The sequence below is a fragment of the Streptomyces sp. RLA123 genome, from assembly GCF_056270165.1.
Genome location: NZ_JBWDOR010000003.1, coordinates 2,870,069 through 2,927,427 on the forward strand (window position 1 = coordinate 2,870,069; position 57,359 = coordinate 2,927,427).

Genomic DNA, 57,359 nt, shown 5'->3' on the forward strand with positions numbered 1-57,359 from the left:
GACTGGCGAGCAGCGATCGCGCCCAGTCATACGCAAAACCGGCATAGTATGGAAATGCGTCCGCCAAGCCTGACGTGTCCTCGGAGGGCCGCTTTGGAGTGAGGCTCGATCGCCCCCGCCCCCGATCCGGAGGGGAAACCCCCGGCAGCTTCGGTTGGGCGGCGCGTTGAGGCGCTGTCGTAGCGATCTTCTTCACTTTCCCTCGTTGGTGCTCATAGAAGCGATCAAGATGGTATCGTAAATTTGGTCCCTACCACATTTCCAGACTGAACGCAACTTCATCGCAAGTTCTTCCACCGAACCCACGCCGCACCGGGCCAGTGAAGGAGAGGCGGGGCGGTGGTCGCAGCCAGCCATTGATGACGAGGGTCATCGCAATGGCGTCGAGACTGTGCAGACAGCGGGACTGTGGCTGCACGGCCCAAGCGCGCTCGAGGCATGCTCGTCTATAGGTCCAAGAGCCACGGCCGGCTACGGGCGGCGAGGTGCCGATCGGGGGCGAGCAGTCCGCAGAGAAGCCGAAGAGAGGCATGCGGCCCAGTTGTGGACGGGAGCCACGCCTTAGCGCCAACAGAGACTTCTGACCTGCGCATGTCTCGGCAACCTACGGGGCCTCCGGAGCCGTGTGCGCAGGTTCGAATCCTGCCGGGGGCACCTTGTATGAAGTGCCAAAAGACCCCGCCACCAGCCAAGACGCTGGGTGCGGGGTCTTTGCGTATGCGCAGGCACGTATGCCGCCGCTCGGTGCGGTACCGCTGAGACGGGGCGGCGCCACGTCCGGTTTCGGCAGCACCGGGCCTGCTCGATCATCGCCCGCTCTCTGCGGCCCGCGCCTTCGACGGCCAGGGGGTGAGATGCACGTCAGAACCATGAGAGTGATGCTGGAAGGACATCGTCCATCCGATAGCAACGGGAGATCCCATGATGGACGCAGTGAAGGCTGAGCTGTACGCCGTCGACCTGACTGATGCGGACTGGGTCACGAGCAGCTACACCAACAGGTGGACCAAGACGTGTGTGGAGGTCGCGGACCTCGGCGGTGGAGCGGTGGCGATCCGCGATTCACAGAACAGGGCACTGCCGCCGCTGCGATTCACCGCAGATGAATGGGCGGCGTTTCGACTGGGCGTGCGTGACGGCGAATTCGGCTAGAGACCGTGACGGATTGGGTACCGGCGTTCTCGGAGTGGGGTCGTAGCTGGCGAGCGATGGTTGCCGCGGTCGGCTGTTGCTTGCAGGGTTCCCACACCGCTCCGGGTTCCGTCGCCATCGTGCGCGCGCTAAAGACACGGACCTGATTTCGGGATCTCCCTGATCTACGCGGAGTGCCGCCGTTGCCGGTGCTTGGATCACCCGGCTCCGCCACGCCTACGGCACCGCGGACGACGTTCCCAGCCTGCTCGCCGCCGTGAGCCCCGACGCGAACCACCCCCGGCCGGGTTGAGCTCTCGTCCCGACTGTGCCATCAGGGCACGGTCTACTCGCCGAGTTGTGCGGCTCTGCCTGCCAGCGGTCGGGCGCCGATCGACGGATGCTCCTCGGAAATGGCCGACCTCGTGGAACTGTCCGGCGAAGCCCTGCGGGATCACGACTCGTCGATGTCTCCACGGACTACGTCTACTTGCCGGCCGCCCAGCCCGGCTGGTTTTGAAGTCTGGGGCGAGCGGCTCGCCGGTGCACGACGAGAAGTACGAAGTCCCCCTGATCCGCCCGCGAATGCGAGAACTTCATCGCGTCGGCGGAGCACGGCTGCTTCTCGACCAGTGACAGCACGTACATGAAGCCGCTACGGCCCATGGTTCCCTTTTCCTTCGAGGGAACGGCGCACAGGCTGCACTCTCCTGCGACCGCGGACTGACCCACCGCTGCGATGCGGTCTTCAGCGTCGCGGAAGCCGTCATCCTCACGACGAGAACAACAGGGCCCCTGGCGTGACGCCAGGGGCTTTCGTCATGCCTCGTTCTTCAGTGGCCCCGACCGTGACGTTTTTCATAAAGCCGAAATAGCGGACATCGGGTCGGCCGAAGACGTGCGCAAACGGGGTCGACATGTGCGCCCCTGACCGGCTGTCCAGGCCGTGCACGCCTGGCTCCGTGGGGACATAAAGCACCGAATCGGACGAAGCAGTGACAAGTCACACACGGGCAATCGCTTGCCCCAGGGGCGGCTTCGGAGTGAGATCGCGGTCAACGGCCGAGCATGGTCTAGTCCACTACGAGGAGCATCTATGCGCAGGATTCGTGCACGGCGGCACTCGGCGGTCGCCGCTGCTTGGATCACCAGCCTCACCAGTTTTGCGGGAATAACAACGCTTCTGTCTGGCTCCGCGGCCGTTGCCGCACCGGTGCAAGCTGCGCCGGCAGTCAAGGCCGCGCCGGCGGCCGGGCAGGAATCGAAGAGCGCGGTCCACAGCTTGATGACCACTGCGGAGTGCCGGGAGAAGTGGCGGATCGCCTGCTACTCCGCGACCCAGTTCCGCCAGGCGTACGGCCTGAACCCGCTGTACCGGGCAGGTATCACCGGCAAGGGGCGGACGATCGTGATCGTCAATCCCTTCGGCTCGCCGACCGTCCAGCATGACCTGGACGTCTACAGCGCCCGGTTCGGCATGAAGAGCACCCACGTCGACGTGGTCAAGTGGGGCCACGTCCCGCGCTTTGACCGCAACGACGCGGACCAGATCGCCTGGGCCGGGGAGACCACCCTCGACGTGGAGATGGCGCATGCCGTCGCCCCGGGCGCGCGCATCGTCCTGGCGGAGACCGGGGTCGGCGGGATCGGGGACGGCACCACCGGCCTGCGGGAGGTCATGGACGCCGAGAAGGCACTCATCGACCGGGGAGTGGGCGACGTGATCAGCCAGAGCTGGGGCGTGGCGGAGAACAGCTTCCCCGGCTACCGCAACGGTGACTTCTCCAGCATCGAGAACCTGCGGTACGCCTTCAAGGACGCGGCCAAGCACCATGTGACCGTCGTCGCCGCTTCCGGCGACAGCGGAGCCACCGACACCACCCCGAACGGCAAGAACCACTATCCGTACAGGGTCAACGCCTGGCCGACCGCCGACCCGCTGGTGGTCTCGGTCGGCGGCACCCAGCTGCACCTGGACGCCAAGGGCGACCGCATCGCACCGGAGAGCGTCTACAACGACGCCGGCGCCGGGGGCGGCGGCCTGTCCCACGTCTTCGCCCGTCCTTCGTACCAGAACGGGGTGGAGCGGGTCGGCAACCACCGCGGCACCCCGGACGTCTCCATGTCCGCCTCGCTGAAGGGCGGCGCATGGGTGTACTCCAGCTACAACCCGAAGCGGGTCGGCTGGGACGTCTACGTCGGCACCAGCGAGGCCAGCCCGCTCTTCGCGGGCATCGTGGCCCTGGCCGACCAGGTTGCCGGGCACCGGCTGGGCGACATCCACCAGGCGCTGTACTCGCTGTACGCGCAGTCCTCGTGGAACCCGTCCACCGGGATCGTGGACGTGAAGGACGGCACGAACAACAGCTACGCGGGAGTCACCGGCTACACCGCGGTGAAGGGCTACGACATGGCGACCGGCGTCGGGACGATCGACGCGGCCCGCTTTGTCCCGGCCCTCGCCAAGAAGGGCTGACCGCCTCCCGTCCCCAGGGCGCGCGGCCCGGCGTGCGACAGCCGGGCCCGCGCCGGGACGGCGTCACCGTCAGGCGGCCCGGTGGAGGTCGATGGTCCAGGTGTGGACGGCGTGGCTGGTGGGATCGCCCGGCTGGGGCTCGGCGATGACCGCGGTGATCCGGTCGCCGTCACGGCGCAGCCTTCCCACGTAGCCCGAGGGACGGACGGGGCCGAGCAGGCAGCAGTTCGGCGAGGACCGTGCCACCCAGCCGGCGGTCGACGGCGCGCAGCAGTCCGGAGTCGAGGACCAGGATGGTGCCGTCCTCCAGGACCAGCGGCCGCGGGACCTGTGGGTCGGTGAGCTGCGGGCCGCGTTCGATGACGCCGCCGGGCAGCAGCCGGACCACCCGGCTGCGGGTCGGGACGGCGCGGTCGGCCTCGACGACGCGGACGCCGGTGCCGACGACGTAGTGACCGTAGCTGCGCCAGGAGTCCACGGTGTTGCCGTCGCGGTCGTGTTCCCATGTGTCGAAGAACGAGTAGCCCTCCAGGCCCAGTAGGAAGTGGCCGCCGCGGAGGGCCGCGCCGCGCTCCCCGCGCAGTTCGGCGACGAGGGTGCCGTCCGCCAGGTCGAGCAGCAGGGCCGGGCCGAGGTTGCCCCAGGGCGTGTATGCGAGGGAGTCCGTGGTGACCAGGACCCTGCCGCCGGAGATGTGGGCGGCGTTGGGACGGCCGGCAACACGGTGGGTCCAGCGGGTGCGGCCGGAGGCGTCGGCGCAGCTGATCTCCCCGACGGAGCCATGGATACGCAGGTCGTCCCGCCACGCGAGCGGCTGTCCTTCGGGAGGCGCCTGATCGTACGGCGGGCGGCCGACCGCCCGTTCATGGCTCACCACAGTGGCCCGCCAGGGGGGCGCGGTTGCTCCCTCGGTGCGGCCGCTCTCCTCGGGGCTCGGCATGGCCGCGATATTAGTTGCGACCCGGGCGAGAGCGATACGAGCCGGCGGGCGCCGCAGACCAGTCGGCGGCAACCGACGCACGGCCCGTCCGGGCGGCGCACCACCACGCCTGCGTCTCGCGCTTGCAGTGATGCGCGTGCCTGCCCGACCGCGCCCCGCCGATTCGCCCGCCGCCGCTGAAGGTGAACGAGATGGACCTGAGGCTCGAAGTCATCGTGCTGCCCGTGTCCGACGTCGATCGGGCCAAGGATTTCTACGAGGCAGTGGGATTCCGCCTGGACGTCGACAACACGTTCAGCGACGACTACCGGTTGGTCCGCCTGGCGCCGCCCGGCTCGCAGACCGCCCCCGGCACCGTCCAGGGCTCGTCCCTCATCGTCCCGGACATCGAATGGCGCGCGCGGGGCTCGCCGGCCGCGGCATCGAGGTGAGCGAGGTCTTCCACGACGCCGGAGGACCTCTCCACCACGGCCGCGAGAACGGGGTGGGTTGCCGTCCACCACGGCGCGAGCCAGGAGCGGGTCGACGGACCCGACCCCGACCGGACCTCCTGCGCCTCCTGCGCTACCTTCGGCGACCCGGACGGCAACGGCGGGGTGCTTCAGGAGCTCACGGAGCGCCGGCCCTGCCGGTGACACCGCCGCGGGCCACGGAGTCCGGGTCCGCCGTCAGTCCTCCGTGACCCGGATGATCGTCCTGCCGTCGACGCGCCGCTCCGGGGCGAAGGCGGCGGCCGCCTCGGCCAGCGGGCGGACGGCGCCCACCCGCACGACGAGCCGGCCGTCCCGGAGTCGCTGCGCCAGGTCCGCGAGGCGCGCGCGGTCGGGTTCGACGACGAAGAACAGCGCCCGCCCGTCCTCGGGTTGGACGGTGGGCGGCTGGGCGATCGTGACGATCGTGCCCCCGGCGCGTACGAGCGCGGTCGAGCGGTCGAGGACGTCACCGCCGATCACGTCGAAGACCACGTCCACCTCCCCGGCGTCCTCCAGCCGGCCGGCCCCGAGGTCCAGGAACGTGTGCGCGCCCATCGCGAGGACGGTGTCCCGGTCGGCGGACCGGCCGGTGCCGATCACGCGGGCTCCCACTTCCCGCGCGAGCTGTACCGCGACCGAGCCGACGGCGCCCGCGGCGCCGTGGATCAGCACGGTCTGGCCGCTCAGGAGCCGCGCGTGGTCGAACAGGCCCTGCCAGGCGGTCAGTCCGGAGATCGGCAGCGCGGCCGCCACCGTGTGGTCGACATCCGCGGGCAGCGGGGCGAGGTTGCGCGCCTCCACGGCGACGTACTCGGCGAGCGAGCCGTCGCGGGCCCAGTCGGTCAGTCCGAAGACCCGCCGGCCGACCGTGAGGCCGGTGGTTCCGTAGCCGAGTGCCACCACGACACCGGAGACCTCGTGCCCGGGCACGGTCGGCGTGCGGTCCCGGCCGGCGCGATCGGACCACGTCGCGGGCCAGTCGAGTTCACCGCGGGTGAATCCCGCGGCGTGCACCCGCACGATGACGTCGTTCTCGGCGGCGTGGGGGTACGGCAGGTGGGCCAGGGTCAGTCCGCTGACGCCGGCGTTGCGGTCGGAGGCGGTGAGGGCTTGCATGGCTGTTCCCCTGTCCGTTCTCGTTTTCAGTGGATCTTCGCTGTCGTGGAGATGCCGCGTGCGGGTGTCCCGCGTGCGACGGCGTTCCGTGCCGGGCCGGTACGGCCGGCGTGGACGAGGGCCGTCACCGACAGCACCCCGACGAAACCGATGAAGAGATAGCTGGTGGCCCTCAGCCCCCAGGCGGGTGCAAGGAGGCCGGCCGCGAGGGACGGCAGACTCAGGGCCGCGTAACTGACGGCGTAGACGGCCGAGAACACCCGTGATCGCGAGTCCGCGGTGGTGACCGCTCCGATGGCGCGGAGATTCCCGTTGAACGTCAGGCCCGACCCCAGACCCGCCAGGACGGATCCGCACGCGAAGGAGGCCGGCGACGAGACGGCGACGGCCCCCGCCAGTCCCGCCGATCCGAGGACCAGGAAGACCGCCCCCAGCAGCGTGGCCGACCGCGCCGTGTGGCGGAGGGACCACAGGCCCCCCACCGCGCCGGCCAGGAACAGGGCCGCGATGTCGAGCCCGCCCGCGGCGCCCCAGGTCACGTGGAGGACACCGGTGACCAGGGACGGGGTCAGCGCGAGGAAGAGTCCCGTCACGGCCCATCCCGCGACGAGGGCGGGTACGGCGGCCAGGAACCGGGGCCGGGCCTCCCGGGGAACCCCGGCCCCCGGACGCGGTGAGGCGGGCGCGGCGCCTCGCGGCGCGACCGTCTCGGGAATCAGGAGGACCAGCCCCGCGAGGACCAGGAAGACGAAGGTGAGCGTGGAGAAGACATACGTGTCGGGGTGCGGGACGTACTGCACCAGCAGGCCGGCCACCGCGGCGCCGGCGGCCAGGCCGGCGTTCGTGCCGACCGATGTCACCGTGGTGCCCGCGTGCGGGCGTCTCCCGGGCGAGAACTCGACCAGTCCCGCGGCCAGGCCGCTCGTGGCCGTTCCCGTGGCGACACCCTGCACCACCCGCGCGACGACCAGGGACAGAACATTCCCGGCCGTCCAGAAGACGGCCATGCTCACCGCTGCCAGCAGGAGCGCGGTGAGCAGCACCGGACGGCGTCCCAGACGGTCGCCCAAGGGCCCCAGCGTCAGCAGCGCGCCGAGCAGCCCCGCGACGTACACGGCGAAGACGACGGTCACCATGGTGACCGAGAGTCCCCAGCGCTCCCGGTACAGCGGATAGATCGGCGACGGCGCGCTCGCGGCCGCCATCATCACCACGGTGGCGACCGCCAACACGGTGAAGCCGGCGGGTCGTCCGGGACGACGGCGATCGCGGCCGGAAGCCGGCGGTGTCATCGGATTGCCTCTGGCCTCCCCGGCATCAATTCGGCCAGGGCGCATCCATGATGCGATCGACCATGCTCCCGCGCCGGAATTCCGGGACAAAGTGTTCCAGCACGTCCGCATTGATCGTCCCGTAGGTGGTGTCCGGGCGATCCTTGAGCCCGTCGACGAATGCCTGGAGGAATCCCTTCTTGAATTCTCCCCGCGGATGGGCGGCGACGATCTCCGCCACCTGGTCGCCGTCCAGCCTGTCCAGTCCCCAGCCGAGCACGTCGGTCAGCACGCCGTGGTACATGGCGGCCGTCACCGGGCCCAGCCGCTGGGGGATCCCGGGCGTCGTGTGCAGCGCGATCGTGGTCCACACGGTCTCGGCGGCGCTGTTCGGGAACCCGCGGTCGAGCAGGAACGCGCGCGCGTGGTCGGCGCCGTCGAGCTCGAAGCGCTGCTCCGTGTCGGAGAACGGGGTCGAAAGACCGATGTCGTGGAACATCGAGGAAAGGAAGAGCAGCTCCGGATCCGGCTGGATTCCGAGCTCGCGCGCGTGAAGGGAAGCGAAGAGGAAAACACGCCGGGAATGGTGGAAGATGAGTGGACCGGCCGCTTCGCGAAGGAAGTCGGTGGCCTCCGCGACTGCCGCGGTGTCGGGTATTTCGACTGCTGCGATGATGTCGGTCATGATGCTCCCGCTTTCGGTGAGACTGTCGAGACGGTGAGGAGTGGGCAGTGCCTCTGTTCTCCACGATGCCGATCGCGTGGCTTCGGCGCCGCCTCGGTCCGGCCAGGAACCACCCGGATACGGACACCACAGGAGCGGGACGGTGAGCTCCGGAGGGCACCGGGTCGCGATCCTCGTCTACGACGGGGTAGCACTGCTGGACGTGGCCGGCCCCGCGGAGGTGTTCGGTGAGGCGAACCGGCTCGGCGCGGACTACCGGATCGCCCTGCTGTCGACGACCGGTGCGGACGTCGCCTCGTCGATCGGCATCCGGATCGCCGTCGACGGCAGCCCCGCCTCCGAGCCGGACCCCGACACGTTCGTGATGCCGGGCGGGATCGTCTATCCCCGGACTCCCGTCACGCAGGACCTGGTGGAGGCCGCGAAGCAGCTCGCGGGCCGGTCCGGCCGGGTCGCGTCCGTCTGCTCGGGGGCGTTCGTCCTCGGCGCCGGCGGCCTCCTGGACGGCAAGCGGGCGACCACGCACTGGAAGGTCGCGCGCGAACTCGCCACCCGGCACCCGAGGGTTCAGGTGGAACCCGATGCCATCTACGTCCGCGACGGCACCACGTACACCTCGGCGGGCGTCTCGGCCGGCATCGATCTGGCGCTGGCTCTCGTCGAGGAGGACCACGGTCCCGACCTCAGCCGGAAGGTCGCCCGCGCCCTGGTGGTCTACCTGCAGCGCGCGGGCGGCCAGTCGCAGTTCTCGGCTCCCCTGGAGGGCCCGCCGCCCCGGTCCCCGGCCCTGCGGACCATCGTCGACCTGGTGACGGCCGATCCCGCGGGGAACTACTCCCTCGCTGAGCTCGCCGGGCATCTCAACCTCAGTCCCCGCCATCTCACGCGGCTGTTCCGGACGGAGTTGTCCACCACCCCGGCCCGCTACGTCGAGTCGATCCGCTTCGACATCGCGAAGGCCCTGCTCGACCAGGGGCACACCGCGACACAGGCGGCGTCCATGGCCGGGTTCCCGAGTTACGAGAGTCTCCGGCGGGTCTTCGCACGGGAGTTGTCCATCAGCCCCGCCTCGTACCAGCGCCGCTTCAGCACCGCTCGCCGCGGCGGGTAGCACCGGTTGCGCGGCACGTCTGCGACGCACCGGGCCGTCGCACGGGGCGAGGACAGCCCGTAAGCTCGCCCGCCGTGGCTTCGCCTGATGAGCAATCGACCAGCGCCCGACGGGACTTCGGCCGTCTGTGGGGCGCCTATGCCGTGAGCGCGGTGGGGAGCGCGGTCGGTTCCGGGGCGCTGCCGCTGGTCGCGGTGGTGGCTCTGGACGCCTCCGCGTCCCAGGTCTCCCTCCTCGCGGCCCTGTCGGCGGTCGCGGGAGCCGCGACCGCCCTGCCCCTGGGGGTTCGCATCGAGCACCGGCGGAAACGGCCGGTCATGATCACGGCCGATCTGCTGCGGTTCGCCGTACTGATCAGCGTTCCGGTCGCGGCAGCCCTCGGCGTCCTCACCTTCGCCCAGTTGTGTGCGGCCGGCATCGTGCAGGCGACCGCGGCGATCGCCTTCGGGGCGGCGAGCACCGCGCACCTCAAGGGGCTCGTCCCGCCCGGGGACCGGCTCCGGGCGGCCGCGCGGCTGGAGTCCACCGACTGGCTCAGCATGAGCGCGGGGCCGCCGATCGGAGGGCTGCTGGTCAGCGTCTTCGGGACGACGTTCTCGCTGGCCGTCGACGCGGTCTCCTTCCTGCTGTCCGCCCTGGGCGTCCGCCGGATCCGGAGCCCGGAGCCGGAACCCCCGGTGCGTGCGGCGGCTTCGGGGCGGGCGCGCGAACTCCTGGCCGGCTGGCGTTACATCCTCCGGCACCCGGGACTGCGCCCGCTCTACTGGAACGCGATGCTCTTCAGCGGGGCCGTCATGATGAGCAGCCCCCTGCTGGTCGTCCTGATGCTCCGCGACCTGCACTTCACGCCGTGGCAGTACGGGCTGTCGATCGGGCTGCCCTGCCTCGGCGGGGTCCTGGGGTCCCGGCTCACCGCTCCGCTCGAGCGCAGGCTCGGCGCGCACCGGGTCCTGCTCCTGTTCGGCGTCCTGCGGACTCCCTGGCTCGTCCTGCTCGCCTGGGTGCCGCCCGGTACGGCAGGCCTGGTCGCCCTCGTCGCGGTCGACACCTGCCTGCTGACGGCCGCCGGCGTCTTCAACCCCTCGTTCGGCACCTACCGCATGTCCGCGACGGACGACCGCCTCATGGTCCGCGTGGTCACGGCATGGTCGGTCGGCACCAGGACCGCCCAGCCGCTGGGGATGGCGATCGGCGGAACCATCGCCGCTCTCGGCGGAGTACGCGTGGCCGTCCTCGTCGCCGGCGCGCTCTGCCTGGCCAGCGCCCCGCTCCTGCCCTGGCGCGCCTTCCGGTCCCCGGACGACGCCGTGACCGGTGAGGCCGGACCGCGCGAGCAGGCGACGGCGGACTCCGCCGGTCCCTGAACGGGACGCCGGTCGCCGGCTTTCCGCGGCCTCCGCTCGCGTCCGTCCCGACCCGCCCCTTGGGCTCATGAGGTGCACAAGGCGCGCCTCGCGGCGTACCGGCGGGCGTTCGAGGCGCTGCGGGGGCTGTCGACGCGCGGTGCGCCGCTCGGGCTGCGGGAGGGCTGCGACGTGCAACAGCCGCCGAGTGCGGGTGCCGTGGCGCCGCAGGACGCGCCGTTCGTCGGCGCGGCCGGCCGGGCACAGGATGCCGCGGCTTCCCGGCCATGGACAGGCTCCAAGAGCCTCGGTATCACCGCCTGCGGAAAAAGCGTCGCCGGGTCGAGCAGCGTGTCGGCCGCGGTGCGCAGGACGTCCAGGGTGCCGGAGCGTTCGGCTCCGCGCAGCCCGCGGCAGGGGTGGGCTGGGCCGTACGGGGGCGGGGACGCGCACTCGGACCAGGGCGGGGAGCGGTGGTCTCGCCGGCAGGCTGGGCGAAGCCCCGGACAACCAAGTCCCGTTGGCGGCCGCGCGCGGCGAACGGACGGGTGGGGCGCGGGGGTTCGGAGGACACGGGACACGGGGGAACCGGCGCCGAATCGAGGCGCCCGTGTCCGTACGGAATCCCGGGGGGCATCGGACAGGGACGGCGGTGTCCCCGGCGCGGCCTCCGCCGACACCGAGCGGCTGCGCGGGCAAAGACTCCCCGCGTGGGTTAGGTTAGGCAAACCTAAGCCAGCCCCCGTGAGTGGAGATCCGGATGCGCAGCATGTTCCACACCGCCCTCGCCGCGCCCGTGCAGCCGTCCGGCGCCGAGCGCATCCGGTCGGTCCTGGCCTCGGCGCACTCGATGACCGTGGTCACCGCCCGCGGCCGCGCCGAGGTCTCCCGGCTCACCGCCGCCGACCTGGCGGGCCACCTTCATCTGCACCCTCTGGAGGCGGCCCTCCCCCGCCCCGGATCCGTTCCCGCCGCCCTGGAGTTCACCGACGTCGCCCCTACCCCGGTCCGCGAGCGGGTGCGCGCCCGGGTCACGGTGACCGGCCGGCTGGCCGCCGCCTACCGCACCGACGCGGGCGACAGCCAGTGCATGGAGTTCGCCCAGGCGGTCCTGGAGACCGCGGACGGCCGGAGCGCGGTCGAGCTGGAGGAACTGGTCGCCGCGGCCGCCGACCCCCTGGCCACCTGCGAGGCGGGCATGCTCACGCATCTGGTCGACGACCACCAGGAGCTCGTACCGCTGCTGATGCGCCTGGTGCGACCGCTGCCCGCGCCCGGGGCACAGCGCGTGGTGCCCCTGGCCGTCGACCGGTACGGCATCACCCTGCGCATCGAGTACCCCCGCGTCCACCGCGACGTCCGGCTGCCGTTCGCCACGCCGCTGGACAGCGCCGACCAGGCCGGAGGCCGCATCCAGGCGCTGCTCAGCGAAGCGCGCCGCTCCTCCCACCTCGGCCATCTGATGTCGGGGTGGTGAGCAGCGGCGCCCACGAAGGTCGCCGGCCCGAAGCTCGCGGGCCCGGAGGCCTTCCCCCTGTCACATCCGCCCGCGACGCTTCGTCATCGCACTGACGGAACGCGACCAAGGATGGGGACCGATGGACGACGACGAGTTCCTGGCCCGGCGCTTCGAGGAGAAGCGGCCGCAGCTCCGGGCGGTGGCCTACCGCATGCTGGGCTCGCTCAGCGAGGCCGACGACGCGGTGCAGGAGGCGTGGTTGCGGCTGAGCCGCACGGGGGCGGACGGCATCGGCAATCTGGGCGGCTGGCTGACCACGGTGGTCGGCCGGGTGTGCCTGGACATGCTGCGCTCACGGACCTCGCGGGGCGAGCAGCCGCTGGAGGTCCGGGTGCCCGATCCGGTGGTGGCGCCGCAGGACGGTCCCGGGGACCCGGAGCACGAGGCGCTGCTCGCGGACTCCGTGGGACTGGCGTTGCTGGTGGTGCTGGAGACGTTGTCGCCCGCGGAGCGGCTCGCGTTCGTGCTGCACGACATGTTCGCGGTGCCGTTCGAGGAGATCGCGCCGATGGTCGGGCGCACACCGGCCGCCGCCCGTCAGCTGGCGAGCCGGGCGCGGCGCCGGGTGCGGGGCTCCGCGCCGGTGCCCGACGCGGACCTGGCGTTGCAGCGCGAGGTGGTCGGGGCCTTCATGGCGGCGTCCCGCGCCGGTGACTTCGAGGCGCTGGTGGGCCTGCTCCATCCTGACGTCGTGCTGCGGGCGGACACCGGGGCGGGCCCGTTCGGGCTGTCGCGGGAGGCTCGCGGGGCGCGCACGGTGGCCGGGCGGGCCATGCTGTTCCGGCGCTTCGCGCCGTACACGCGGCTCGCGCTGGTCAACGGGACCTACGGCATCGTGACGGCGCCGGAGGGGCGGCTGACGGCGGTGATGAGCCTGACGATCAGCGGTGGGCGGATCGTGGAGATCGACATCCTGGCCGATCCGGAGCGGCTGGAGGGGCTGGAGCGGCTCGGCCTCGCCGCGTTCGATTAATAGCTCACATGTTCGGATGAGCGGTTACCCTGGACCCATGACCGCACCACTGCAGGGTTCGCTCTTCGACCAGGCCGACGACATCGGTCTCGGCCCGCTGGACGGCGTGCGGCGGACGGTCCTCGGCGCCGGCGCGTGGATCGACCTGCTGCCCGGCTGGCTCCAGGGGGCCGACGCGCTCTTCGGGGAGCTGGCCGGCGCCGTCCCGTGGAAGGCCGAGCGGCGGCAGATGTACGAGCGGGAGGTCGACGTCCCGCGACTGCTCTCCTTCTACGGGGAGGGCGCCGCGCTGCCCCACCCCGTCCTCGACGAGGCCCGTGACGCCCTCGACGCGCACTACACCCGCGAGCTCGGCGAGTCCTTCGTCACAGCCGGGCTCTGCTACTACCGCGACGGACGCGACAGCGTCGCCTGGCACGGAGACCGCACGGGACGGTCGTCCACCCACGACACGATGGTCGCCATCCTGTCCGTCGGCGATCCCCGCGATCTCGCGCTCCGTCCGCGCGGCGGGGGCGCCGCGGCGATGCGGCTGCCGCTCGGACACGGCGATCTGATCGTCATGGGCGGCTCCTGCCAGCGCACTTGGGAGCACGCGGTGCCCAAGAGCACGCGCGCGATGGGTCCGCGGATCAGCATCCAGTTCCGGCCGCGCGGCGTGCGCCAGTTTCGCGCGCCGCAGTTCTCCCCCGGCCCCGGCGGGTCCGCAAGGACGCGTGCCGGGGCCCGACCGCGCCCGCCCCCAAGGGCCCGCCCGACCCCCGCACGGCAGGCCCGGCGTAGCCGACATCACATCCCGCCCCGTACACCCGTTCGCCCACACTGGTCAGTCGACCCGGCCGTCAGCAACCGGAGAATGGGCGGAGACCAATGGGGCATATACGAATACCGCGGCGCTTCACGGCCGCTTCGATCATCGCCGGCCTGGCGGTTCCGCTGGCCGTGGCGGCCGGGGCGGGGGACGCTGTCGCGGCGACACCCCAGGTGACCTGCGTCTCGGGGAAGGCCGGGCTGGCGGCGAAGCTCCAGCGCGACATCACGGCGTCCCTCAAGGGCAGGACCGCCCTCACCGCGCTGTCCCTGCACGACCGCACGACGAACTCCGTGTGCACGCTGCGGGCGGACCAGCACTTCGACTCCGCCAGCACCGTCAAGGTCACCGTCCTGGCCACGCTGTTGTGGGACGCGACGAAGCACGGCCGCTATCTCACCGCGCGGGAGACCGGCCTCGCGTCCAAGATGATCACGCAGTCGGACAACAACGCGACGACCGCGTTGTGGAACCAGCTCGGCGCGACGAAGGTCAAGGGCTTCCTGTCGGCGGCGAAGATGACCCGAACCGTGCCCGGCACGGGCGGCTACTGGGGCCTGACGCAGATCACGGCCGGCGACGAGCAGAAGCTGCTGGACCTGGTCACGGCGCACAACACCGTGCTCAACGACAACGCGCGCGCCTACACCCTCAAGCTGATGAACAAGGTCATCGCCTCGCAGCGCTGGGGCACCCCGGCGGGTGCGCCGGCCACCGCGGTGGTCCACGTCAAGAACGGCTGGCTGTCCCGCGCCACGCACGGCTGGCGGGTACACAGCCTGGGCGCCTTCACCGGCGGCGGCCACGACTACAGCGTCGCGGTGCTCACCCACGACAACAAGACGATGGCCTCCGGCGTCTCCACCATCGAGGCGGTGGCCCGCGCCGTCCACAAGGACCTCGGCCCCGCGGGGTGACGGCCCGTCGGACCGGTGCACGCAGACGACAGGGCCCCTGTCCGCACGACGGCGAACAGGGGCCCACAGGTCGTGCCGGCGGCCCTACTTGAGGCCGAAGGCGCGGATGACGGTCTGGCTCACGGTGTTGCCCTTGGCGTCCTTCACGGACGTGCGCAGGCTCGCGAACCGGGCCTTGGACGGCGCCTTCAGCGACGCCGTCCAGGCCGCGCCCTTGTGGCGCACCGTGGTCCGGTGCCAGGTGGCGCCGTCGTCGTAGGAGACGTCCAGGGTCACCGTGCGGATCGTGCCGGAGCCGGTCGCGCCCTTGAGGTGCGAGGGCGTGACGGACACCGCTGACCGCCGGCCCGCCCGGCCGGACAGGTCGGTGGCCACCGCGTAGTCCAGCTGGATGAGCGGCAGGGGCGACAGCACGGTGTAGTCCGTGGTGGCGGAGGTGAATCCCCAGTCGGTGAGGGTGCGGGTCGAGTACGGCCGGCCCGGCAGGTTGCGCTTGCCCTCCACCACCAGGCGGTAGGGCCGCGACTCGGTGGGCAGGCCCTCGACGGAGAAGATCCCGTCGTTGGCCGTCTCACCGAGCAGTTGGGTGCCCTGGTAGAGCGAGACCTTCGAGGTGTCGCCGTCGGCCCAGACGACGCCGGCGTGGCCGCCGGAGTCACCCCAAGCGCTGATCGACGACGGGCTCATGACGTCCCCGACCCTGAAGGGGGCGGTGTGGACCGAGTCGTTGAAAAGCCGCGGGTGCTGGACGGGTGAGAACCAGGTCTCCCGGGACGTGCTGCGCGCCTTGTACGAGCGCGGCGGGCCGCCCTGACCGAGATCCGCCATGCCGGCGCCCGAGACCCAGCCGACGCCGGGCTCCGCCGTGACCCACGAGGTGAGCGTGGACTGCGCCGCGACCGGGACCAGCCGGCCGAGCATGGGCCGGCGGGTGTCGACGGACAGGTCGTCACGCAGCTCGACCGCCTCGCCCTGCTTGGTGTCGCGGAACGACTCGTCGATCCTGGCGAGGTCGCCCGGGCCGGGCCGGTACGTCAGCGTCCGGGGAATCGCGCCGTCATAGTGCCGGACCAGGTCGTACAGGTAGCGCGGGTGCGGGTGCGAGACGACCTTCAGCACTCCCGTGCCGGGCCAGAGAAGACGGTGCCGCAGACGGATGCTGTCGTCGGTGCCGAGCGAGGCCACCGGCAGCGGGGCCGCGTCGGGCAGGTCGGCCCACGCATCCAGCGTCCCGTAGCCGTCGTTGAGGATCAGCAGCAGCTTCGCGCCGGCCTTCGCCGCGGCCGCGGCCTGGTCGGGGGCGGACACGGAGTCGCTGCGGCGGACGACCGCCACCTGGCCGCGGGCCTTGACCTTGGCGAACTCCGCGGCCGTGCCGTTCCCGGCCCAGACGGGCCGGTACGAGGCGCTGCCCTCGGGCAGCATGCGGGACAGGCTCTGCACAACGGCGCTGTGGTATGTCTGGGAGCCCAGCGAGAGCGTCAGCGGCGGCTGGATCTGCCGCCAGCGCGTGGCGAAGGTGTAGGAGCCGTGCGTCACCTTGGACGTCGGGGCCGCCCAGAGGCTGTCGTATCGCCAGTACTCCGGCATGTAGCTGTCCATGAAGGGGTACAGGTCGCCGTACGACCGGTACTGGTCGACCCGCATGAAGCTGTTGGCGGTCGGCTGCGGTGTGATCGCCGCGGCCTTGCGGAGGTTCGCGGCGTCGAAGCGGAGCGAGCGGTCCGTGCTCATATCGACCTGCGGCGCGGAGAACACGCCGTAGCCGAGTGTGTGCGTGCCGTCGATGCCGGGGAGGTCGGAGTACATCGAGGCCGCGTAGTTGCTCGGGACCAGCCTGAGGTCCAGGGTGCCGGTGGAGTCGACGGTGTACACCTTGGGAACGGTGTTCCGGTCGACGTCCTTCAGCACGAGGGTGCCGGCCAGGCCGCTGCCCTTGAGGTCCTTCGCGGTGACCGACAGCTTGACGCGCCGGCCTTCCTTGTTCACGCCGACCGGCGTACGGGCGCGGACCGCGCCGTCGGGGCCGCCGGCGGTGAGCTGGGCGGTGTAGGCGGCGTTGTCCGCGGCCAGGTCGAGGTGGGTGATGACGCCGACGGCGGCGGTGCCGTGCGCGGGCACGGTCAGCCGGCTGTCGGTGAGGGTGAACAGCCCGACGGGGATGTCGTCCGCGATCAGGCCCAGGTCCAACGTGACCGGTTCGGCGGCGGTGTTGGTGTAGGTGACGTCCTTGCGGACCGTCTGGCCCGGCGTGTACGGGTACTGGACCTGCGCGAACGCGGCCCCGGAGGCGAGCACTGTGGCCTTCACGGCCGCGGCGATGTCGAGCCGGCCGCTGCCGCCCTGGTAGGGGCTGAAGCGCCGGGTGCTCGCGGTGGTGCTGACCAGTGCTTCCTTGAGCTGCTGCCCGTTCCAGTCCGGGTGCTTCGCCGCCAGCAGGGCGGCGGCGCCGGCGACGTGGGGCGTCGCCATGGAGGTGCCGCTCATCGTCTGGTACGCGCCCTCGCCCTCCGGGGCGTACTGGGAGCGGGCCGCGAGGATGTTGACGCCGGGGGCGGTCAGGTCGGGCTTGACGGCGTTGTCGCCGACGCGCGGGCCGCGGCTGGAGAACTCCGCCAGCTGGTCCACGCCCTTGCCCGGGCCGTTCACCGCGCCGACCGTCAGCGCGGCGTCGGCCGCACCCGGCGCGCCGATGGAGTACGGCTCCGGGCCGGAGTTGCCGGCGGCGATGACGAACAGCGCCCCGGTCTCCGCGCTGAGCCGGTTCACGGCCTGGCTCAGCGGGTCGGTGCCGTCGGTGGGGTCACCGCCCAGGCTCATGCTGACGATCTTCGCGTGCTGGTCGCGGGTCGCCCACTCCATGCCGGCCAGGATCCAGGAGTCCTGGCCGCTGCCGTCGTTGTCCAGGACCTTGCCGATGTGCAGCGAGGCACCCGGGGCGACGCCCTTCTCCTTGCCGTCGGACGCGGCACCGGTGCCCGCGACCGTCGAGGCGACGTGCGTGCCGTGACCGTGCCGGTCGGTGACGTCCTGGCCCGGTACGAAACTCTCCGAGGCGGCGATCCGCCCCGCGAAGTCCGGGTGCGCGGCGTCGATGCCCGTGTCCAGGACGGCGACGTCCACGCCCTGTCCGGTGTCCCCGCTCTCCCACACCTCCGGCGCGCCGATCTGCGCGGTGGTGTCGGACAGCGTCGCCTTGGCCTTGCCGTCCAGCCACACCTTGGCGATCCCGCCCGTCAGCCGCCCGGAGGGCTGCTCCCCCGCCGCGTTCTTGGCGGCGGCGCCGGTGAGGGAGGACCAGAAGTCCGTGGCCCGCGCGTGCTCGGCGGATATCGCGGCGCCCTGGATGCTGCTGAGCGTCAGGGTCTTCCGCGCGCCGTCCGGGGTCTTCGCGCTGCGGGCGCGGGCGGCGGCATCGGTGTACGTGACGATCAGCGGCAGCCGGTCGCTGTGGCTGTCGTCGTAGCCGTCCTTGAGCAGTTCGCCGACGTTGAACAGCTGCTCGTCGAGCGCGCCCGACGCGATCCAGGGCAGCGCGGCGTCGGGGTAGACGTAGGTGTCGGGGCCGACCGACATGACGTGCGCGCCGCCCGGCCTGCCCTGCGGATCGGACACGGTCGCGGTCGTGCGGCCGTTGCTGACGGTCACCTCGACCTTGTCGCCGGTGATCAGCGTGACGGTACCCGCGGCGTCGGGGCGTCCGGCGGCGGATGCGGTGGCCAGGGTGGCGGAGACGGGAGCGGTACGCGTCTCGGCTGACGCGGCCGGCCCGACGGCCGTCAGCGCCACGAGCACGGCGACCGCGACGGTCAGCCCGCGTCTGGGGGACGGAGGTGTACGCAAGGGAACCTCAAGAGGCTAGGCGTGCGAAAGATGTCCGTAGTCAGCCATCCTTTTGCCTCGCTGTAAAGAAGAGGTCATGTCCCTTGAGTGCCAATGTCCTCAACTGGACAGGCGGCAGTTCCCCCACGGTAATTCCCGCGTTTTGCCACGAACACATTTCCTGGCCATGACGTGCCGTCAATTATTTCTGTTTAGCGGCCGGTTGTGCGAGCGAATGGATGGGGATGCGCCGCCGGAAGGAAACGTCGCGGTGCTCAGACCCAGTTGCGGCGCGCCGCTGCGACGCCGGCGCCGAATCGGCTGGTCGTCCCCAATTCCGCGTAAAGGTCCTGAATACGGCGGCGCAGTGTCCGTGACGAGATCCCGAACTGCCGGGCGATCGCCTCGTCCTTGACGCCGGCCGCGAACAGCGCGAGGAGATTGCGTTCCTCGTCCGTGGGCTTGCGGTCCTCCTCGATGGGGCCGGCCGAGGAGGGCGGCGGGTCACCGGGGTCCGGAGGGCCCGCGAGCGGGGAGGCGGCCGCCCAGTAGCGCTCGAAGAGTTCCGAGAGTGCTTCGAGCAGAGGCGGCGCCTCGGTGTAGAGGCAGTCGTCGCTCCCGGCGGCCAGACCCAGGGACACCATCGCGGCCGAACGGTCGGCCATGGCCAGCTTGATCGGCAGCGTCGGGGTGATCCTGGCCTCCTCCCCCCGCGACACCAGGCTGCCGAGTTCGTGCCAGCCACCGGCCGCGACGAAGCTGGCGGCCGCGTAGACCGAGCGCACCCGGACGCCGCGGCCCACGGCCGCCTCGTCCAGCGGCCCGTTCGGGGCCAGCAGGAACGGGGGCCGGTCCAGGGAGCAGATCTCGGCGCGCGCGGCCTGCTTCAGGCGGTAGTAGCGGTCACCGACCGCCTCCGGCCCGCTGATCACAAGGGTCCCGTGACCGCCGTTCCTGGCCCGCTTCGCGGTGTCGAAGATCGCTCCGAGCGCGCCCGCCGCGTCGCGTACGGAGGTGAGTTGCCGTTCCCGTGACTCCACCAGCGCCCGCAGCGCGTGCCGGGGGTCGACGGTCAGGAACTCCCCCGAGGTACGGCGGCTGACCAGGCCGAAGCGGTGCAGTCGCTCCAGCAGCGCCAGCCCTTCGGCCGAGGTCACCCCGAACGCCGCCACCACGTCGTCGACGGTCCCGCCGCCGCGCGCGAGCAGGTGGCGATAGGCCTTCTCCGCCTCGGAGTCCACCCCGACCAGATCGAGCGGCGCAGCATCCTCCATCAGAACCCTCCCAGTCACCGGCTGCCGCCCCCGAAGCCGGTCACGAACCTAACAAGCCGCCGCGTCGGCCGGAAATCGCCTCTCGCCCCTCGGACCTGCGCCTAACCGGCCGCGTAGCGGTCCGATGCGCGCGAGAAGTCGAGGAAGCCGCGGGCCCAGGCGTGGATGCCGTCGGTGTAGCGGCGGATCACGGCGCGGCGGGAGGCCGTGGTGGGCTCGGCGCGCAGGGCGCGGACGGCGGCGGTGAGTTCGCCGACGCGGCGGGAGTGCAGGCGCTGGGCCTCGGCGACGGCCTCGCGCAACGGCAGCCGCCGGTGGTGGCGCAGCACGAGCACGAGGTTGGCGGTCTCGCCGCTCGCCAGTTCCTTGTCGAGCGAGAAGAGGTCGTTGGTCCAGCCGATGACGTCGGCGGCGGCTTCGCGCAGTTCGCGGCATGCGGGCGCGGACCACTCGGCCTGTGTGAGCTCCGCGTCCTCGGCGTACTCGATCAGGTCGAAGAACCAGCCCGTCGCGCCGGAGACCCGCCGCCAGGCGGCGTAGGCCTCCGGGGTGAGCACGGCGTGGTCGGAGCGGTGCCGGAGCATGTCCTGGTTGGTGCGGAGCCAGGCGACCAGGTGGTCGCCGAACCGGTCGCGCCAGGCCGGCCCCATGGCCGTGCCGATCCGCGGCACGACGTCGGCCAGGGCGCGGACGGCCGGCGGGGCCGTCGCCGCGGCGGCCGGTGCCGCGAGGGTGACGGTGCGGGCCATGGCGTCCAGTTCGGTGTGGACCGCCGCGGGGTCCCGCGTCAGGGCGTCGCTGCGATCGTCGACGGCGAACATCCACAGGGTCAGCCGGGCCAGTTCGGTGAGCTTGCCGGCCGGTGCCCAGGGCCACACATGGGCGGCCATGGCCGCGTGCCGTTCGCGGCGGGCCTGCTCCGCGGTCCGCTGTGAGAGCAGCCCGGTGCGCCGTGCCCAGGCCGCGACCTGCGGCTCGACCTGCCGGAGCGCGGAGTTGAACGCCGAGGGCCCCGGAATGCGGACCGCCGCCGAGGCCGGGACCGGCAGGGTGTCCGCGAGGGCCTCCGGTGCCGGAGTGTGCGTGCATGCGTACGCCGTCGCCTTGTCCACCACGTGCCCCCCTCCCGGCCCGCCCATCGGGCCAGGAATGCTTTTCGGCCATCCCCACCGACCGGCTCATACCCGCGCCCCGGTGCCGGAACGCCGGAATCACGCAGGAAAAGCGTGGGCTTTGGCCATGAATTACGCGGAGCGGGCCGGGAGTTCGCGGGACGCCGCGGGAACGCTCCGGCGGCCCCGGACACCCGCCGCCGCCGCGGACACCGACGGGCTCCGGCCTGCGCCCACGCCCGCGCGCCGGCGCAGCCGGGGCAGGCACGGGCGGGCCGGGGGGCGCCTCCGGCAGCACCGCTCTCGGCCTGACCTCGGGCGGCAGCGGTGACTGCGGCAGCGGCGAGGAGACCTTCTTCCCGCCGGTCATGGACGCGCTCCAGGTGTACGGGGCCGAGATCGGCGGACACACCGGGTGGCGACGGTGCCGGGCGGTCCCGCGGGGGACGCCCGGCACCGCCCGCCGCTCCGCCGAAATTCCCGCGACAGCCCCCGAGCGCCGGTGTTAGCTTCCGGCACCATGGACCCGCTCACCGAGACCGAGATCCGCGACGCTTTCGTCAACTGCTCCAAGGGCGAGGCGCGCCGGGCCAACCTGCCGCGCGACCTGGCGGAGCTGCCCTGGGCCGACCTGGACTTCCTCGGGTGGCGCGACCCCGGGGCCCCGGACCGCGGGTACCTGGTCGCCGAGCGGCACGGCCGCATGGTGGGCCTGTCGATGCGGTCGCCCTCCGCCGCGCGCAGAAGCCTGCTCAGGACGAGCCTGTGCTCGATCTGCCTCACCTCGCACGCCGGGTCCGGCGTCGACCTGCTCGCCGCCCCGAAGGTCGGCCCCGCCGGCCGCCAGGGCAACACCGTCGGCACCTACATCTGCGCCGACCTCGCCTGCTCGCTGTACATACGCGGCAAGAGGACCTCGGCCCTGGTGCGGCGCATGGAGGAGACCCTGACGCCCGAGGAGCGCGTGGAGCGCGCACGGGCCCATCTGGCGGGCTTCCTGGACAAGGTCTTCGACGGCGCGCAGGCACCGGCCTGACCGTCGCAGGCCGGCCGGCGCAGCCCGGCGCCCGACGTCAGCGGTGAGATGGGGGCCGGGACCGACCGGGGCGGCGAAGCCGCGGTCACGGACAGGGGCACGCCCGCCGGGCGGCCTCCGGTGGTGGGCGCCGCGGGGAGGGTGCGGGCGGCGCTCCGGCCGGACGGGGGCCCGACGGGCGGCGTTTTCCGGGACGGCCGCCACTTCCGTGGCGTCCGCCGCCGTCGATCAGTGCGGCCTGGAGCACGACGGCATGTCCGGGCGCTGGTGCCCGCCGGTGGCGAGCATGCGGACCTCGCCGCGGTCGCTTATCTCCGCCTGCACGATGCCGGTGTCGTCGCTGTATACGGGATGCCCTCCGGCTCCCTTGCGCTCGGTGCGCCGGACGACCACGGTGTCACCGGAAACGGGGAACGTGAGTTCGTACGTTTCGGAGTGGGACATGTGGGGAACCTCCTGTCTCCGCACCTTATGACCATTTATGCCCAGAGAATCACTCCCCCATGACACCGACTGTGACGTAGGCCGATGGCGGGCGCGCGGCGCCGTGCGGGATCATGGACCGTCGCCACACGTCGTACGTCCCAGGGGGGAACCCGATGTCGCACCTCACCCACATCGCCGCGCCGGACGGGGTCGCCCCCGGCAACGGCTACAGCCACGTCGTCATGGGAGAAGGCCGCCTCGTGGCGATCTCCGGGCAGATCGCGGTCGACGCCGACGGCGAGGTGGTCGGCCCCGGCGACCCGGCGGCGCAGGCCCGCCAGGTGTTCGCGAACCTCGGGCGCTGCCTGGCGGCGGCCGGCGCGGACTGGACGGACGTCGTCAAACTGACCTTCTTCGTCACGGACGTCGCCGTCCTGCCCGCCGTGCGCCGGGCGCGGGACGCCCACATCGACACCGCTCGCCCCCCGGCCAGCACCGCGGTGCAGGTGGCCGCCCTCTTCCGGCCCGAGCTGCTGCTGGAGGTCGAGGCGTTCGCGATCGTGCGGGACGTGCGGGACGCCACAAGCGCGGCGGACCGGCCGTGACGCTTCTCCCGCAGCTGTTCGACCCCGGGGCGCCGCCCGCCGAACCGGCGCCACCCGCACCCGGCGGCCCGCCCCGGCTCTGGCTGGTGGACACCGCCGCCACCGCGGCCCGCGCCGCCCGGCTCGCGCCGGACATGCTCGACGCCGAGGAACGCCGGCGCGCGGCGGCGTTCCACTTCGACCGCGACCGGGACGCCTACGTGGCCGCGCACGTCGCACTGCGGATGCTGCTCGGCGCCCAGCTCGGCACGGCCCCCGGCGCGGTGGCGTTCGTCCGCGAGACCTGCCCGACCTGCGGCGGCCCCCACGGCCGGCCCGCGGTGCCGGAGGGCGCGCCGCACTTCTCGCTCTCGCACACCCGCGGTCTGTCGCTGCTCGCCTTCGCCGCGGCCACGGTCGGCGCCGACGTGGAGGAGGTGCCCCGCGGGACGGCCCCGGACGGCGTGTGGCAGTCGCTCCACCCCCGCGAGGTCGCCGAACTCGAGGCCCTCGCGGAGCCGGGACGCGCGCTCGCCTTCGCCCGCGCCTGGGTCCGCAAGGAGGCGTACCTCAAGGCACTGGGCACCGGCCTGTCCCGCGCCCCCTCCGCCGACTACCTCGGCACCGCTCCCACCCCGCCGGCCGGACCCGCCGGCTGGCGCGTCCACGACGTGGCCGCCGGCGCGGGCCACATGGCCGCGATCGCCGTGCGCGAGCACTGACGGCGGGGCGCGGCGACGGGCGGGTGCCCGCCGTCGTACGGCCACACCCGCCCACCGGAGCAGGGACAGGTCAGCCGCGGGACTTGCGGGCCAGGGCGAGGAAGACGCCGCCCATGATGAGCGCGGCGCCCGCGATGCCGCCGATGGCCGTCACGATCGTCTCGCGCCAGCCGGTGTCGGCCAGGGCGGGGGCGCCGGAGGTCGCCGCGGCGGGCGCGGTGGTGGAGGCGGCGGCCTCCCGGATGAGCCGGGTCACCACGTCGGGGTGGGAGAGCATCGCGACGTGCGAGGAGTCGACCTCGACGGTGCGGGAGCCGGCGCGCTCGGCCTCGTAGCGTTCGAGGGCGGGGTTGATGGCGTGGTCCTCGGTCGCGACCAGGGCCCAGGACGGCACGGTCCGCCAGGCAGCGCCGGTCGCCGCTTGGGTGAAGGCGGTCGTGGCGATGGGCCGTTGCCCGGCGGCCATCAGCCGGACCTGTGCCGCGGGGAGGTCGGCGGCGAAGACGTTGCGGAAGCTGGAGTCCCGGATGTAGACGTCGACGCCGCTGCCCGTCGCGTCGCGGTAGGGCACCGTGCGCTGGGCGTTGCCCAGCTGGGTGGACGGGAACTTCGCGCCCAGTGCGGCGAGTGTCTCGCCCCGGTCCGGCATGAAGGCGGAGACGTACACCAGCGCCTTGACATGGGGGTTGCCGGCGGCCGCGTCGCTGATCACGGCGCCCCCGTAGGAGTGGCCGGCCAGCACGATCGGGCCCTTGATGCTCCTGAGCACACTGGCGATGTACGTGGAGTCGTTGGTCAGGCCGCGCAGCGGGTTGGCGGGGGCGATCACGTCGTACCCCTCGCTCTCCAGGCGGCGGACGACCTCGTCCCAGCTCGACGCGTCGGCGAAGGCGCCGTGCACGAGCACCACGGTCGGCTTGCCGCCGCCGGTGGGGCCGTCGCCGGGGGCCGCGGAGGCCTCGACGGGTCCGGCGGCCAGGGCGGCCAGGGCCGCCGCGGCGAGCACCGCGGTCAGGGGCGCGGCCGTGGGTATGCGGCGGGGGCGGGGCGGGGTGCGGGGGATCGGATCGGTGTCGATGTCCATGGCGGGTTCGTCCCTCTTTCGCGGAAGGGATGGAGGTCGCCTTCCAGCGTTCGCCCGCCGTTCCCGCGGCGCTCGCCCCGTGGGGCGAGCGGGTGACTGCGCGCCGTTCCCCCTTTCCGTACGCTCCGCGGACCGGAAACACCGACGTCATCGAACGGCAGTATGATCCGCCTCACACATGATCCCGAACGGCGGAAGCCCGTGCCGCAGCATGCCTGCATGTCCACGGGTCGGCCGTCCCTGCACTGAGGGGAGCGTTCCGATAGCCCTCCGAATATGGCTCAGCAGCGCGGGGGTGGCCACCGCACAGGTGATGGCCATGCTGCGCGGGAACCCCGATGCCGTGGATGTCCGCATCTACGGCACCAACGTCGATCCCACCGCGGCCGCGCTCGCGGCGTGCGACGTGGCCGAGGTCGAACCCCGGCACGTCGCCGACCCGGTGTACGCCCGATTCGCCCTCGACTTCTGCCGCCGGCACGCGATCGACGTGCTCATCCCGCCCCGGCGGCTGAGCGCGCTGGCCGGCCTGACCGACGAGTTCGCGGCCGTAGGCACACGGCTGATGTGCTCGCCGGCGCGCTCGGTGAAGGTGCTGACCAGCAAGAGCCGTACCTATGAGGAGGCGCTCGCCGCGGGCATCCCGGTGCCACCGTGGCGGGTGGTGGGGGACGCCGACGGGCTGCGGACGGCCGTGGAGGAGCTGTCGTCGACCGGCGAGACGCTCTGCTTCAAGCCCGCGGGCGAATTCTCCGCCTTCGGGTTCCGCATCCTGGAGGACCGGCCGATGGTCCTGCGCGACCTGCTGGCCCCGGCCCGTCCCATGGCCTCGGTCGACGCGGTCGCCCAGGCGATGAAGCAGGCCGCGGAGGAGGGCGAGTCCGTGCCCCCGCTGATCGTCATGCCCTACCTGGAGGGGCCCGAGATCAGCGTCGACTGCCTGTCCACCCGTGGCGGCGAACTGCTCGCCGCGATCCCGCGTGCCAAGGACGGCCGCTACCGGCTGCTGCTGGACGACCCGGTGATGACGGACATCGCCCGTCGCCTGGTCGCCCACTTCGGCCTGGCATACCTGTCCAATGTGCAACTGCGGCACCGCTTCGGGGAGCCGGTCCTGCTGGAGGCCAATCCCCGGCCCTCCGCCGGAATCTTCCAGACGGCCTTCACCGGGGTGAACCTGCCCTGGGCCGCCGTGCGCCTCCTGCTCCACGGCGACGCGGGCCTGATCGCCGCACCGCGCCTCGGCGGCCGGGTCGCGGTGACCGAGGCGGTCACCGAGGTCCCGGACATCGTGCCCGCCGTGATGCCGACGACGGCCGCGACCGTCACGCCGGAGTCCGTGGGCAGCGTGGCCTGACCCGTCACTGCCCCGGGCCGCCCGGGGCAGTTTCCGGCAACGTGGCGGGGGCGACGCCGCGGGGGCAGGCTGGAGGGAGGAAGGCAGGTGGCAGTCCATGAGCAGACTCGAGGAACAGATCGACCTCGGCGTTCCGTCCGAGGTGGCGTGGAAGCACTTGCACAGCGTGGGCGAGTATCCGCAGTTCGTCGGCGGCGTCCTGGACGCCACGGCCGAGGGGGAGAGCAGAGCGCGGCTGGAGGTGGCCCGCGGCGGAGGCGATGACGCCTCCATCGACACGGAGATCTCGGACCGGCCGCAGGCGCGGGGGGCGACCCGTGAGATGGCCTGGCGCACCAGCGGCACCCCGGAGATGAGCGGGACATGCTCGGTCCTGCCGATCGACGAGCAGCACAGCCGGGTGCAGGTCCGCATGGAGTACGACGCCGGCGAGGTGCGCGAGGCGTTCGGCGGCCCCAAGGGATTCGCCCAGGTCAGCGCGATCGAACGGACGATCCGCGACGACCTGCAACGCTTCAAGGACCTGGTGGAGCGCGAACGCTGACGTGGTGTGACGTGACGTGCGGCGGGTGCCGCGGGGCGGTCCGCACGGGCCGCCCCGCCGCGCTACATCCGCACCCCGTGGCGGCGCAGGTAGGACACCGGGTCCACGTCGGTCCCGTACCCCTCGCCGGTGCGGACCTCGAAGTGCAGGTGCGGTCCGGTGGTGTTGCCCGTCGATCCGGAGCGGCCCACCTGCCGTCCCGCGGAAACCGTCTGCCCGGCCCGTACGGTCAGCGACGAGAGATGGCCGTACTGCGTGTACATCCCGTCCGCGTGCCGGATCACCACCTGGTAGCCGTACGCACCGCCCCAGCCCGACTCGACGACGGTGCCGGCGGCCACGGCCTTGACGGAGGTCCCGGTGGGCACGGTGAAGTCCTGCCCTGTGTGGTAGCCGCTGGCCCAGTGCGCGCCGGCCCGGTGGTAGGGGGTGCCCATCGATCCGCTGACCGGTGCCACGAACGCGGTGGCGGCGGCCGCGGGCCTGGCCTTCACCGCGGGCTTCTGCTTCGGCTTCGCCGCGGGTCCGGCCTTCGTACCGGACTTCGCGGGCGGCTTGGTGCGCGGCGCCGCCTTGCTCGCCGCGCCGGGCAGCGCCAGTTCCTGGCCGGGGAAGATGAGGTCCGGGTCGGCCCCGACGACCGGGCGGTTGGCGTCGTAGAGCCGCGACCAGCCGCCGCGTACGTCCCGCTCCTCGGCGATGCCGGAGAGGGTGTCCCCGCTGACGACCCGGTACGAGGTCTCGTTCCCGTCGGGCGCGCCGTTCTGATGCTTCGTCACCTGATCGTGCGCGGGGGGCCGTTCCATCCGCGTCTTCTTCTGTGCGGGGATCCCCGTCCGCGGCTCCGGCCCGCCCCGCGTCAGCCCCGCGCGCTGCGAGCACACCGGCCATGCCCCGGGCCCCTGCCCGTCCAGCACGCGTTCGGCAACGCGTATCTGCTGGTCCCTGGTGGCCAGGTCGGCGCGTGAGGCGAACTTCGTCCCGCCGAACGACTTCCACGTCGCCGGCGTGAACTGCAGCCCGCCGTAGTAGCCGTTGCCCGTGTTGATGCTCCAGTTGCCGCTGCTCTCGCACTGCGCGACCTTGTCCCACGTGCCGGCGGTCGCCGCCCCCGCGCCGGTCGCGGCGATCAGCGGCAGCGCCAGCCCCGCACCGGACGCGGCTGTCACGGCCACGGACATCTGCGAGAGGCGGCCGGGCGGCTGGGGTCTGCGGTGGCGACCTCGTACGGGCATGGGGCGACCACCTCTCAGGTTCCGGACATACGGCCGTACAAGTACGACAGAGTGATCTTGTCGCCGCAAGAGCGCGTTCGGGAATCGCCTGTGCGCCCCAACCACAACCGCCCCGCGCCGACTTGCCTCGCCCGGCGCCCGCACCGGCACGGCGGGCGCGGCAGGTCACGACGTGCGGGGAGGCAGCGGGAGCGGGAGGCCGGGAAGCCCGTCGAGGCTGACACCGACATGGGGCTTGGCGGCGCAGTAGTCGTTGAAGGACTCGTCGGTCTCACGTGAGAAGCGCTGTGTGTGCAGATCGCGCTCCTCGCGGAAGTCCAGGTACGGCACGGCGAACCCGCAGCTGTCGCTGATGCGTTCCGCGGTGACGACGATGATCGCGCGCACATCGGTCCGCTTGCGGACGTCGTCGGAGAAGTACGGGACCAGCGCGTCCCAGCGCGGGTCGTCACGGAGCACCGCCTCGCCGCGCCCGTGGACGCGCACGATGGCCGGCGGGCCGGTGAAGGCGCACCACATCAGGGTGATGCGGCCGTTCTCCCTGAGATGGGCGATGGTCTCCGCGCCGCTGCCGCCGAGGTCGGCGTAGAGGAAGGTGTGGTCGTCGAGGAGGGCGAAGGACCCGTCGAGGGCCTTGGGCGAGAGGTTGACGCGGCCCTCGCCCGACAGCGGCGCGGTGGCGGTGAAGAAGATCTTCTGCTCTTCGATGAAGGCGCGCAGGCGCCCGTCGATGCGTGCGTATGTCTTTCCCATGCCCGCGATTCTCCGGCGGTGGCGCGGATTCCGCGGTCGTGCTCCCGCGGTGTCGGCGTGAACCCGCCCCTGCGGTGCGCGCCGGCGCGGACCTCAGCGCCGTGGGCCCCGGTCGTCGTCGCGGACCTCGATGCCGAGCGCGGCGGCCAGCGCCGGCGCGAGGTCCAGCAGCTGGGCGCTGCCGATGACGGCGCCGCGCAGGGCCTCGTGGCCGTCGGCGATGTCGAGGAGGGTGGTCCCGCGCAGGTCGGTGGCCTCGAGTTCCGCGTGGCCGATGCGCAGCCGTTCGAGCTGGGTGCCGGGGAAGGAGACCTTCTTGAGCCGCGCTCCGCCGAGGTCGACGTCGCGCAGGACGCAGTCCTCGAAGACGACCTCGTGGAGCGAGCCGCTGCGCAGGTTGACCGAGTCGAACTTGCAGCGGCGGAAGACCACGCGCCGCAGCACCGCCCCGAAGGCCTCGGCCCCGGCGAACACGCATGAGTCCGCGGTGACGTCGGTCCAGTTGGTCTCGGCGAACGAGGTGCCGACGAAGCGGTCGCCCTGGAGCCACACCTCGTTGAACCGCCCGCGGCGCAGGCTGCCGCCATTGAGGACGGAGTCGGTGACGGCGCATTCGAGGAACTGGGCGCCGCCCGCGTCCTGGTCGTCGAGGGTGAGCCCGGCGAAATGCAGCGTGTCGTACCGCTCTTCGACGAAGAGCCGCGACTCGGCGAAGGGCTCCAGCACATGCGCGTACGGGAGCTCGGACAAGGAGGTCGGCACCTTGTGGGTCATGGCCTCACGGTAACCGCCGCCACCGACAGCGACCGGAGGACCCGAAAGGAACCGAACACAAGGGGCGAATCGTCTGTCTTTGATACCTTTCGCCCATGAGTGCACCCTCCCCCAGTGCTTCGCCCGAGTGGGAGTCCCCCCGGCGGAGCCTGGAGGAGCCCGGGCCCGGTGCGCCTCCGTACCGCCGCCGCGGCGTGGAGCTGGGACTGCTGTGCGCGGCGGTCCTGATCTCGGTGTACGGCTACTGCAACGTCGGCCTGGCCAGGGAGGGCACCCTGCCGCCCGGCGCCGCGGGCTACGGGGCCGCCCTCGGGGCGCTGTCGCTGCTGGCGCATCTGACCGTCCGTCTGCGGGCGCCGTACGCCGACCCGCTGCTGCTGCCGATCGCGGTGCTGCTCAACGGCCTGGGCCTGGTGCTGATCCACCGCCTGGACCTGTCCACCCCGGACGCCGCCGCGCCCGCGCAGCTGGTCTGGTCGGGTGCCGGCGTCGCACTGTTCCTCCTGGTGGTCCTCACGCTGCGGGACTACCGGGTGCTGGCCGTGTACGCGTACGTGTGCGTGGTGGCCGCGCTCGCGCTGATGATCGCGCCGATCCTCTTCCCCGCCGTGAACGGCGCGAAGCTGTGGATCCGGTTCGGGGGACTGTCCTTCCAGCCCGGGGAGTTCGCCAAGGTGCTGCTCGCGGTGTTCTTCGCCGCGTACCTGGCGGACAACCGCAGCGCGCTGGCCTACACCGGCCGCCACATCTGGCGCTTCCGGCGGCTGCAGCTGCCGACCGGCCGGGTGCTCGGGCCGCTGCTGGCGGTCTGGGCGATCAGCGTGGGCGTGCTGGTGGTGGAGCGCGACCTGGGCACCTCCCTGCTGTTCTTCGGGCTGTTCGTGATCCTGCTGTACGTCGCGACCGGGCGGACCGGGTGGATCGCGATCGGCCTGCTGCTCTCGGGCGCGGGGGCGTTCCTGGTCGGCTCCCTCGAACCGCACGTGCACTCCCGGGTACAGGACTGGCTGCATCCGTTCGCGAGCATCGAGGACGGGCTGGGGCCGGGGCAGCTGGCGCAGTCGCTGTTCGCGTTCGCGGCCGGCGGCCTGCTGGGGACGGGCCTGGGCGAGGGGCACTCGGTCTTCGTCGGCTTCGCCGCCAAGTCCGACTTCGTCCTGGCCACGGCGGGCGAGGAACTGGGGCTGACCGGGCTGACCGCGCTCTTCCTGCTCTACGGGCTGCTCGTGGCGCGCGGTTACCGCGCGGGGCTCGCCATCCGCGACCCGTTCGGGCGGTTGCTGGCGATCGGGCTGGCCGCGATCTGGGCACTCCAGGTCTTCGTGATCGCGGGCGGCGTCACCGACCTGATCCCGCTCACCGGCATGCCGATGCCGTTCCTGGCGCAGGGCGGTTCCTCCGTCGTCACCAACTGGGTGATGGTCGCGCTGCTGGTGCTGCTCAGCGACACCGCCCGGCGGCCCGGTCCCGGCCCGGTCCCGGCGGTGCCGGGGTGATCCCGCACGCCCGCCGGGCCGCCGCCTTCTGCATGCTGCTCTTCGTCGCGCTCCTGGTGAACGCCACCCGCCTCCAGGTCTTCAGCGCCCCGGCGTACAACGAGAACCCGGCCAACCGCCGGGTGGCCATCGCCCGCTACGAGCGGCCGCGCGGCGACATCTACGTCGGCAAGCACAAGGTGACCGGCTCCCGCCCCACCGACGGCCCGCTCGGCTACGAGCGCACCTACACCGACGGCCCGCTGTACGCGCCCGTGACCGGCTTCGCCTCCCAGACGTACGGCACGACGCTGCTGGAGGCGGCCGAGGACGCCATCCTCTCCGGCACCTCCCCGCAACTGGCCACCCTGCCGGTGTGGAACGCCATCACCCGGCAGCCGCAGGCCGCCGGCGACGTCCGAACCACCATCGACCCGGCCGCCCAGCGCGCCGCGTACGAGGCCCTGGGTGGCAAGAAGGGCGCGGTCGCCGCCCTCGACCCGTTGACGGGCCGGATCCTGGCGCTGGTGAGCGCCCCCTCGTACGACCCCGGGCGGATCGCCGGCGCCGGTCCGCGGGCGGCCGCGGCGTGGCAGTTGCTCACCTCCGACCGCGACCAGCCGATGCTCAACCGGGCGCTGCGGCAGACGTACCCGCCGGGCTCGACGTTCAAGACGGTGACCGCCGTGGCGGCGCTGACCAGCGGCACGATCACCGACATCGAGGAACCCACCGACTCGCCCAATCCCTATGCGCTGCCCGGCTCGACCACTTTGCTGCGCAACGAGTCGGACGCCGAGGACTGCAAGGACGCGCCGCTGCTGTACGCGTACGCCATCTCCTGCAACACCGTCTTCGGCAAGCTCGGCGACGACGTCGGCCTGACCGCGATGCGGGAGACGGCGGAGGCCTTCGGCTTCAACGACGACTCCCTCGGCATCCCCTCGCACGCCGCGGTCAGCGTCTTCGACCGCCGCATGGACGACGCGCAGCTGGCCCTGTCCTCCGTCGGCCAGTACGACACCCGCGCCACTCCCCTGCAGATGGCGATGGTCGCCGCGGCGGTGGCCAACGACGGCACCCTGATGTACCCGCATCTGGTGGACCGCACCACCGACAGCTCCGGGCTGCCGGTCGCGCTCACCGGCGACCGGGCCTACGGGCAGGTGATGGACGCCGTGGTGGCCCGGGACATGCAGACCATGATGACCGAGGTGGTCCGGTCGGGCACGGGCGGCAACGCCGCCATCCCGGACGCCGTGGTGGGCGGCAAGACCGGCACCGCGCAGAACGGCGAGAACAACCGCGGCACCCCCTTCGCCTGGTTCATCGCCTGGGCCAAGGACTCCGCCGGCGGCCCCGCGCGGGTCGCCGTCGCGGTCGTCGTCGAGGACGCCGCGGCGGACCGCGCGGACATCAGCGGCGGCGGCAACGCGGCGCCGGTCGCCCGCGCGGTGATGGAGGCGGTGCTGGGCCTCGGCTGACGGTCACGCGCCGCCGGGTCTCACTCCCGTCCGAGCGCGATGGTGCCGGCGACCTCGGCGACCCGCTCGTCCTCCTCCTTGGCGAAGCGCTCGGCGTCGAGTTTCTCGGCGATCTCCTCGTCCTGGGCCATGAGCAGGTCGAGGTTGGAGTCGCCCATCTCGAAGACGCCCATGTCGACATACGCGCGCTGCAGCCGCTCGCCCCACAGGCCGATGTCCTTCACGCACGGCACGATGCGGCTGAACAGCAGTTTCCGGAAGAGCTGCAGGTACTCCGACCGCTCGCTCAGTTCCTCGGCCTCCTGGCGCGGGATGCCGAAGTCCTCCAGCACCTCGGCGCCGCGCAGCCGGTCCCGCATGAGGTAGCAGCCCTCGATGACGAACTCCTCGCGCTCGCGCAGCTCGGCGTCGGACAACTGCCGGTAGTGGTCGCGCAGCGCCATCCGCCCGAAGGCCACGTGCCGGGCCTCGTCCTGCATGACGTAGGCGAGGATCTGCTGGGGCAGCGGCTTGTCGGTGGTGTCGCGGAGCATTCCGAAGGCGGCCAGGGCCAGGCCCTCGATGAGCACCTGCATGCCGAGGTAGGGCATGTCCCACCGGGAGTCGCGCAGGGTGTCGCCGAGCAGCGCCTGGAGCGAGTCGTTGATCGGGTAGACCATGCCGACCTTCTCGCGCAGGAAGCGCGAGTAGATCTCGGCGTGCCGGGCCTCGTCCATGGTCTGGGTGGCCGAGTAGAACTTGGCGTCCAGGTCCGGGGCCGACTCCACGATGCGGGCGGCGCAGACCATCGCTCCCTGCTCGCCGTGGAGGAACTGGCTGAACTGCCAGGAGGCGTAGGCGCGGCGCAGGTCGCGCTTGTTCTGCTCGGACATCTTGTCCCAGTGGGACGTGCCGTACACGGTCAGGTTCCGGTCCGGGACGCCGAGCGGGTCGTACGGATCGACCTCGATGTCCCAGTCGATGCGGGTCACCGCGTCCCACTGCTTGTCCTTGCCCTTCTGGTACAGGGCCAGCAGCCGGTCGCGCCCGTCGTCGTAATCCCATGAGAAGCGGGCCGCTCCGGAGGCCGGGATCTCCCACAGGTGCTCCTGCGACGTCATTGGCGCCTCCCCGACTCTTGACGAGCTTGCTGACACACAGTCTCATAAGAGAATGACCGCTGGCACCCCTCTCGCAACGCGAGAAAAAGTGGCGGAGCGGCTGCTCGAAGCCTCCGCGAAGCACTCCTTCGACCCGGACACCGAGCTCGACTGGGACGCCCCCTTCGAGGACGGCGGGTGGTTCTGGCCCCCCGAGCTGGTCTCCCTGTACGACACCCCGCTGTGGAAGCACATGTCGCAGGAGCAGCGGATCGAGCTGAGCCGGCACGAAGCCGCCTCGCTGGCCTCGATCGGCATCTGGTTCGAGATCATCCTGATGCAGTTGCTGCTGCGGCACTCCTACGACCTGGACCCCACCAGCGGGCACGTGCGCTATGCCCTGACCGAGATCGCGGACGAGTGCCGCCACTCGAAGATGTTCGCGCGGCTGGTGACCCGGCTCGGCACGCCCGTCTACCGGCCGACCCGGCTGGACCACAACCTCGGCCGGGTGCTCAAGACCGTCTCCACCACACCCGGCGCGTTCACGGGCACCCTGCTGGCCGAGGAGATCCTCGACTGGATGCAGCGCCTGACCTTCCCGGACGAGCGCGTGCAGCCGCTGACCCGCGGCGTGACCCGCATCCACGTGGTCGAGGAGGCCCGGCACATCCGCTACGCCCGCGAGGAACTGCGCCGCCAGATGGCCACCGCGCCGCGCTGGGAACTGGCCTTCACCCGGGTCGCCTCCGCCGAGGCGGCCCGGGTCATCGCCCGGTCGCTGATCAGCCCGCAGGTGTACGCGTCGGTGGGACTGGACCCGCGGTACGCCGCCGAGCTGGCCCGCACCAGCCCGCACCGGCGCGACGTGATGCGGCAGGCGGCGAAGAAGCTGATGGACTTCCTGGAGGAGGTCGGCATGTTCGAGGGCCGCGGAGTACGCCGGATGTGGCGCAGCTCGGGCCTTCTCGGGTAGGACGGCGGGCGGGCCCGATACGCTGGCGTTCATGAACGGCAGTTCGACGCCGGTGCCCGCCGCCCCCGCCTACCGCCGGCTGAGCGTCGAGCAGCGCCGCACCCAGCTGCTCAGCGCCGCCGTGGACCTCTTCGGGCACCGGCGCCCCGAGGACGTCTCGATCGACGACGTGGCCGCCGCCGCGGGTGTCTCCCGCCCCCTGGTCTACCGCTACTTCCCCGGCGGGAAGCAGCAGTTGTACGAGGCCGCCATGCGCGGTGCCGCCGACGAACTGCGGGACTGCTTCGTGGAGCCCGCGGCGGGCGAGATGACCCAGCGCCTGTCGAACGCGCTGGACCGCTATCTGTCGTACGTGGACGAGCACGACGCCGCGTACTCCGCGCTGCTGCGCGGCGGCAGCGTCGCCGAGACCAGCCGCACCGGCGCCATCGTGGACGAGGTGCGGCGCAGCGCCGCCGAGCAGATCCTCGTACACCTGGGCGCCCCCCGTCCGGGTCCGCGGCTGGCGATGATGGTGCGTTCGTGGATCGCGAGCGTGGAGGCGGTGTCGCTGACCTGGATCGACGAGGGCAAGCAGCCGCCGGCCCACGAGCTGCGGCGTTGGCTGGTCGACCACTTCACGGCACTGCTGCTGGTCAGTTCCACCACCGACCAGGAGACCGCCGAGGTCGCGCTGGCCGCGCTGGGGAGGGAGAACCCGGGCGGCCCCGCCGGCGACCTGGCCCGCCGGGTCGTGCCGCTCGCACAGGCCGTCGCACATCTGCTCCCACCTGCCATTCCATGAACACGGGCCCCGTCCGAGGGCCTACGCTGACCCCGTGAGGCATGAGGACACGGAATTCGTCGGGGGGCCGCTGGACGGCCGCGTGCTGGGGGTGCTGACCGGCATCACCGGGCAGCCCCCGAAGGTGTACGAGGTGCCGGTGCCGCAACCGGACGGCGCGGCCCCGGTCGTACACGTCTACCACCGAGAACCCAGCCCGGGGACGCGCACGCAGCGCCGTACGCGGTGGGTCTTCGTCTACGACCCCGAGGGCAACCGGCCGGAGAAGCCGCGCTGGCCCTGGTCGAAGCCGGGAGCCTGAGCGCCGCGGCCCGGCTTCTCCCGGCGGGGCGTCCCGCGGCATCCGGTCCGGACCATTGACGGGATTGGTCCAGACCTGTTTGCTGCGGGTTGTCATGTGCACATCTCCTCACCCCCGAAGGAGCGGTCCCCATGAGATCCCTCGTCGCCGCGACGGCGACCCTCGCCCTCACCGCCGCCCTCGGCGGGCTGATCGCCCTCGCACCCTCCGCGCACGCGGGTGAGTTCCTGGTCAACCGCGGTTTCGAGAACGGCAACCTGACCGGCTGGAGCTGCGACGCGGGCACCACCCAGGCGGTCACCGGCCAGGCCAAGACCGGCAGTTGGGCACTGGCCGGCACCCCGGGCTCGTCCGGCACCGCGCAGTGCAAGCAGACGGTCACCGTGGCGCCGAACACCACCTACACCTACTCCACGCAGGTCAAGGGAAATTACGTCTACATCGGGGTGGACGGCGGGGCGAGCACCTGGACCCCGGGCACCGGCGGGCGTACCAGCAGCTCAGCGTGAACTTCACGACCGGGGCGAGTCAGACGAGCGCGACCGTCTACGTCCACGGCTGGTACGCCCAGCCCACGTTCTGGGCCGACGACGCCTCGCTCACCGGCCCGGGCGGTCCGGTCACCCCCACGCCCACACCGACGGACACACCGACGCCCACGCCCACACCGACGGACACACCGACGGGCCCTTCCTCCCACGCGCTGGTCGGCTATCTGCACTCCAGCTTCGCCAACGGCTCGGGCTATGTGCGCATGGCCGACGTCCCGGCGAGCTGGGACTACATCGACCTCGCCTGCGGCGAGCCGACGACGACCACCTCGGGCGACATCCGCTTCACCCGCTGCCCCGCGTCCGAGTGCCCGAACGTGGAGTCCGACGCGGACTTCAAGGCCGCGATCAAGGCGAAGCAGGCGCAGGGCAAGAAGGTGCTGATCTCCATCGGCGGCCAGAACGGCCAGGTTTCCCAGGTGGCCGTCGGCCTGCCCGCCACCTCCAACGCGGGCAACGGATGGACAACTCCGGCAGATGTCGACAAAGCACTCGACTGCCTGACCAAGCGGACCAACTGCGGTTCCTACACCCCGCACGGAACGTGGCCGAATCTGCGCGGTCTGATGACGTGGTCGATCAACTGGGACAAGTTCGACAACTGGGAATTCCAGAAGAACTTCGATACGTACTTCGGCTGACACACAGGGAACGGGTGGCTCCAATTGCCACGGAGCCACCCATTCCGGCCCGGTCACCCTGTCGCAGCCGACCCGATCATGTAAGTATCTACCGGCAGGCAGCCGGTAATACAGTCGGAGGTAAAGGGATGTCAGCAGCAAGCAGGCCCAAGGAGTGGGTGCGCAGGGCACTCGTCTGCGGGACGCTGCTGGCCGCCGCGGCCCTCGGACTGCCCGCGCAGAACGCGCAGGCGATGCCCGACGACCCGTATCCCCACGGACCGACCCTGGTCGTTCTGCTGGAACGGCTGCAGGACCTCTATCTCAGGGCCGAAGAGGCCACCGAGACCTACGACCAGGCCGAGTCGGAACTCACCGAGAACCGCGGCAAGGCCGACCGCCTGGACCGCCAGCTCGCCGAGGAGCGCACGGCGCTGGCCGACGCCCGCGCGCTGGCCGGGCAGCTCGCCCGCGAGCAGTACAAGGAGGGCGGGGTCTCCCCCTACCTCAGCCTGTTGCTGAGCGGCGACCCGCAGGACGCCTTCACCCAGGGCCACATGCTCGACCGCGCCGTCGGCAGCCAGGCGGAGCTGGTCGCCCAACTGGAGAACGGCGAGAAGCGGATCGCCGCGCTCAGCCGCGCCCAGCAGCATGCGCTGGACGGCTCGCTCCAGCTCGCGGACCAGCAGCGCGACGCCAAGGAGGAGATCGAGAAGCAGCTCGCGAGCGTCGAGCAGATCCTCGCCGGCCTGACGGGCACGCAGCTCGCCGACCTCCAGCGGCTGGAGGAGCAGGGCATCGACCGGGCCCAGGAGGAGTTCCTGAGATCGGGAAAGCTCGGCAGCCTCTCGCTCGCGCCGTCCAAGGCCGGCAACAGCGCGCTGAGCTTCGCCTACGCCCAGCTCGACAAGCCCTACGTCTGGGGCGCCGAGGGCCCGCAGGCGTACGACTGCTCGGGGCTCACCTCCCAGGCCTGGCTGCACGCGGGGACCCCCATCCCGCGCACCAGCCAGGAGCAGTGGAAGCAGCTGCCGCACATCCCGCTCAACCTGCTGCGCCCCGGCGACCTGGTGATCTTCTTCCCCGGCGCCACCCATGTGGCGATGTACATCGGCAACGGCCTGGTCATCCAGGCACCCCGCCCCGGCAGCGTCGTCAAGATCTCCCCGATCGCCGCCAACCCGATCCTCGGGGCCGTCCGCCCGGACCCCGGCCAGCCGTCGATGCAGCACTACGTCTCACCGACCGCTCCCGACTCGGCGAAGGACCGGACCTCACTGGGCGGCTTCACGGGCTCGTGACGGGCCCCCTGCGTGCGTGACCGACGCCACGGCGCATCGGACAGACCTGTCTGTTAGTTTTGCCGGGAAGGGCCCGCCGGGCCCCCGGCAGAACCAGGTGATCGGCATGCCCGCCACGGCCAGGCGCCTCCCGGCACGCGAGCGCATCCTGACGACGGCCGAGGAGTTGTTCTCGGCCCACGGGCTGCGCGGCGTGGGCATCGACCGCATCATCGCGGAGTCGGGCGTGGCCAAGTCGACGCTGTATGTGCACTTCCCCTCCAAGGACGAACTGGCCGCCGCCTATCTGCGCCGGATCGACGACTCCTGGCGGGGCAAGCTGCGCACCGCCGCGCTGGCCGCCGGCGACGAGCCCCGCGAGCAACTGGTCGGCCTGTTCGACGCGGTCGACGCGTCGTTCCGGCGGCACGGCTTCCACGGCTGCCCGTTCATCAACGCCGCCGCCGAGAGCGAGCCGGGCAGCCTGCCGAACGAGGTGACCGCCGAGCACAAGCGGACCGTCCGCGCATGGGTGCGCGACCTGGCCGAGGCGGCCGGGGCCGGCGACCCCGACGAGCTGGCCCTGCAGCTCACGCTGCTGATCGACGGCACGCTGGCGGCGGGCAAGCTGGAGCAGGACCCCGCCATGCCTGCCGCCGCCAAGGCCGCGGCACGGGCCGTGGTCGCGCTGGCCTGCCCGCCGGCCGCCTGATCCCCCACCGCCCTCGTCCCCACCGTGGACGAGGGCCCCGTCCGACCGTAAGAAAACAGACCTGTCTGTTCGATTGGAGAGATCATGCCCACGATGCGCGCGATGCTGCTGGAGCGGTTCGGCGGCCCCCTGACCCTGAGCGCACTTCCCGTCCCGGTCGCCGGTCCCGGCCAGGTGCTGGTCCGGGTCGAGGCCAGCGGGGTGAACCCGCTGGACCTCAAGATCCTGGCCGGGGAGGCCGCCCACGCCCGCGGCCGGCTGCCCGCCGTGCTGGGCCTCGACCTGGCCGGCGTGATCGAGGCCGTCGGCCCGGACGTCACCGGCTTCGCCCCGGGCGACGAGGTCTACGGGCTCACGGGCGGCGTCGGCGGCCTCCAGGGATCGCTCGCGGAGTACGCGGCCGTCGACGCCCGACTGCTGGCCCGCAGGCCCGCCGCCCTGAGCCCGCGCGAGGCCGCCGCCCTGCCGCTGGTCTTCGTCACCGCCTGGGAGGGCCTGGTGGACCGGGCGGGTGTGCGCGAGGGCCACACCGTGCTCGTGCACGGCGGCGCCGGCGGCATCGGCCATGTCGCCGTGCAGTTGGCGCGGGCCCGCGGCGCCCGGGTTTACGCCACCGGGGGGCCGCACAGCCTGGAGACGATCGCGGAACTCGGCGCCACCGCGATCGACCGCACGACGACCCCGGTCGAGGACTACGTCGCGGAGCACACCGGCGGCGAGGGCTTCGACATCGTCTACGACACGGTCGGCGGCGAGACTCTCGACGCATCCTTCACCGCTGTGCGCACCTACACGGGCCACGTGGTGAGCGCGCTGGGCTGGGGCACTCACAGCCTCGCGCCGCTGTCGTTCCGCGGCGCCACCTACTCCGGGGTCTTCACGCTGCTGCCCCTGCTCACCGGCCGGGGGCGCGAGCACCACGGCGAGATCCTGCGCGAGGCGGCGGCCCTCGCCGACGCCGGGGCCCTGCGGCCGCGGGTCGACCCCCGGCGGTTCACCCTCGCCACGGCCGCCGAGGCGCACGCCGCCCTCGAACACGGCGCCACCGCGGGCAAGATCGTGGTCGACGTCACCGGCTGACCACCCGCGTCTGCGTCGGGGGCGGGGCCCGCATCACGCCAACGGCCGCGCCCGCCACCGCAATTCGCTGGCCTCAGCGCCGCCGGCCTGCGAGTATGCACTGATGCTCATACTCAAGGATCACCTCGGCCATCTCTCCTACACCGTCGAAGGCGAGGGTTCGCCCGTCGTCCTCGTGCACGCCGGCGTCGCCGACCACCGCATGTGGGACGCGGTCGTGCCCGCCCTCGCGGAGCGGCACACCGTCATCCGGTACGACCTGCGCGGCTTCGGCGAGTCCGCACCGCCGACCGGCCCCTTCAGCGAGACCGACGACCTGCTCGCGCTCCTGGACCATCTCGGTCACGCGCGGGTCAGGGTCGTCGGCGCGTCCTGGGGTGGCCGCGTGGCCGCCGATTTCATCCTCACCCACCCGGAGCGCGTCCACTCGGTGACGCTGCTCTCCCCGCCGTGGCGGGGATACGGCTGGTCCGCGGACATGATCGCGTACGACGAGGCCGAGACGGACGCCCTGGCCGCGGGCGACCTGGACACCGCCGTCAGCGTCAACCTGGACATGTGGCTGCGCGGCCCGAAGCGCGGCTGGGAGGACGTCGCCCCGGGACTCGCCGAACAGCTCCGCGAACCGGTGCGGATCGCGCTGACGCATCAGGAGACCGTCGGGCAGCACTCCGAGGGCGGCTCGGACGCCGACCTCGCCACGATCGCCGTTCCCGCGCTGGTCGGAGTCGGGCGCCTGGACGTCGCCGACTTCCAGGACATCGCCCGCCGGTACGCCGACGCGATCCCCGGCGCGGACTTCGTCGAGTTCCCCGCGGCGGCCCACCTCATCGCGCTGGACTCGCCCACCGAACTCCTCGCGGCGCTCGTCCCGTTCCTCGCCCGCTGACCGGCGCCGGGCAGCTTCCCGCCGGCGCCGGCGGCCCGTGGGCCCCGGCGGCCAGGACCGCTCAGACGCCCACGACCGAGTCCAGATACGCGGCGGTCCGATCCGGCTCGTAGAAGTACGACTCGTAGTCGGAGGGATCGTCGAAGCCGTTGGCGAAGCGGTCGGCCACCGCGGGGAACTGGCCCGCCGCACCGATCAGGCCGAGGACGTGCTCCGGCGGCGGGCCGAGGAGGGCGTTGGTCCACTTGGTGACCGGCTCCGCGGTGGCCCAGAAGCGGGCGAAGGCGGACTCCATCCACGCCCGGTCGAAGGGCTGGTCCGCCCGCTCGACGATCGCCGCGAGGTAGGCGGCGGCGCACTTGGAGGCGCTGTTCGAACCCTGGCCCGTGATGGGGTCGTTGGCGACCACGACGTCCGCGACACCGAGGACGAGGCCGCCCGAGGGCAGTTCGGCGACCGGCCGGCGGACGACCGGGGCGAAGCGGCCGGCCAGGGTGCCGCCGGCGTCGGTCAACTCGACGCCGCGGGCCCGGTCGTACTCCCACGGGAGGTGGCGCTTCATCAGGTCGAGCGTGATGCGCAGGTGTTCCGCGGGGTCCTTCACACCGCCGAAGACATCGAGCGGGCCGCCGGGCAGGCCCTCCCAGAACAGGATGTCGCAGGGGCCCGAGGTGGTCAGCGCCGGGATGACGATCAGCTCGCCGGCTCCCGGGACCATGTTGAGCCGCACCGCGTGGACGTCCGGGTGCTCCGGCCGCGGGCCGAGGCCGTGCACATAGGCGACGGCCAGCGCGCGCTGGGGGCTGTCGTACGGGGAACGGGCGGCGTCCCGGCCGAACAGCGACACGAGTTCGCCCTTGCCGGCCGCGACCAGCACCAGGTCGTAGGCGCGGGAGAAGTAGTCCAGGTCGCCGACGGTGACACCGTGGACGACCAGCTTGCCGCCGCGCTCCCCGAAGGTCTCCAGCCAGCCGGCCATCTTCACGCGCTGGTCGACGGACTGGGCGTACGCGTCGAGCCGGCCGAGCCAGTCGATCGGACGGGATCCGTCGGGGGCGGCGACCGAGAGGCCCAGGCCCCCGATCCGCGGGGCCTGGTCCTCCCAGAAGTCGAGCCCGAGGTCACGCTCGTGGCCGAGGGCCGTGTCGAACATGCACTGGGTGGACATGACACGCCCTTCGCGTATCTCGTCCGCCGTGCGGTTGGACATGACGGTGACCTCGTACCCCTGGGACTGCAGCCCCAGGGCCAGCTGGAGGCCGGACTGCCCGGCCCCCACGATCAGTATTCTGCGCAAGACGGCACGCTTTCTCGTACGGTGCTGCTGAGTTGGGTGAGGTGTCGGGGAACCGCCGCAGGACTGCTAGTCCGGGTGGGTGACCAGGGCCTGCTTGACCAGGGCCAGCAGCACCTGGATCACCGTCGGGCGGTCTCGGGCGTCGCAGATCAGCACGGGGATCTCGTCCGGTACGGCCAGCGCCTCACGGACGTCGATCTCGTCGTAGGCGGTCGTGCCCTCGAAGTGGTTGACCGCCACCGCGTACGGCAGGCCGCTGCTCTCGAAGTAGTCCAGCGCCGGGAAGGCGTCCGCCAGCCGCCGGGTGTCGGCCAGCACGACCGCGCCGATCGCACCCCGCACCAGGTCGTCCCACATGAACCAGAACCGCTGCTGGCCGGGCGTGCCGAACAGGTACAGCACCAGTTCCTTGTCGAGCGTGATCCGGCCGAAGTCCATCGCCACCGTGGTCGTGGTCTTGTCCGGGGTCGAGCCGAGGTCGTCGATGTCCTCACTGGCCCGGGTCATCACCGCCTCGGTGGTGAGCGGGGTGATCTCCGAGACCGCACCGACGAAGGTGGTCTTGCCGACGCCGAAGCCGCCCGCCACGACGATCTTGGTCGAGGTGGGCGCGCGGCTGACGTCCAGTTGCCAGTCCTGCAGGCCCTCTTCCTCCGCCACCGACGTCACCTCAGAGCCTGCGAAGTCCACCTAGCACCCTCTCCAGCAGCGCGCGATCGGGGGTGCCGGGCCCGTGCCCGGTCCCGTACACACGGATCCTTCCCTGATCGGCCAAATCACTGAGCAGCACGCGGACGACGCCCAGCGGCATGCGCAGCAGCGCGGAGATCTCGGCGACCGACCGCATCCGGCGGCACAGTTCGACGATGGCCCGCATCTCCGGCATCACGCGCTCCGCCCAGCCCCCGGAGGTCAGCTCCAGGCGCTGCTGCGCACCGTCGATCGTGGCCACGAAGGTCTCGACGAGCAGCACGTGCCCGAAGGACGTCCGGCCACCGGTCAGCGCGTACGGGCGCACCCGGGCCGCGCGGCGGCCCGCGCCCCGCACCGGCAGCGCCGCGGCATGGCGCGCCATCAGCGGGCTCCTTCGATCGCCTGCCGCAACTCCGTGCGGAGCTGCGGGGTGAGCGCATGGCCGGCCCGGCCGACGAACAGGGCCATGTGGTAGGCCACGACACTCATGTCGCACTCGGTGTCCGCGTGGACGCCCAGCAGCGAGCCGTCGCTGATCGACATCACGAAGACACTGCCGTTCTCCATCGCGACCGCCGTCTGCCGGACCCCGCCGCCCTCCATCAGGCGCGCGGCGCCGTCCGTGAGCGACGCGATGCCGGAGACCACCGTCGCCAGGTCAGCGAACGTGCCGGCCGGGCCCTTGGGCCGTCCGGTGGCGTCATCGCCGTCGGCGAACCGCTCCGGTGCGTCCGCCGCGTCCGCGGGTCCGGCCCCGTCCTGGGGTTCCTCGGATTCGGAGTTCAGCAGCAGCAGTCCGTCCGAGGAGACGACGGCCACGGAGCGGACGCCCGGCACATCGTCCACGAAATTGCGCAACAGCCACTGGAGGTTGCGTGCCTCGTGACTCAGGTCCCGCTCGCTCTGGGTGTCCGTTCTGGCCGACATCAACCGCGTGCCTCCTCGACGCCTTCGGCTTCGACTTGTTGTGGTCCCCCCGAGCTGACTTTCTCTTCCGCTGTTTCCGTCGTCCCCTCGGGCGCGACCGTGTCGCGCCGGATCTCACGTGTCTCGGACTCCGCGTCCGCCCGCCCCTCGCGCAGGCCCTGGGCGAAGCCGCCGAGCTTGCGCCGCAGTTCCTCCGGGTCCACCGCCTTCCCCTGGCGGGCGTCACGGATCTGGGGCTCGCCCGACAGGCCGGTGGCGCGCGGTACCCGCTGCGGCAGTCCCTTGGCGGTCAACGAGTTCTCGTTCGTGCCGGGTTCGGTGGCCGCTGCGGGCGCGGGCGCGGGCAGCGGCTGGTCGGCGCGGGCGTGCTCGATCGCCTCGAGCCGGGTGTCCTGCGCCTGCGCGGCGGGCTCCCCCGCGTCCCCGGCGGCCGCCGGCGCCGTCGTAGCGGCCGGCATGGCGTCCCGCTCCTCGCGCGGGGCCGGCAGCGGGGCGGACCGGGGCCGGACGGCACGGGGCTGCCACGGCTCCCCGGCGACCGCGGCCTCGACCGGGCTCTGCGGGCCCTCCGGGTCCTCCCCGGGCGCCGTGACCGAGGCGGGGACGACCACGACCGCGGTCGTCCCGCCGCGCTTGGCGTCGCGCAACTGGACCCGGATGCCGTGCCGGGCGGCGAGCCGGGCTATCACGTACACGCCCATGCCGGTGGTCTCGGAGGCCGGCGCGGCCGGGTCGGCCTGCGCCAGCAGGGCGTTGAGCTCCGCCAGCCGGGCGGCCGGGACACCGATGCCCTCGTCCTCGACCGACAGCATCAGCTCGCCGCTCTCCAGCATCCAGCCGGACAGCTGCACCTCGGTGTCCGGCGGCGAGAACGTGGTGGCGTTCTCCAGCAGTTCGGCCACGAGGTGGCTCAGGTCGTCCGAGGCGAACCCGGCGATCCGGCCGGCGGGCAGCTGCTGGATGCGGACCCGCTCGTACTTCTCGATCTCGGAGACCGCGGCGCGCGCCACGTCCACCAGCGGGACCGGCCTGGGGTTCGCGTGGCCGTGCTCGGTGCCCGCGAGCAGCAGCAGGTTCTCGCTGTTGCGGCGCATACGGGTGGCCAGGTGGTCCAGGCGGAACAGCTGGGCGAGCTCGTCCGGGTCGTGGACCAGCTCCTCCAGCTTCTCGATGAGCGTGAGCTGCCGCTCGACCAGGCCGAGCGTGCGCAGGGTGAGATTCACATAGGTGGCGCTGACGCTGCCGCGCAGGGTGGCGAGTTCCGCGGTCAGTGCCTCCTGCCGGCCGCGCAGCAGGTCGCGTTCCGCGGCGAGCGCGTCGCGCACGCCCTGCACCCGCGTGTGCTCGGCGTCCTGTGCGGCGACCCGTTCCCGCAGGCCCGCGGTCTCCGCCCGCAGCGCGTTGACGGCGCGGGCCACCGCCGCGAACTCGTCCGAGCCGACGGCCCTGACCTGTTCGTCGGCCGGGACGTCGCCGCGCGCGAAGCGGTTGAGGGCGGCGACGGGACGCGTGATCGAGCGGGCGGTGGAGACGCAGGTGCCGAGCACCAGCAGGAAGCAGACGCCGGCCAGCGCGGCGTGCAGTTCGAGGCCGGTGACGTCGTCGGTGCGCAGCGCGGCGAGGTGGTCGGCGGAGGCCGCGGCGAGCGAGGACTCGACCCCGCGCATCAGGTCGATCCGCGCGGAGAGCGCGGACTGCACGGAGGAGGACTTGAGCGCCTGGTCGGTGGCGGAGAGCGAGCCCGCGTCCAGCAGCCACTTCAGCTGCCGGTCGGCGGTGGCGACGTCGGACCCGGTGACGGTCTGCTCGTACTGCTCGACGGCTGCGGACGACGCGGCGGCGCGGAAGTCGTCGAGCGCGGTGCGTTCCCCCAGTGCCGCGGTCTGCGCGGCGGCGACCGGCTCGGCCTGGGGGCCGCCCGCGGCGAGCGCGCCGACCAGCAGGCCGCGCTGGAAGGAGGCGTGGTCGACGGCGCGCGCGAGGAAGGGCAGCGCGGTGGTGTCGGCGGAGGCGCCGCGGGCGGGCAGCGACCGGGCGACGGCCGCGCCCAGGCCGTTCAGGGCGTCGATGGGCGGCTGGTAGGCCATGACCGCGGCGACGGCACCGCCGTCCCCGGAGAGCGCCTTCCGCCGGATCGCGGGCAGTTCGCCGAGCCGGTGGTCCGCCTCGGTGAGCGCTGCGGCGAAGGCCGGGGCGTCGGTGGTGTCGGCGTCCGCGGCGGCCGCGAGCAGCTCCGCGACCTGCCGGTCGACGCGCTCCCGCTCGGTGCCCGAGACATCCGTGCCGCCCGCGGTGGACCGGCCGGTGGCGACGAGCACCGCCGTGTCGTCGCGCTCGTCGGCCAGCACGTGGCCGAGGGAGACCGCCTGCGCCTGAAGCCGGGCCATGCCGAGCAGTCGCTGGGACTCCGCGAGGTCCCGTACAGCGGTTGCCACCCCCGGCGCGGAGCCGGCCAGAACGGTGACGGCGCAGATCAGCAGAGCACCGAGCAGTCTCTGCCGCACGCGCTTGGTCCGCGGGTTACGTCGTGTTCGCACCGGTGCTCGCTATCCCGTCTGCCTGGTCCAGTTGTCCCGAGATGACGACACATCGGCCGAGCGCCGAGCACGGCAACGTCTGGCCTCTTCCCGGCATCGTCCCGACCATCTCAGGTCGACCCGGAATGCAGATGTGCGTCCCTCACCTCGACACCCGAACGAGTGAATCGCAAGGACAAGTTGACGTTCAACTCCCCCGCGGGATCGCCGCTCGCACCTTCACCGGCGGCGGCGGCGGGGAACTGGCGTCCTCCCCGCGGGCCTGGCAGGATGCGCGCCTTCACGGCCCGGGTCCCGTGGCGGACCCCCGCCGGGGTTCGAACAGGCCGCGCGAACGGGTGCCGCACACTGAACGCATGCGCGTCGAGACGGCCACCGAGCCCGGCACCCCCGATCGCCCGAACGAGGACTTCGCGGCGATCGCCATGCCCGCATCAGGTGGCGGCGGTTCACTGGTCCTGCTGGACGGTGTCACCCCGCCCGACGGCCCCACCGGATGTCGCCACTCGGTGCCCTGGTACGTCTCCGAGCTGGGCGGTTCCATGATCGAACTGTCCGTTTCGCCCTCGGCGCCGCCCCTGGCGGAGTGTCTCGCGCAGGCCATCGCACGGACCGCCGACACGCACCGCGCCACCTGTGACCTTTATCACCCTCGCACCCCCCAGTCCACGGTTGTGGCGGTCCGGTGGAATGCGGACAGCGTGGAGCATCTGGTCCTATCCGACTCGGAGTTGCTCATCGAGGACGCGGCCGGCGCGGTGGACGCCGTCCTCGACGACCGCCTGGACCGGCTGCCCGATCCGGTGCCCGCCCGGCGCGCCGCCGTGCGGGCGCTGTCACGCGGCAGCGCGGAGCGCGCGCGGGCCGCGGCGGTCTACGTCGAGGCCGTCGAGTCCCTCCGCAATGCCGAGGGCGGCTTCTTCACGGCCGCCGCGGACCCAGGGGTGGCGGCCCGCGCCGTCACGGGTGTGCGGCCGCGGTCGTCGGTGCGCGCGATCGCCGCCCTCACCGACGGAGCGACCCGCCTCGCCGACGTCTTCGGCGAGACCGACCGGGTCGGGCTGGTCGCCCTGCTGCGCAAGGCCGGACCCGGCGAACTCATCCGCCGGGTCCGCACGGCGGAGTCGGCCGACCCGGACGGCACGCACTTCCCGCGCGGCAAGCCGAGCGACGACGCGACCGCGGTGTACGTCGAGCTCTCGGCATGAGGCGTCGGAACGGCGGCGCACCCACCGCACGAGGCGGGGCGCAGCGCTCACGCCCCGCCCCGAGGGGCCACGCAGAGGCGTGGGGAACCGCGCGACCGGCCACCGGCTGACCGCACCGGACACACCGGGCGCCCCGCGGAGCGCTCAGGAGCCTTCCTGCGAGTCGTTGAGCTGGCCGAGCAGCCGGGCCAGTTCGGACAGTTCGCCGCGGTCCCAGCCGCGCAGCCGGCTGACGTAGCGGGCCCGCCGCGCGAGCCGTACGCGGGCGAAGCGGGCGTCGCCCTCCTCGGTCAGATGGACGAGGAAGGCCCGGCCGTCCGCCGGGTCCGGTTCGCGGAGGATCAGCCCGAGTTCCTCCAGGGCGCGCAGCTGGCGGCTCATCGTCGCCTTGCCGACCCCGAAGTACCCGGCCAGGACGGTCGCCCGCTGCGGGCCGGTCTCGGCGAGCCGCGCCAGCAGCCCGTACGCGGCGGGTTCGAGTTCGGGGTGGACCTCGCGGGCCATCTCGCCCTGCGAGGCCCTGGCCCGCCGGAGCAGCAGGGTCAGTTCGCGCTCGAGCGCCTCCATCACTGGGTCGGCACCTCCGTGGGGCCCGGCCGTGTCGGCCACGCGGTCACCCGCTTTCAGGACGGAAACTTCTGTTCAGGTGCCGCCGTGTGTGCAGCGCCCCCAGTATTTCGCAGACGTGGATCAACGACGTGACCAGGGGCACATCCGTTGCCGGTGTCACTCGTCCGCCGGGCGCCCCGGCCCCGCGCACGCGGGAGCGGCCCCTCCTCGGGCACATGGGAGGGGCCGCTCTCTGTCTTTCACCCGGCCGGGGCCTGACTCACGCCGCGACTGAGGCCTCCAGGCCGGAGTCCGCGCCGGTGACGGCGGGCTCCAGGGCGAGCTTGAGCACGTGCCGGACGTCCGAGACCGCGTGGACCTCCAGCTTCTCCAGGACCTCGGCGGGGACGTCGTCCAGGTCCGCCTCGTTCCGCTTGGGGATCACGACGGTGGTGATCCCGGCCCGGTGCGCGGCCAGCAGCTTCTGCTTGACACCGCCGATGGGCAGTACGCGCCCGGTCAGCGACACCTCGCCGGTCATCGCCACGTCGGTGCGGACCCGGCGCCCCGACAGGAGCGAGGCCAGCGCGGTGGTCATGGTGACGCCCGCGCTCGGACCGTCCTTGGGAACCGCGCCCGCGGGGACGTGGATGTGGACGCCGCGCTCCTTCAGGTCGCCGACCGGCAGCTCCAGTTCGGCGCCGTGCGAACGCAGGAAGGAGAGCGCGATCTGCGCGGACTCCTTCATCACCTCGCCCAGCTGGCCGGTGAGCTGCAGTCCGCTGCCGCCGGTCTCCGGGTCGGCCAGCGACGCCTCGATGTAGAGGACGTCACCGCCCGCGCCGGTCACCGCCAGGCCCGTGGACACGCCCGGCACCGCCGTGCGCCGCTCCTGCGGGTCCTGCGCCGACTCCGGCACATGGTGCGGCCGCCCGATGAGGTCCCGCAGGTCTTCCGGGGTCACGGTGAACGGCAGCTCGCGCTCGCCGAGCTCGTGCTCGGCCGCGACCTTCCGCAGGATGCGGGCGATCGACCGCTCCAGGGTGCGCACGCCGGCCTCGCGGGTGTACTCCCCGGCCAGCCTGCGCAGCGCCGCGTCGTCGACGGCGACCTCGTCCTCGCCGAGCCCGGCCAGCTCTCGCTGGCGCGGCAGCAGGTGGTCACGGGCGATGACGACCTTCTCGTCCTCGGTGTAGCCGTCCAGCCGCACCAGTTCCATACGGTCCAGCAGCGGCTCCGGGATGGCCTCCAGGACGTTGGCGGTGGCGAGGAACACCACGTCGCTCAGGTCCAGTTCGACCTCCAGGTAGTGGTCCCGGAAGGTGTGGTTCTGGGCCGGGTCCAGGACCTCCAGCAGGGCCGCGGCCGGGTCGCCGCGGTAGTCGGAGCCCACCTTGTCGATCTCGTCCAGCAGGACCACCGGGTTCATCGACCCGGCCTCCTTGATGGCTCGGACGAGCCGGCCGGGCAGCGCGCCTACGTAGGTGCGCCGGTGGCCGCGGATCTCCGCCTCGTCGCGGACGCCGCCGAGCGCGACGCGCACGAACTTCCGTCCCATGGCGCGGGCCACGGACTCGCCGAGCGAGGTCTTGCCGACGCCGGGCGGGCCCACCAGGGCCAGCACCGCACCTCCGCGACGGCCGCCGACGACCCCGAGACCCCGGTCGGTGCGCCGCTTGCGCACGGCCAGGTACTCGGTGATGCGCTCCTTCACGTCCTCCAGGCCCGCGTGGTCGGCGTCCAGCACCGCCCGCGCGCCGGGGATGTCGTAGGCGTCCTGGGTCGTGGTGTTCCACGGCAGCTCCAGGACGGTGTCGAGCCAGGTGCGGATCCAGCTGCCCTCGGGGGACGCGTCGCTGGACCGCTCCAGCTTCTCGACCTCCTTCATGGCGGCCTCGCGCACCTTCTCGGGCAGGTCGGCGGCCTCGACGCGGGAACGGTAGTCGTCCGCCTCGTCCTCGGGGTCGCCGTTCAGCTCGGCCAGTTCCTTGCGGACGGCCTGGAGCTGCTGCCGCAGCAGGAACTCGCGCTGCTGCTTCTCCATGCCCTCCTGGACGTCCTTGCGGATGGTCTCCGCGACGTCCTGCTCGGCAAGGTGGTCGCGCAGCCACTGCGTGGCCAGCTTCAGCCGGGCGACCGGGTCCACGGTCTCCAGCAGCTCGACGCGCTGCTTGGTGGTGAGGAAGCCGGAGTAGCCGGCGTTGTCGGCCAGCTGCGAGACGTCGTCGATCTGCTGGACGCGGTCCACGATCTGCCAGGCACCGCGCTTGCGCAGCCAGCTGGTGGCCAGTGCCTTGTACTCCTTGACGAGCTCCGCGACGGTGCCGGGCGCCTCGGCGGGCACGGGCTCGGCGAGCTCGGTCCCCTCCACCCACAGGGCGGCGCCGGGTCCGGTCGTGCCGGCGCCGATGCGCACACGGCTGACGCCGCGGATCACGGCCCCGGGATCGCCGTCCGACAGCCGTCCCACCTGCTCGACGGTGCCCAGCGTGCCCACTCCCGCGTAGTCGCCGTCCACCCGGGGAACGAGCAGGACCCGCGGCTTGTTGCCGACACCGGGCAGACCGGACCGCTGTGCGGCCTGGGCCGCCTCGACCGCGGCGCGCGCCTCGGCGTCGGTGAGGTCCACGGGCACCACCATGCCCGGCAGGACCACCGCGTCGTCGAGCGGCAGCACGGGCAGGGTGAGCGGCGCGAACGCCGACGAAGACGATTGAGCCATTATCTCTCCCTAAGCAATCAAGTTGAGCTACACCGGCTCAATGCTTCTGATGCCCCAGGTGTTCCCCGAGCCGTGTTCGCTCTGAGCGATCGGCCGTTGACCGGCCGCTGATGACGCTGCGCTCATGCACGCGAGCGAAGAGGGACGACCCGGCACCTTCCTGATGGACACCTCCGACGGCCGCTCCGAGCGGCTGCTGGTCGACGCGGCCCCGGCGGCCCTGCCCGCGGACCGGGCGGACCTGTCGGTGCTGATCGGGGGTCTGGGTGTGGGCTTCTCCCTTGCCCAGCGCGGCGCGGGAGCCGCGCTGGGCGCGGATCACGGTGGCCGAGCGCGAGCGCGCGGTCGTCGAGTGGCACCTCGCCGGGCCCCTGGCACCGTTCTCCGAGCACGCGCTGGACGGTCCGCGGGTGGCGGTGCTGGAGGGCGACCTGGTGGCGTATCTGCGGGAGTCGGACGCGACCCACGACGCCCTGTGCCTGGGCATCGACAACGGACCCGACTGGACGGTCACCGAGGACAACCGCGGGCTGAACGGCCCTGAGGGCCTGGCGGCCTGCCGGGCGCGGCTCACACCCGGCGGCGCACTGACAGTATGGTCGGCCAAGCCGTCCGCCGCGTTCGAGGACGCACTGCGGACTGCGGGGTTCACGCAGGTCCAGACGGTGGAGACCCCCGCGAACCGGGGCGTTCCAGATGTCGTGCACCTGGCAACCGCACCCGCATAGCCGCGATACCGTCGTGCCCCGTACGCTGCTGCGCAACGCAAACGACCATGGGGGACCGCACATGGACACCACTCAGCCGACTCCGGGCGACGCCGCAGCGGTCGCGGCCACCCCCGGCGCACAGCGCCGGGTTCTGGTGGTCGAGGACGACGCGACGATCGCCGACGCCATCGCCGTACGCCTGCGGGCCGAGGGCTTCCAGGTCCGCACCGCCGGCGACGGGCCGGCCGCGGTGGAGGCCGCCGCCGCCTGGCAGCCCGATCTGCTGGTGCTCGACGTCATGCTGCCCGGCTACGACGGCCTGGAGGTCTGCCGCCGCGTGCAGGCCGCACGGCCCGTACCGGTGCTGATGCTCACCGCGCGCGACGACGAGACCGACATGCTGGTCGGCCTCGGCGTGGGCGCCGACGACTACATGACCAAGCCGTTCTCGCTGCGCGAGCTCGTCGCCCGCGTGCACGTCCTGCTGCGCCGCGTGGAGCGGGCCACCATCGCCGCCCGCGACCCGCGCGGCGCCAACATGCAGCTCGGCGACCTGGAGATCGACAACGCCCAGCGGCGGGTCCGGGTCCGCGGCGCGGACGTGCACCTGACGCCCACCGAGTTCGACCTGCTGGTGTGCCTGGCGCAGCAGCCGCGCGCCGTGCTCTCCCGCGAGCAGCTGCTCGCGGAGGTCTGGGACTGGGCGGACGCCTCGGGCACCCGGACCGTCGACAGCCACGTCAAGGCCCTGCGGCGGAAGATCGGCGCGGAGCGCATCCGTACCGTGCACGGCGTCGGCTACGCCCTCGAGACGCCCACGCCGTGAGCCCCTACAGCGCGCCACCCCCGCCGAGCCTGCGGGACCGTGTGTGGACCGCGCTGCGGCCGTGGGACCCGTTCCGGTCCATCAAGGCGGCGCTGCAGTTCCTGGTGATCGCCTCCGTGGCGATCACCACATTCCTCATCTATGTGGCGATGCACTCGGCGACCGAGATCAGGATCATCACGATCTTCTCGATCATCGCCTCTCTGCTCATCTCCCAGCTGGTCGCCCACGGGCTGACCGCGCCGCTGCGGGAGATGACCTCGGTCGCCATCGGCATGGCACGCGGCGACTACAGCCGCCGGGTCACCGCCTCCCGCCGCGACGAGGCCGGCGAGCTGGCCGACGCCTTCAACCGCATGGCCGCCGACTTGGAGGCCGTCGACCGGCACCGCAAGGAGCTGGTGGCGAATGTCTCACATGAGCTGCGCACACCGATCGCGGCACTGCGGGCGGTCCTGGAGAACGTCGTCGACGGTGTCTCCGAGGCCGATCCGGAGACCATGCGCACCGCGCTGCAGCAGGCCGAGCGGCTGAGCCTGCTCGTCGCCCACCTACTGGACCTGTCCCGCCTGGACAGCGGCATCGTGCCGCTGGACGCCAAGCGCTTCGAGGTGTGGCCGTACCTGTCGGCCGTGATCAAGACCGCGAGCCTGGGGCTCCAGGACGGCGGGCCGGGCGCCCGGGCGCGCAAGGACGTCCATCTGCACCTGGACGTCTCGCCGCCGGAGCTCACCGCGTACGCGGACGCGGAGCGGCTGCACCAGGTGGTCGCCAACCTGGTCGACAACGCCGTCAAGCACAGCCCGCCCAGCGGCCGGGTCACCATCCGCGCCCGGCGCGGCTCCGGCCCCGGCAGCCTGGACCTGGAGGTGCTGGACGAGGGCCCCGGCATTCCCGAGGCGGAGCGCACCCGGGTCTTCGAGCGCTTCAACCGCGGCACCGCGGGCCCCGGCGACGGCGGTACGGGACTGGGGCTGGCCATCGCCCGCTGGGCGGTGGACCTGCACGGCGGCGACATCAAGGTGGCCGAGTCCCCGCGCGGCTGCCGGATACGGGTCACGCTCCCGGGTTCCGCCCCGGTACCGGTCTGACGTGCGGTCTGACGTGCGCGGTCCGGCCGGGCCGCTCGCTGCGCCCGGCCAGAGGCTGTCGATTCGGGACCTCTTTCCCGCCAAACTCCGCGCCGAAACCGCCCTTTCGATGTGACTTAGGCGACGACTGGCCCCCGGGCCTGCATGAACCGGTCCAATAGGCGTAGCCTTTATTCCCGCTGTCCATCACCTTGTGAAGCGGAAGAGGGCGGTTACCGCCGTGTCGCCACAGTCCCCCAATAGCTCGAGTTCCCCCAGCCTCCGGCCGGGCGGTACCCCCAGGTCCGAAACCGACGGGCAGGGCCAGGACCCTGCCGCCGGATTCGGGCCGAACGAGTGGCTTGTCGATGAGATCTACCAGCAGTACCTCCAGGACCCGAACTCGGTGGACCGAGCCTGGTGGGACTTCTTCGCCGACTACAAGCCGGGAGCGGATACGGGTTCCGCGGTCGCCACGGGCCGTCCTCAGACGCCCCCCGCAGCAGCTCCGGCCGCTCCACCGGCCACCAACGGTGCCGGTGCCGCCGCGCCCGCCCCGGCAGCTCCGGCTCCGGCAGCTCCGGCTCCCGCGGCCCCGGCTCCCGCGGCTCCCGCGGCTCCGGCTCCCGCGGCTCCCGCGGCTCCGGCTCCCGCGCCGGTGAAGCCGGCCGCGGCCGCCCCTGCCCCGCCCGCACCGGCCCCGCCCGCACCGGCTCCGGCCGCCGCCGCGGCTCCCGCCCCGGTGAAGCCCGCCGCCGCGAAGCCCACCCCGGCGCAGCAGCCGACCCCGGCCCCCAAGGCCGCGGCCGCCGAGGGCGCCGCGGGTCCCGAGTTCGTGACGCTGCGCGGTCCGTCCGCGGCCGTGGCGAAGAACATGCACGCCTCGCTGGAGGTGCCCACGGCCACGTCCGTGCGCGCCATCCCGGTGAAGCTGCTGTTCGACAACCGCATCGTCATCAACAACCACCTCAAGCGCGCCCGCGGCGGCAAGGTCTCCTTCACGCACATCATCGGCTACGCCATGGTGCAGGCGCTGAAGATCATGCCCGCGATGAACTGGTCGTTCGCCGAGAAGGACGGCAAGCCGACGCTGGTCAAGCCCGAGCACGTCAACCTGGGCCTGGCCATCGACCTGGTCAAGCCCAACGGCGACCGCCAGCTCGTCGTCGCGGCGATCAAGCAGGCCGAGACCCTGAACTTCTTCGAGTTCTGGCAGGCCTACGAGGACATCGTCCGCCGCGCCCGCGTGGGCAAGCTGACCATGGACGACTTCACCGGCGTCACGGTCTCCCTGACCAACCCCGGCGGCATCGGCACCGTCCACTCGGTGCCGCGGCTCATGCCCGGGCAGTCGGTGATCCTCGGCGTCGGCTCGATGGACTACCCGGCCGAGTTCCAGGGCACCTCCCAGGACACCCTGAACAAGCTGGGCATCGCCAAGGTCATGACGCTGACCAGCACCTACGACCACCGGGTCATCCAGGGTGCCGCGTCCGGCGAGTTCCTGCGGATCATGAACCAGCTGCTGCTGGGCGAGAACAACTTCTTCGACGACATCTTCGAGGCGCTGCGCATCCCCTACGAGCCGGTCCGCTGGCTCAAGGACATCGACGCCAGCCACGACGACGACGTCACCAAGGCCGCCCGCGTCTTCGAGCTGATCCACTCCTACCGGGTCCGCGGCCACGTCATGGCCGACACCGACCCGCTGGAGTACAAGCAGCGCAAGCACCCCGACCTCGACATCACCGAGCACGGGCTCACCCTGTGGGACCTGGAGCGCGAGTTCGCGGTCGGCGGCTTCGCCGGCAAGTCCCTGATGAAGCTGCGCGACATCCTCGGCGTGCTGCGCGACTCGTACTGCCGCACCGTGGGCATCGAGTTCATGCACATCCAGGACCCGCTGCAGCGCAAGTGGATCCAGGACCGCGTCGAGCGCGCGCACACCAAGCCCGAGCGCGACGAGCAGCTGCGCATCCTGCGCCGGCTCAACGCCGCCGAGGCCTTCGAGACGTTCCTGCAGACCAAGTACGTCGGCCAGAAGCGCTTCTCGCTGGAGGGCGGCGAGTCCGTCATCCCGCTGCTCGACGCCGTCATCGACGCGGCCGCCGAGTCGCGCCTGGACGAGGTCGTCGTCGGCATGGCCCACCGCGGCCGGCTGAACGTGCTGGCCAACATCGTCGGCAAGTCGTACGCGCAGATCTTCCGCGAGTTCGAGGGCAACCTCGACCCGAAGTCGATGCACGGCTCCGGCGACGTGAAGTACCACCTGGGCGCCCAGGGCACCTTCACGGGTCTGGACGGCGAGCAGATCAAGGTGTCGCTGGCCGCCAACCCCTCGCACCTGGAGGCGGTCGACCCGATCGTCGAGGGCATCGCCCGTGCCAAGCAGGACGTCATCGGCAAGGGCGGCACCGACTTCACCGTCATGCCGGTCGTCCTCCACGGCGACGCGGCCTTCGCCGGCCAGGGCGTGGTGGCGGAGACCCTCAACATGTCGCAGCTGCGCGGCTACCGCACCGGCGGCACCGTGCACGTGGTGATCAACAACCAGGTCGGCTTCACCGCCGCCCCGGAGTCCTCGCGCTCGTCGATGTACAGCACCGACGTCGCGCGCATGATCGAGGCGCCGATCTTCCACGTCAACGGCGACGACCCGGAGGCCGTGGTCCGCGTCGCGCGGCTCGCCTTCGAGTTCCGCCAGGCGTTCAACAAGGACGTCGTCATCGACCTCATCTGCTACCGCCGCCGCGGTCACAACGAGGCCGACAACCCGTCCTTCACCCAGCCGCTGATGTACGACCTGATCGACAAGAAGCGCTCGGTGCGCAAGCTCTACACCGAGTCCCTGATCGGCCGCGGCGACATCACCCTGGAAGAGGCCGAGCAGGCCCTGCAGGACTACCAGGGCCAGCTGGAGAAGGTCTTCACCGAGGTCCGCGAGGCCACCGCGCCCGTCGTCTCGCAGCAGGAGCAGGACGCGCCCGCCGGACCGGAGTTCCCGGTCCCGGTCGCGACCGCGATCAGCCAGGAGTCCGTCAAGCGGATCGCGGCCTCGCAGGTCAACATCCCCGACCGGATCACCGTCCACCCGCGTCTGCTGCCGCAGTTGCAGCGCCGGGCGGCCATGGTCGAGGACGGCACCATCGACTGGGCCATGGGCGAGACCCTCGCCATCGGCTCCCTGCTGATGGAGGGCACCCCGGTCCGGCTCGCCGGCCAGGACTCCCGCCGCGGCACCTTCGGCCAGCGGCACGCCGTCCTGGTGGACCGGGAGACCGGCGAGGACTACACCCCGCTGCTCTACCTCTCCGAAGACCAGGCGCGTTACAACATCTACGACTCGCTGCTCAGCGAGTACGCGGCGATGGGCTTCGAGTACGGCTACTCGCTCGCCCGCCCGGACGCGCTCGTCGCCTGGGAGGCCCAGTTCGGTGACTTCGTCAACGGCGCGCAGACCGTCGTCGACGAGTTCATCTCCTCCGCCGAGCAGAAGTGGGGCCAGACCTCCGGCGTCACCCTGCTCCTCCCGCACGGCTACGAGGGCCAGGGCCCGGACCACTCGTCCGCGCGCATCGAGCGCTTCCTCCAGCTGTGCGGGCAGAACAACATGACGGTCGCGGTCCCGACCACCCCGGCGAACTACTTCCACCTCCTGCGGTGGCAGGTCCACAACCCGCACCACAAGCCGCTCATCGTCTTCACCCCGAAGTCGATGCTGCGTCTGAAGGCGGCGACCTCGACGACCGAGGAGTTCACCTCCGGTCAGTTCCAGCCGGTCATCGGCGACTCCGCCGTCAGGCCGGAAGAGGTCCGCAAGGTCGTCTTCTGCTCCGGCAAGGTCTACTACGACCTCGTCGCCGAGCGGGAGAAGCGCGGTGCCTTCGACACCGCCCTCATCCGCATCGAGCGTCTCTACCCGCTCCCGGGCCTGGAGATCCAGGCCGCCCTGGCCCCGTTCACCAAGGCCCAGAAGTACGTCTGGGCCCAGGACGAGCCGGCCAACCAGGGTGCCTGGCCCTTCATCGCCCTCAACCTCATCGACCACCTCGACCTGGTGCTCGGCGCGGCCCCCGACAACGCCGACCGGCTGCGTCGCG

General features: G+C 72.2%; 47 protein-coding genes and 4 pseudogenes (2 of these 51 running past the window's edge). 30 read left to right on the forward strand and 21 right to left on the reverse strand.

What is annotated here, in order from left to right; genetic code table 11:
- Window positions 1-67, reverse strand: the start of a protein-coding gene (locus RV983_RS12780) for a hypothetical protein (RefSeq protein ID WP_475985909.1). Its footprint begins 1,088 nt before the window's first position; the window shows 67 of its 1,155 coding nt (coding positions 1-67); it begins with the start codon at window positions 65-67; its stop codon lies off the left edge, out of view.
- Window positions 68-921: 854 nt separating this feature from the next.
- Here RV983_RS12780 and RV983_RS12785 point away from each other — a divergent pair.
- The gene (locus RV983_RS12785; protein ID WP_475985910.1) at window positions 922-1,152 is read left to right on the forward strand and encodes a DUF397 domain-containing protein; all 231 of its coding nucleotides are present in this window, start codon (window positions 922-924) and stop codon (window positions 1,150-1,152) included.
- 1,075 nt (window positions 1,153-2,227) lie between these two features.
- Complete coding sequence (locus RV983_RS12790) at window positions 2,228-3,607, forward strand: S53 family peptidase (protein WP_475985911.1); 1,380 nt, start codon at window positions 2,228-2,230, stop codon at window positions 3,605-3,607.
- A gap of 169 nt (window positions 3,608-3,776) precedes the next feature.
- Here the strand turns inward: RV983_RS12790 and RV983_RS12795 are convergent, their stop codons facing one another.
- Window positions 3,777-4,547 (reverse strand): hypothetical protein, encoded by a 771-nt coding sequence (locus RV983_RS12795; RefSeq protein WP_475985912.1) that lies wholly within the window; start codon window positions 4,545-4,547, stop codon window positions 3,777-3,779.
- A gap of 191 nt (window positions 4,548-4,738) precedes the next feature.
- Here RV983_RS12795 and RV983_RS12800 point away from each other — a divergent pair, with 191 nt between their 5' ends.
- Window positions 4,739-4,978 carry a VOC family protein gene (locus tag RV983_RS12800; protein ID WP_475985913.1) on the forward strand — a complete coding sequence of 80 codons (240 nt, stop codon included), beginning with the start codon at window positions 4,739-4,741 and terminating at the stop codon, window positions 4,976-4,978.
- A 237-nt stretch (window positions 4,979-5,215) separates the two neighbouring features.
- Here the strand turns inward: RV983_RS12800 and RV983_RS12805 are convergent, their stop codons facing one another.
- Genes RV983_RS12805 through RV983_RS12815 form a run of 3 tightly spaced genes read right to left on the reverse strand, consistent with a single transcriptional unit; the run spans window position 5,216 to window position 8,092 of the window.
- Window positions 5,216-6,136: an NADP-dependent oxidoreductase gene (locus RV983_RS12805; protein ID WP_475985914.1), complete on the reverse strand. Its 921-nt coding sequence runs from the start codon at window positions 6,134-6,136 to the stop codon at window positions 5,216-5,218.
- A gap of 26 nt (window positions 6,137-6,162) precedes the next feature.
- Window positions 6,163-7,428, reverse strand: coding sequence for an MFS transporter (locus tag RV983_RS12810; protein WP_475985915.1), 1,266 nt, complete (start codon window positions 7,426-7,428; stop codon window positions 6,163-6,165).
- A gap of 25 nt (window positions 7,429-7,453) precedes the next feature.
- Entirely contained in the window at window positions 7,454-8,092 is a 639-nt protein-coding gene (locus tag RV983_RS12815) for an HD domain-containing protein (protein ID WP_475985916.1), read from the reverse strand.
- A 142-nt stretch (window positions 8,093-8,234) separates the two neighbouring features.
- Here RV983_RS12815 and RV983_RS12820 point away from each other — a divergent pair, with 142 nt between their 5' ends.
- The 6 genes and pseudogenes from RV983_RS12820 (at window position 8,235) to RV983_RS12845 (ending at window position 14,766) form a co-directional block, all read left to right on the forward strand.
- Entirely contained in the window at window positions 8,235-9,203 is a 969-nt protein-coding gene (locus RV983_RS12820) for a GlxA family transcriptional regulator (RefSeq protein WP_475985917.1), read from the forward strand.
- 74 nt (window positions 9,204-9,277) lie between these two features.
- Entirely contained in the window at window positions 9,278-10,567 is a 1,290-nt protein-coding gene (locus RV983_RS12825; RefSeq protein ID WP_475985918.1) for an MFS transporter, read from the forward strand.
- A 739-nt stretch (window positions 10,568-11,306) separates the two neighbouring features.
- Entirely contained in the window at window positions 11,307-12,023 is a 717-nt protein-coding gene (locus RV983_RS12830; RefSeq protein ID WP_475985919.1) for a DUF2470 domain-containing protein, read from the forward strand.
- Window positions 12,024-12,144: 121 nt separating this feature from the next.
- Window positions 12,145-13,038: a sigma-70 family RNA polymerase sigma factor gene (locus RV983_RS12835; RefSeq protein ID WP_475985920.1), complete on the forward strand. Its 894-nt coding sequence runs from the start codon at window positions 12,145-12,147 to the stop codon at window positions 13,036-13,038.
- A 37-nt stretch (window positions 13,039-13,075) separates the two neighbouring features.
- A pseudogene (locus tag RV983_RS12840) lies at window positions 13,076-13,702 on the forward strand (alpha-ketoglutarate-dependent dioxygenase AlkB); the annotation flags it as partial.
- 206 nt (window positions 13,703-13,908) lie between these two features.
- Entirely contained in the window at window positions 13,909-14,766 is an 858-nt protein-coding gene (locus RV983_RS12845) for a serine hydrolase (protein WP_475985921.1), read from the forward strand.
- A gap of 84 nt (window positions 14,767-14,850) precedes the next feature.
- On the opposite strand, the gene RV983_RS12850 is transcribed toward RV983_RS12845, so the two are convergent.
- From RV983_RS12850 to RV983_RS12860, 3 genes are all read right to left on the reverse strand, one after another.
- Complete coding sequence (locus tag RV983_RS12850; RefSeq protein WP_475985922.1) at window positions 14,851-18,609, reverse strand: S8 family serine peptidase; 3,759 nt, start codon at window positions 18,607-18,609, stop codon at window positions 14,851-14,853.
- Between the two features lie 254 nt (window positions 18,610-18,863).
- Complete coding sequence (locus RV983_RS12855) at window positions 18,864-19,862, reverse strand: LuxR family transcriptional regulator (RefSeq protein WP_475985923.1); 999 nt, start codon at window positions 19,860-19,862, stop codon at window positions 18,864-18,866.
- A gap of 101 nt (window positions 19,863-19,963) precedes the next feature.
- Window positions 19,964-20,977, reverse strand: coding sequence for a terpene synthase family protein (locus tag RV983_RS12860; RefSeq protein WP_475985924.1), 1,014 nt, complete (start codon window positions 20,975-20,977; stop codon window positions 19,964-19,966).
- 257 nt (window positions 20,978-21,234) lie between these two features.
- On the opposite strand from RV983_RS12860, the pseudogene RV983_RS12865 reads away from it, so the two are divergent.
- Window positions 21,235-21,378 (forward strand): annotated as a pseudogene (locus RV983_RS12865) (S1 family peptidase); the annotation flags it as partial.
- Between the two features lie 116 nt (window positions 21,379-21,494).
- Complete coding sequence (locus tag RV983_RS12870; protein ID WP_475985925.1) at window positions 21,495-22,010, forward strand: FBP domain-containing protein; 516 nt, start codon at window positions 21,495-21,497, stop codon at window positions 22,008-22,010.
- 228 nt (window positions 22,011-22,238) lie between these two features.
- On the opposite strand, the gene RV983_RS12875 is transcribed toward RV983_RS12870, so the two are convergent.
- Window positions 22,239-22,454, reverse strand: coding sequence for a DUF6296 family protein (locus tag RV983_RS12875; protein ID WP_475985926.1), 216 nt, complete (start codon window positions 22,452-22,454; stop codon window positions 22,239-22,241).
- A 155-nt stretch (window positions 22,455-22,609) separates the two neighbouring features.
- Here RV983_RS12875 and RV983_RS12880 point away from each other — a divergent pair, with 155 nt between their 5' ends.
- Together RV983_RS12880 and RV983_RS12885 are read left to right on the forward strand one after the other, a co-directional pair.
- Window positions 22,610-23,041, forward strand: coding sequence for a RidA family protein (locus tag RV983_RS12880; protein ID WP_475985927.1), 432 nt, complete (start codon window positions 22,610-22,612; stop codon window positions 23,039-23,041).
- On the forward strand, window positions 23,038-23,742 hold the full coding sequence (locus RV983_RS12885) for a 4'-phosphopantetheinyl transferase family protein (RefSeq protein WP_475985928.1): 705 nt from the start codon (window positions 23,038-23,040) through the stop codon (window positions 23,740-23,742). The genes RV983_RS12880 and RV983_RS12885 overlap by 4 nt, the downstream gene beginning before the upstream one ends.
- A 70-nt stretch (window positions 23,743-23,812) precedes the next feature.
- On the opposite strand, the gene RV983_RS12890 is transcribed toward RV983_RS12885, so the two are convergent.
- Window positions 23,813-24,826, reverse strand: a complete 1,014-nt coding sequence (locus RV983_RS12890; protein WP_475985929.1) for an alpha/beta fold hydrolase — start codon at window positions 24,824-24,826, stop codon at window positions 23,813-23,815.
- Window positions 24,827-25,121: 295 nt separating this feature from the next.
- Between RV983_RS12890 and RV983_RS12895 the strand changes: the two genes are divergently transcribed.
- Both RV983_RS12895 and RV983_RS12900 read left to right on the forward strand, forming a co-directional pair.
- Window positions 25,122-26,183 carry an ATP-grasp domain-containing protein gene (locus RV983_RS12895; RefSeq protein ID WP_475985930.1) on the forward strand — a complete coding sequence of 354 codons (1,062 nt, stop codon included), beginning with the start codon at window positions 25,122-25,124 and terminating at the stop codon, window positions 26,181-26,183.
- Between the two features lie 97 nt (window positions 26,184-26,280).
- Window positions 26,281-26,727, forward strand: coding sequence for an SRPBCC family protein (locus tag RV983_RS12900; protein WP_475985931.1), 447 nt, complete (start codon window positions 26,281-26,283; stop codon window positions 26,725-26,727).
- 62 nt (window positions 26,728-26,789) lie between these two features.
- On the opposite strand, the gene RV983_RS12905 is transcribed toward RV983_RS12900, so the two are convergent.
- The 3 genes from RV983_RS12905 to RV983_RS12915 all read right to left on the reverse strand — a co-directional run bounded on the left by RV983_RS12905 (window position 26,790) and on the right by RV983_RS12915 (window position 29,489).
- Entirely contained in the window at window positions 26,790-27,962 is a 1,173-nt protein-coding gene (locus RV983_RS12905; protein ID WP_475985932.1) for a transglycosylase family protein, read from the reverse strand.
- A 165-nt stretch (window positions 27,963-28,127) separates the two neighbouring features.
- On the reverse strand, window positions 28,128-28,715 hold the full coding sequence (locus tag RV983_RS12910) for a pyridoxamine 5'-phosphate oxidase family protein (RefSeq protein WP_475985933.1): 588 nt from the start codon (window positions 28,713-28,715) through the stop codon (window positions 28,128-28,130).
- 93 nt (window positions 28,716-28,808) lie between these two features.
- Window positions 28,809-29,489, reverse strand: a complete 681-nt coding sequence (locus tag RV983_RS12915; protein ID WP_475985934.1) for a pentapeptide repeat-containing protein — start codon at window positions 29,487-29,489, stop codon at window positions 28,809-28,811.
- A 95-nt stretch (window positions 29,490-29,584) separates the two neighbouring features.
- On the opposite strand from RV983_RS12915, the gene RV983_RS12920 reads away from it, so the two are divergent.
- On the forward strand, window positions 29,585-30,985 hold the full coding sequence (locus RV983_RS12920) for an FtsW/RodA/SpoVE family cell cycle protein (RefSeq protein WP_475985935.1): 1,401 nt from the start codon (window positions 29,585-29,587) through the stop codon (window positions 30,983-30,985).
- Complete coding sequence (locus RV983_RS12925; protein ID WP_475985936.1) at window positions 30,982-32,448, forward strand: penicillin-binding transpeptidase domain-containing protein; 1,467 nt, start codon at window positions 30,982-30,984, stop codon at window positions 32,446-32,448. The genes RV983_RS12920 and RV983_RS12925 overlap by 4 nt, the downstream gene beginning before the upstream one ends.
- Window positions 32,449-32,468: 20 nt before the next feature.
- Here RV983_RS12925 and RV983_RS12930 read toward each other — a convergent pair whose 3' ends face one another.
- Window positions 32,469-33,548, reverse strand: a complete 1,080-nt coding sequence (locus RV983_RS12930) for a ferritin-like domain-containing protein (protein WP_475985937.1) — start codon at window positions 33,546-33,548, stop codon at window positions 32,469-32,471.
- Window positions 33,549-33,600: 52 nt separating this feature from the next.
- On the opposite strand from RV983_RS12930, the gene RV983_RS12935 reads away from it, so the two are divergent.
- The 8 genes and pseudogenes from RV983_RS12935 to RV983_RS12970 all read left to right on the forward strand — a co-directional run bounded on the left by RV983_RS12935 (window position 33,601) and on the right by RV983_RS12970 (window position 40,720).
- Window positions 33,601-34,503 (forward strand): AurF N-oxygenase family protein, encoded by a 903-nt coding sequence (locus RV983_RS12935; RefSeq protein WP_475985938.1) that lies wholly within the window; start codon window positions 33,601-33,603, stop codon window positions 34,501-34,503.
- Window positions 34,504-34,534: 31 nt separating this feature from the next.
- Complete coding sequence (locus tag RV983_RS12940) at window positions 34,535-35,287, forward strand: TetR/AcrR family transcriptional regulator (protein WP_475985939.1); 753 nt, start codon at window positions 34,535-34,537, stop codon at window positions 35,285-35,287.
- A 34-nt stretch (window positions 35,288-35,321) separates the two neighbouring features.
- Window positions 35,322-35,588 carry a hypothetical protein gene (locus RV983_RS12945; RefSeq protein WP_475985940.1) on the forward strand — a complete coding sequence of 89 codons (267 nt, stop codon included), beginning with the start codon at window positions 35,322-35,324 and terminating at the stop codon, window positions 35,586-35,588.
- Window positions 35,589-35,719: 131 nt separating this feature from the next.
- Window positions 35,720-36,780, forward strand: a pseudogene (locus RV983_RS12950) (carbohydrate binding domain-containing protein).
- A gap of 128 nt (window positions 36,781-36,908) precedes the next feature.
- The gene (locus RV983_RS12955; RefSeq protein WP_475985941.1) at window positions 36,909-38,060 is read left to right on the forward strand and encodes a C40 family peptidase; all 1,152 of its coding nucleotides are present in this window, start codon (window positions 36,909-36,911) and stop codon (window positions 38,058-38,060) included.
- Between the two features lie 106 nt (window positions 38,061-38,166).
- Window positions 38,167-38,751, forward strand: coding sequence for a TetR/AcrR family transcriptional regulator (locus RV983_RS12960; RefSeq protein WP_475985942.1), 585 nt, complete (start codon window positions 38,167-38,169; stop codon window positions 38,749-38,751).
- Between the two features lie 84 nt (window positions 38,752-38,835).
- Window positions 38,836-39,831, forward strand: a complete 996-nt coding sequence (locus RV983_RS12965) for a zinc-dependent alcohol dehydrogenase family protein (RefSeq protein WP_475985943.1) — start codon at window positions 38,836-38,838, stop codon at window positions 39,829-39,831.
- Between the two features lie 103 nt (window positions 39,832-39,934).
- The gene (locus RV983_RS12970) at window positions 39,935-40,720 is read left to right on the forward strand and encodes an alpha/beta fold hydrolase (RefSeq protein WP_475985944.1); all 786 of its coding nucleotides are present in this window, start codon (window positions 39,935-39,937) and stop codon (window positions 40,718-40,720) included.
- A gap of 61 nt (window positions 40,721-40,781) precedes the next feature.
- On the opposite strand, the gene RV983_RS12975 is transcribed toward RV983_RS12970, so the two are convergent.
- The 5 genes from RV983_RS12975 to RV983_RS12995 all read right to left on the reverse strand — a co-directional run bounded on the left by RV983_RS12975 (window position 40,782) and on the right by RV983_RS12995 (window position 46,174).
- On the reverse strand, window positions 40,782-42,017 hold the full coding sequence (locus tag RV983_RS12975) for a styrene monooxygenase/indole monooxygenase family protein (protein ID WP_475985945.1): 1,236 nt from the start codon (window positions 42,015-42,017) through the stop codon (window positions 40,782-40,784).
- Window positions 42,018-42,083: 66 nt separating this feature from the next.
- Entirely contained in the window at window positions 42,084-42,686 is a 603-nt protein-coding gene (locus tag RV983_RS12980; RefSeq protein ID WP_475990305.1) for a GTP-binding protein, read from the reverse strand.
- Between the two features lies 1 nt (window position 42,687).
- Window positions 42,688-43,092: a DUF742 domain-containing protein gene (locus RV983_RS12985; protein WP_475985946.1), complete on the reverse strand. Its 405-nt coding sequence runs from the start codon at window positions 43,090-43,092 to the stop codon at window positions 42,688-42,690.
- Window positions 43,092-43,637 (reverse strand): roadblock/LC7 domain-containing protein, encoded by a 546-nt coding sequence (locus RV983_RS12990; protein WP_475985947.1) that lies wholly within the window; start codon window positions 43,635-43,637, stop codon window positions 43,092-43,094. The genes RV983_RS12985 and RV983_RS12990 overlap by 1 nt, the downstream gene beginning before the upstream one ends.
- Window positions 43,637-46,174: a sensor histidine kinase gene (locus RV983_RS12995; RefSeq protein ID WP_475985948.1), complete on the reverse strand. Its 2,538-nt coding sequence runs from the start codon at window positions 46,172-46,174 to the stop codon at window positions 43,637-43,639. Before RV983_RS12995 ends, RV983_RS12990 begins: the two co-directional genes overlap by 1 nt.
- Window positions 46,175-46,530: 356 nt before the next feature.
- Between RV983_RS12995 and RV983_RS13000 the strand changes: the two genes are divergently transcribed.
- Window positions 46,531-47,382, forward strand: a complete 852-nt coding sequence (locus tag RV983_RS13000) for a hypothetical protein (RefSeq protein WP_475985949.1) — start codon at window positions 46,531-46,533, stop codon at window positions 47,380-47,382.
- A 144-nt stretch (window positions 47,383-47,526) separates the two neighbouring features.
- On the opposite strand, the gene RV983_RS13005 is transcribed toward RV983_RS13000, so the two are convergent.
- Window positions 47,527-47,949 carry a MarR family winged helix-turn-helix transcriptional regulator gene (locus tag RV983_RS13005; RefSeq protein ID WP_475985950.1) on the reverse strand — a complete coding sequence of 141 codons (423 nt, stop codon included), beginning with the start codon at window positions 47,947-47,949 and terminating at the stop codon, window positions 47,527-47,529.
- Between the two features lie 262 nt (window positions 47,950-48,211).
- Complete coding sequence (gene lon, locus RV983_RS13010) at window positions 48,212-50,653, reverse strand: endopeptidase La (protein ID WP_475985951.1); 2,442 nt, start codon at window positions 50,651-50,653, stop codon at window positions 48,212-48,214.
- A 124-nt stretch (window positions 50,654-50,777) separates the two neighbouring features.
- Between lon and RV983_RS13015 the strand changes: the two are divergent.
- From RV983_RS13015 to RV983_RS13030, 4 genes and pseudogenes are all read left to right on the forward strand, one after another.
- Window positions 50,778-51,381, forward strand: a pseudogene (locus RV983_RS13015) (polyamine aminopropyltransferase).
- 61 nt (window positions 51,382-51,442) lie between these two features.
- A complete protein-coding gene (locus RV983_RS13020; protein WP_475985952.1) occupies window positions 51,443-52,189 on the forward strand; it encodes a response regulator transcription factor in 747 nt (248 codons plus the stop codon).
- On the forward strand, window positions 52,186-53,280 hold the full coding sequence (locus RV983_RS13025; RefSeq protein WP_475985953.1) for a HAMP domain-containing sensor histidine kinase: 1,095 nt from the start codon (window positions 52,186-52,188) through the stop codon (window positions 53,278-53,280). The genes RV983_RS13020 and RV983_RS13025 overlap by 4 nt, the downstream gene beginning before the upstream one ends.
- Before the next feature lie 220 nt (window positions 53,281-53,500).
- On the forward strand, window positions 53,501-57,359 hold the 5' portion of the coding sequence (locus RV983_RS13030) for a multifunctional oxoglutarate decarboxylase/oxoglutarate dehydrogenase thiamine pyrophosphate-binding subunit/dihydrolipoyllysine-residue succinyltransferase subunit (protein ID WP_475985954.1). 95 nt of this gene lie beyond the right edge of the window; 3,859 of the gene's 3,954 nt are visible here — the first part of the coding sequence; the start codon lies at window positions 53,501-53,503; the stop codon falls past the right edge of the window.

Excerpts from the sequence above, each read along its gene's own strand:
- RV983_RS12785 (WP_475985910.1), top strand. The coding sequence starts at position 922 with ATGATGGACGCAGTGAAGGCTGAGCTGTACGCCGTCGACCTGACTGAT.
- RV983_RS12790 (WP_475985911.1), top strand. The coding sequence starts at position 2,228 with ATGCGCAGGATTCGTGCACGGCGGCACTCGGCGGTCGCCGCTGCTTGG.
- RV983_RS12795 (WP_475985912.1), bottom strand. The coding sequence starts at position 4,547 with ATGCCGAGCCCCGAGGAGAGCGGCCGCACCGAGGGAGCAACCGCGCCC.
- RV983_RS12800 (WP_475985913.1), top strand. The coding sequence starts at position 4,739 with ATGGACCTGAGGCTCGAAGTCATCGTGCTGCCCGTGTCCGACGTCGAT.
- RV983_RS12805 (WP_475985914.1), bottom strand. The coding sequence starts at position 6,136 with ATGCAAGCCCTCACCGCCTCCGACCGCAACGCCGGCGTCAGCGGACTG.
- RV983_RS12810 (WP_475985915.1), bottom strand. The coding sequence starts at position 7,428 with ATGACACCGCCGGCTTCCGGCCGCGATCGCCGTCGTCCCGGACGACCC.
- RV983_RS12815 (WP_475985916.1), bottom strand. The coding sequence starts at position 8,092 with ATGACCGACATCATCGCAGCAGTCGAAATACCCGACACCGCGGCAGTC.
- RV983_RS12830 (WP_475985919.1), top strand. The coding sequence starts at position 11,307 with ATGCGCAGCATGTTCCACACCGCCCTCGCCGCGCCCGTGCAGCCGTCC.
- RV983_RS12835 (WP_475985920.1), top strand. The coding sequence starts at position 12,145 with ATGGACGACGACGAGTTCCTGGCCCGGCGCTTCGAGGAGAAGCGGCCG.
- RV983_RS12845 (WP_475985921.1), top strand. The coding sequence starts at position 13,909 with ATGGGGCATATACGAATACCGCGGCGCTTCACGGCCGCTTCGATCATC.
- RV983_RS12855 (WP_475985923.1), bottom strand. The coding sequence starts at position 19,862 with ATGGAGGATGCTGCGCCGCTCGATCTGGTCGGGGTGGACTCCGAGGCG.
- RV983_RS12870 (WP_475985925.1), top strand. The coding sequence starts at position 21,495 with ATGGACCCGCTCACCGAGACCGAGATCCGCGACGCTTTCGTCAACTGC.
- RV983_RS12875 (WP_475985926.1), bottom strand. The coding sequence starts at position 22,454 with ATGTCCCACTCCGAAACGTACGAACTCACGTTCCCCGTTTCCGGTGAC.
- RV983_RS12880 (WP_475985927.1), top strand. The coding sequence starts at position 22,610 with ATGTCGCACCTCACCCACATCGCCGCGCCGGACGGGGTCGCCCCCGGC.
- RV983_RS12890 (WP_475985929.1), bottom strand. The coding sequence starts at position 24,826 with ATGGACATCGACACCGATCCGATCCCCCGCACCCCGCCCCGCCCCCGC.
- RV983_RS12900 (WP_475985931.1), top strand. The coding sequence starts at position 26,281 with ATGAGCAGACTCGAGGAACAGATCGACCTCGGCGTTCCGTCCGAGGTG.
- RV983_RS12905 (WP_475985932.1), bottom strand. The coding sequence starts at position 27,962 with ATGCCCGTACGAGGTCGCCACCGCAGACCCCAGCCGCCCGGCCGCCTC.
- RV983_RS12910 (WP_475985933.1), bottom strand. The coding sequence starts at position 28,715 with ATGGGAAAGACATACGCACGCATCGACGGGCGCCTGCGCGCCTTCATC.
- RV983_RS12915 (WP_475985934.1), bottom strand. The coding sequence starts at position 29,489 with ATGACCCACAAGGTGCCGACCTCCTTGTCCGAGCTCCCGTACGCGCAT.
- RV983_RS12920 (WP_475985935.1), top strand. The coding sequence starts at position 29,585 with ATGAGTGCACCCTCCCCCAGTGCTTCGCCCGAGTGGGAGTCCCCCCGG.
- RV983_RS12930 (WP_475985937.1), bottom strand. The coding sequence starts at position 33,548 with ATGACGTCGCAGGAGCACCTGTGGGAGATCCCGGCCTCCGGAGCGGCC.
- RV983_RS12935 (WP_475985938.1), top strand. The coding sequence starts at position 33,601 with ATGACCGCTGGCACCCCTCTCGCAACGCGAGAAAAAGTGGCGGAGCGG.
- RV983_RS12940 (WP_475985939.1), top strand. The coding sequence starts at position 34,535 with ATGAACGGCAGTTCGACGCCGGTGCCCGCCGCCCCCGCCTACCGCCGG.
- RV983_RS12955 (WP_475985941.1), top strand. The coding sequence starts at position 36,909 with ATGTCAGCAGCAAGCAGGCCCAAGGAGTGGGTGCGCAGGGCACTCGTC.
- RV983_RS12960 (WP_475985942.1), top strand. The coding sequence starts at position 38,167 with ATGCCCGCCACGGCCAGGCGCCTCCCGGCACGCGAGCGCATCCTGACG.
- RV983_RS12965 (WP_475985943.1), top strand. The coding sequence starts at position 38,836 with ATGCCCACGATGCGCGCGATGCTGCTGGAGCGGTTCGGCGGCCCCCTG.
- RV983_RS12970 (WP_475985944.1), top strand. The coding sequence starts at position 39,935 with ATGCTCATACTCAAGGATCACCTCGGCCATCTCTCCTACACCGTCGAA.
- RV983_RS12985 (WP_475985946.1), bottom strand. The coding sequence starts at position 43,092 with ATGGCGCGCCATGCCGCGGCGCTGCCGGTGCGGGGCGCGGGCCGCCGC.
- RV983_RS12990 (WP_475985947.1), bottom strand. The coding sequence starts at position 43,637 with ATGTCGGCCAGAACGGACACCCAGAGCGAGCGGGACCTGAGTCACGAG.
- RV983_RS13000 (WP_475985949.1), top strand. The coding sequence starts at position 46,531 with ATGCGCGTCGAGACGGCCACCGAGCCCGGCACCCCCGATCGCCCGAAC.
- RV983_RS13005 (WP_475985950.1), bottom strand. The coding sequence starts at position 47,949 with ATGGAGGCGCTCGAGCGCGAACTGACCCTGCTGCTCCGGCGGGCCAGG.
- lon (WP_475985951.1), bottom strand. The coding sequence starts at position 50,653 with ATGGCTCAATCGTCTTCGTCGGCGTTCGCGCCGCTCACCCTGCCCGTG.
- RV983_RS13020 (WP_475985952.1), top strand. The coding sequence starts at position 51,443 with ATGGACACCACTCAGCCGACTCCGGGCGACGCCGCAGCGGTCGCGGCC.